The organism is Pseudomonas benzopyrenica (assembly GCF_036884265.1).
GTDB lineage: Bacteria > Pseudomonadota > Gammaproteobacteria > Pseudomonadales > Pseudomonadaceae > Chryseomonas > Chryseomonas benzopyrenica.
Map to the genome: position 1 here is coordinate 1,422,382 of NZ_CP145723.1, position 54,725 is coordinate 1,477,106.

General features: G+C 66.3%; 53 protein-coding genes and 3 pseudogenes (2 of these 56 only partly in view). 23 read left to right on the plus strand and 33 right to left on the minus strand.

Translation table 11 applies throughout. The annotated features are described in order from the left end of the window. From V6W80_RS06520 to V6W80_RS23985, 5 genes and pseudogenes are all read right to left on the minus strand, one after another. Positions 1-774 carry the 5' portion of a FecR domain-containing protein gene (locus V6W80_RS06520; RefSeq protein ID WP_338546275.1) on the minus strand. Its footprint begins 180 nt before the window's first position, so 774 of the gene's 954 nt are visible here — the first part of the coding sequence; the start codon lies at positions 772-774; its stop codon lies beyond the left edge, outside the window. Next, positions 771-1,286, minus strand: a complete 516-nt coding sequence (locus V6W80_RS06525) for a sigma-70 family RNA polymerase sigma factor (RefSeq protein WP_064306719.1) — start codon at positions 1,284-1,286, stop codon at positions 771-773. The genes V6W80_RS06520 and V6W80_RS06525 overlap by 4 nt, the downstream gene beginning before the upstream one ends. A 246-nt stretch (positions 1,287-1,532) precedes the next feature. Beyond that, positions 1,533-2,726, minus strand: a complete 1,194-nt coding sequence (locus tag V6W80_RS06530; RefSeq protein WP_338546279.1) for a DUF2252 domain-containing protein — start codon at positions 2,724-2,726, stop codon at positions 1,533-1,535. 138 nt (positions 2,727-2,864) lie between these two features. After that, entirely contained in the window at positions 2,865-3,728 is an 864-nt protein-coding gene (locus V6W80_RS23980) for a methyl-accepting chemotaxis protein (protein ID WP_430707804.1), read from the minus strand. Between the two features lie 39 nt (positions 3,729-3,767). Then, positions 3,768-4,496, minus strand: a pseudogene (locus V6W80_RS23985) (CHASE3 domain-containing protein); the annotation flags it as partial. A 681-nt stretch (positions 4,497-5,177) separates the two neighbouring features. Between V6W80_RS23985 and V6W80_RS06540 the strand changes: the two are divergent. From V6W80_RS06540 to V6W80_RS06555, 4 genes are all read left to right on the plus strand, one after another. After that, entirely contained in the window at positions 5,178-5,534 is a 357-nt protein-coding gene (locus V6W80_RS06540) for a YajD family HNH nuclease (RefSeq protein WP_017638989.1), read from the plus strand. A gap of 152 nt (positions 5,535-5,686) precedes the next feature. Then, complete coding sequence (locus V6W80_RS06545) at positions 5,687-6,340, plus strand: ATP-dependent Clp protease proteolytic subunit (protein ID WP_257706582.1); 654 nt, start codon at positions 5,687-5,689, stop codon at positions 6,338-6,340. Between the two features lie 262 nt (positions 6,341-6,602). Next, a complete protein-coding gene (locus V6W80_RS06550) occupies positions 6,603-8,087 on the plus strand; it encodes a SulP family inorganic anion transporter (RefSeq protein ID WP_184291407.1) in 1,485 nt (494 codons plus the stop codon). Positions 8,088-8,100: 13 nt separating this feature from the next. Continuing rightward, positions 8,101-8,952 (plus strand): universal stress protein, encoded by an 852-nt coding sequence (locus tag V6W80_RS06555; protein ID WP_338546282.1) that lies wholly within the window; start codon positions 8,101-8,103, stop codon positions 8,950-8,952. Positions 8,953-8,994: 42 nt separating this feature from the next. Here the strand turns inward: V6W80_RS06555 and V6W80_RS06560 are convergent, their stop codons facing one another. After that, on the minus strand, positions 8,995-9,909 hold the full coding sequence (locus tag V6W80_RS06560) for a LysR family transcriptional regulator (protein WP_338546283.1): 915 nt from the start codon (positions 9,907-9,909) through the stop codon (positions 8,995-8,997). 118 nt (positions 9,910-10,027) lie between these two features. On the opposite strand from V6W80_RS06560, the gene V6W80_RS06565 reads away from it, so the two are divergent. Then, a complete protein-coding gene (locus V6W80_RS06565) occupies positions 10,028-10,288 on the plus strand; it encodes a DUF2798 domain-containing protein (RefSeq protein ID WP_017638984.1) in 261 nt (86 codons plus the stop codon). A gap of 22 nt (positions 10,289-10,310) precedes the next feature. On the opposite strand, the gene V6W80_RS06570 is transcribed toward V6W80_RS06565, so the two are convergent. Continuing rightward, complete coding sequence (locus V6W80_RS06570; RefSeq protein WP_338546284.1) at positions 10,311-10,964, minus strand: DUF998 domain-containing protein; 654 nt, start codon at positions 10,962-10,964, stop codon at positions 10,311-10,313. 131 nt (positions 10,965-11,095) lie between these two features. Between V6W80_RS06570 and V6W80_RS06575 the strand changes: the two genes are divergently transcribed. Then, entirely contained in the window at positions 11,096-11,965 is an 870-nt protein-coding gene (locus V6W80_RS06575) for a LysR substrate-binding domain-containing protein (protein WP_064306710.1), read from the plus strand. 204 nt (positions 11,966-12,169) lie between these two features. Here the strand turns inward: V6W80_RS06575 and V6W80_RS23990 are convergent, their stop codons facing one another. The 4 genes and pseudogenes from V6W80_RS23990 to V6W80_RS06590 form a co-directional block, all read right to left on the minus strand. Next, positions 12,170-13,042 carry a methyl-accepting chemotaxis protein gene (locus tag V6W80_RS23990; RefSeq protein WP_430707805.1) on the minus strand — a complete coding sequence of 291 codons (873 nt, stop codon included), beginning with the start codon at positions 13,040-13,042 and terminating at the stop codon, positions 12,170-12,172. 33 nt (positions 13,043-13,075) lie between these two features. After that, positions 13,076-14,083: pseudogene (locus tag V6W80_RS23995) on the minus strand (methyl-accepting chemotaxis protein); the annotation flags it as partial. A 635-nt stretch (positions 14,084-14,718) separates the two neighbouring features. After that, complete coding sequence (locus V6W80_RS06585) at positions 14,719-16,365, minus strand: acetolactate synthase large subunit (RefSeq protein ID WP_017638980.1); 1,647 nt, start codon at positions 16,363-16,365, stop codon at positions 14,719-14,721. A 152-nt stretch (positions 16,366-16,517) separates the two neighbouring features. After that, the gene (locus V6W80_RS06590) at positions 16,518-17,666 is read right to left on the minus strand and encodes a YbfB/YjiJ family MFS transporter (RefSeq protein ID WP_338546286.1); all 1,149 of its coding nucleotides are present in this window, start codon (positions 17,664-17,666) and stop codon (positions 16,518-16,520) included. A 102-nt stretch (positions 17,667-17,768) separates the two neighbouring features. On the opposite strand from V6W80_RS06590, the gene ptrR reads away from it, so the two are divergent. Together ptrR and V6W80_RS06600 are read left to right on the plus strand one after the other, a co-directional pair. Then, a complete protein-coding gene (ptrR, locus tag V6W80_RS06595; RefSeq protein ID WP_064306708.1) occupies positions 17,769-18,653 on the plus strand; it encodes a putrescine utilization regulator PtrR in 885 nt (294 codons plus the stop codon). 50 nt (positions 18,654-18,703) lie between these two features. Next, positions 18,704-19,624: a Gfo/Idh/MocA family protein gene (locus tag V6W80_RS06600; protein WP_338546288.1), complete on the plus strand. Its 921-nt coding sequence runs from the start codon at positions 18,704-18,706 to the stop codon at positions 19,622-19,624. Positions 19,625-20,159: 535 nt separating this feature from the next. On the opposite strand, the gene trmA is transcribed toward V6W80_RS06600, so the two are convergent. From trmA to V6W80_RS06615, 3 genes are all read right to left on the minus strand, one after another. Then, the gene (gene trmA, locus V6W80_RS06605; RefSeq protein WP_338546289.1) at positions 20,160-21,248 is read right to left on the minus strand and encodes a tRNA (uridine(54)-C5)-methyltransferase TrmA; all 1,089 of its coding nucleotides are present in this window, start codon (positions 21,246-21,248) and stop codon (positions 20,160-20,162) included. 60 nt (positions 21,249-21,308) lie between these two features. Further along, complete coding sequence (locus V6W80_RS06610) at positions 21,309-22,604, minus strand: NCS2 family permease (protein WP_064306703.1); 1,296 nt, start codon at positions 22,602-22,604, stop codon at positions 21,309-21,311. Between the two features lie 121 nt (positions 22,605-22,725). Next, a complete protein-coding gene (locus V6W80_RS06615; RefSeq protein ID WP_064306702.1) occupies positions 22,726-24,117 on the minus strand; it encodes an MFS transporter in 1,392 nt (463 codons plus the stop codon). A 325-nt stretch (positions 24,118-24,442) separates the two neighbouring features. On the opposite strand from V6W80_RS06615, the gene V6W80_RS06620 reads away from it, so the two are divergent. From V6W80_RS06620 to V6W80_RS06630, 3 genes are all read left to right on the plus strand, one after another. Further along, positions 24,443-24,847: an RcnB family protein gene (locus tag V6W80_RS06620; protein WP_017638971.1), complete on the plus strand. Its 405-nt coding sequence runs from the start codon at positions 24,443-24,445 to the stop codon at positions 24,845-24,847. An 88-nt stretch (positions 24,848-24,935) separates the two neighbouring features. Further along, the gene (locus V6W80_RS06625; RefSeq protein ID WP_017638970.1) at positions 24,936-25,238 is read left to right on the plus strand and encodes a putative quinol monooxygenase; all 303 of its coding nucleotides are present in this window, start codon (positions 24,936-24,938) and stop codon (positions 25,236-25,238) included. Positions 25,239-25,300: 62 nt separating this feature from the next. Then, complete coding sequence (locus tag V6W80_RS06630) at positions 25,301-26,854, plus strand: alkaline phosphatase D family protein (RefSeq protein ID WP_338546291.1); 1,554 nt, start codon at positions 25,301-25,303, stop codon at positions 26,852-26,854. Positions 26,855-26,858: 4 nt separating this feature from the next. Here V6W80_RS06630 and V6W80_RS06635 read toward each other — a convergent pair whose 3' ends face one another. Together V6W80_RS06635 and V6W80_RS06640 are read right to left on the minus strand one after the other, a co-directional pair. Next, positions 26,859-28,211, minus strand: coding sequence for a GntP family permease (locus V6W80_RS06635; RefSeq protein WP_017638968.1), 1,353 nt, complete (start codon positions 28,209-28,211; stop codon positions 26,859-26,861). Between the two features lie 203 nt (positions 28,212-28,414). Next, entirely contained in the window at positions 28,415-28,948 is a 534-nt protein-coding gene (locus V6W80_RS06640) for a gluconokinase (RefSeq protein WP_064306699.1), read from the minus strand. 185 nt (positions 28,949-29,133) lie between these two features. Between V6W80_RS06640 and V6W80_RS06645 the strand changes: the two genes are divergently transcribed. Next, positions 29,134-30,150, plus strand: coding sequence for a LacI family DNA-binding transcriptional regulator (locus V6W80_RS06645; RefSeq protein WP_064306698.1), 1,017 nt, complete (start codon positions 29,134-29,136; stop codon positions 30,148-30,150). Between the two features lie 254 nt (positions 30,151-30,404). Here the strand turns inward: V6W80_RS06645 and V6W80_RS06650 are convergent, their stop codons facing one another. The 6 genes and pseudogenes from V6W80_RS06650 to V6W80_RS06675 all read right to left on the minus strand — a co-directional run. After that, positions 30,405-30,878, minus strand: coding sequence for a GNAT family N-acetyltransferase (locus V6W80_RS06650; RefSeq protein ID WP_160922813.1), 474 nt, complete (start codon positions 30,876-30,878; stop codon positions 30,405-30,407). Positions 30,879-30,931: 53 nt separating this feature from the next. Beyond that, positions 30,932-31,258: a hypothetical protein gene (locus tag V6W80_RS06655; protein WP_338546293.1), complete on the minus strand. Its 327-nt coding sequence runs from the start codon at positions 31,256-31,258 to the stop codon at positions 30,932-30,934. A gap of 15 nt (positions 31,259-31,273) precedes the next feature. After that, the gene (locus V6W80_RS06660; protein WP_017638963.1) at positions 31,274-31,930 is read right to left on the minus strand and encodes a DUF2726 domain-containing protein; all 657 of its coding nucleotides are present in this window, start codon (positions 31,928-31,930) and stop codon (positions 31,274-31,276) included. A gap of 70 nt (positions 31,931-32,000) precedes the next feature. Beyond that, the gene (locus tag V6W80_RS06665) at positions 32,001-32,381 is read right to left on the minus strand and encodes a lysozyme inhibitor LprI family protein (protein ID WP_017638962.1); all 381 of its coding nucleotides are present in this window, start codon (positions 32,379-32,381) and stop codon (positions 32,001-32,003) included. A 53-nt stretch (positions 32,382-32,434) separates the two neighbouring features. After that, on the minus strand, positions 32,435-33,079 hold the full coding sequence (locus V6W80_RS06670) for a LysR substrate-binding domain-containing protein (protein WP_338546294.1): 645 nt from the start codon (positions 33,077-33,079) through the stop codon (positions 32,435-32,437). Positions 33,080-33,252: 173 nt separating this feature from the next. After that, positions 33,253-33,420, minus strand: a pseudogene (locus tag V6W80_RS06675) (LysR family transcriptional regulator); the annotation flags it as partial. A gap of 74 nt (positions 33,421-33,494) precedes the next feature. On the opposite strand from V6W80_RS06675, the gene V6W80_RS06680 reads away from it, so the two are divergent. After that, entirely contained in the window at positions 33,495-34,397 is a 903-nt protein-coding gene (locus tag V6W80_RS06680) for a DMT family transporter (RefSeq protein WP_338546295.1), read from the plus strand. 22 nt (positions 34,398-34,419) lie between these two features. Further along, positions 34,420-35,316, plus strand: coding sequence for a DMT family transporter (locus V6W80_RS06685; protein ID WP_338546296.1), 897 nt, complete (start codon positions 34,420-34,422; stop codon positions 35,314-35,316). 16 nt (positions 35,317-35,332) lie between these two features. Here the strand turns inward: V6W80_RS06685 and V6W80_RS06690 are convergent, their stop codons facing one another. The 3 genes from V6W80_RS06690 to paoA are packed head-to-tail and all read right to left on the minus strand — an operon-like array spanning position 35,333 to position 39,211. Beyond that, positions 35,333-37,555 carry a xanthine dehydrogenase family protein molybdopterin-binding subunit gene (locus V6W80_RS06690; protein WP_338546297.1) on the minus strand — a complete coding sequence of 741 codons (2,223 nt, stop codon included), beginning with the start codon at positions 37,553-37,555 and terminating at the stop codon, positions 35,333-35,335. Between the two features lie 10 nt (positions 37,556-37,565). Then, the gene (locus tag V6W80_RS06695; RefSeq protein ID WP_338546298.1) at positions 37,566-38,546 is read right to left on the minus strand and encodes an FAD binding domain-containing protein; all 981 of its coding nucleotides are present in this window, start codon (positions 38,544-38,546) and stop codon (positions 37,566-37,568) included. Further along, positions 38,543-39,211 (minus strand): aldehyde dehydrogenase iron-sulfur subunit PaoA, encoded by a 669-nt coding sequence (gene paoA / locus V6W80_RS06700; RefSeq protein WP_017638956.1) that lies wholly within the window; start codon positions 39,209-39,211, stop codon positions 38,543-38,545. Before paoA ends, V6W80_RS06695 begins: the two co-directional genes overlap by 4 nt. Before the next feature lie 316 nt (positions 39,212-39,527). Here paoA and V6W80_RS06705 point away from each other — a divergent pair, with 316 nt between their 5' ends. The 3 genes from V6W80_RS06705 to V6W80_RS06715 are packed head-to-tail and all read left to right on the plus strand — an operon-like array spanning position 39,528 to position 43,263. After that, the gene (locus tag V6W80_RS06705) at positions 39,528-40,058 is read left to right on the plus strand and encodes a (2Fe-2S)-binding protein (protein ID WP_338546299.1); all 531 of its coding nucleotides are present in this window, start codon (positions 39,528-39,530) and stop codon (positions 40,056-40,058) included. Then, positions 40,055-41,041 carry an FAD binding domain-containing protein gene (locus V6W80_RS06710; RefSeq protein WP_338546300.1) on the plus strand — a complete coding sequence of 329 codons (987 nt, stop codon included), beginning with the start codon at positions 40,055-40,057 and terminating at the stop codon, positions 41,039-41,041. The genes V6W80_RS06705 and V6W80_RS06710 overlap by 4 nt, the downstream gene beginning before the upstream one ends. Next, on the plus strand, positions 41,038-43,263 hold the full coding sequence (locus tag V6W80_RS06715) for a xanthine dehydrogenase family protein molybdopterin-binding subunit (RefSeq protein ID WP_338546301.1): 2,226 nt from the start codon (positions 41,038-41,040) through the stop codon (positions 43,261-43,263). The genes V6W80_RS06710 and V6W80_RS06715 overlap by 4 nt, the downstream gene beginning before the upstream one ends. 176 nt (positions 43,264-43,439) lie before the next feature. Here the strand turns inward: V6W80_RS06715 and V6W80_RS06720 are convergent, their stop codons facing one another. Next, positions 43,440-43,619 (minus strand): hypothetical protein, encoded by a 180-nt coding sequence (locus V6W80_RS06720; protein WP_017638952.1) that lies wholly within the window; start codon positions 43,617-43,619, stop codon positions 43,440-43,442. 177 nt (positions 43,620-43,796) lie between these two features. Here V6W80_RS06720 and V6W80_RS06725 point away from each other — a divergent pair, with 177 nt between their 5' ends. Both V6W80_RS06725 and V6W80_RS06730 read left to right on the plus strand, forming a co-directional pair. Continuing rightward, positions 43,797-44,282, plus strand: coding sequence for a GNAT family N-acetyltransferase (locus V6W80_RS06725; RefSeq protein ID WP_338546303.1), 486 nt, complete (start codon positions 43,797-43,799; stop codon positions 44,280-44,282). Then, positions 44,282-44,650, plus strand: a complete 369-nt coding sequence (locus tag V6W80_RS06730) for a GFA family protein (RefSeq protein ID WP_064306687.1) — start codon at positions 44,282-44,284, stop codon at positions 44,648-44,650. Before V6W80_RS06725 ends, V6W80_RS06730 begins: the two co-directional genes overlap by 1 nt. Positions 44,651-44,713: 63 nt before the next feature. Here the strand turns inward: V6W80_RS06730 and V6W80_RS06735 are convergent, their stop codons facing one another. From V6W80_RS06735 to purM, 3 genes are read right to left on the minus strand one after another with little or no spacing between them, the layout of a single operon-like run. Continuing rightward, positions 44,714-45,427, minus strand: a complete 714-nt coding sequence (locus tag V6W80_RS06735; protein ID WP_068385216.1) for a DUF3108 domain-containing protein — start codon at positions 45,425-45,427, stop codon at positions 44,714-44,716. A gap of 15 nt (positions 45,428-45,442) precedes the next feature. After that, entirely contained in the window at positions 45,443-46,111 is a 669-nt protein-coding gene (purN, locus tag V6W80_RS06740; RefSeq protein WP_017638948.1) for a phosphoribosylglycinamide formyltransferase, read from the minus strand. Then, a complete protein-coding gene (gene purM, locus V6W80_RS06745) occupies positions 46,108-47,169 on the minus strand; it encodes a phosphoribosylformylglycinamidine cyclo-ligase (RefSeq protein WP_017638947.1) in 1,062 nt (353 codons plus the stop codon). Before purM ends, purN begins: the two co-directional genes overlap by 4 nt. A 281-nt stretch (positions 47,170-47,450) precedes the next feature. Between purM and V6W80_RS06750 the strand changes: the two genes are divergently transcribed. Together V6W80_RS06750 and hda are read left to right on the plus strand one after the other, a co-directional pair. Then, a complete protein-coding gene (locus V6W80_RS06750) occupies positions 47,451-48,548 on the plus strand; it encodes a DUF2066 domain-containing protein (RefSeq protein ID WP_160922828.1) in 1,098 nt (365 codons plus the stop codon). Between the two features lie 97 nt (positions 48,549-48,645). Then, positions 48,646-49,350: a DnaA regulatory inactivator Hda gene (hda, locus tag V6W80_RS06755; protein ID WP_017638945.1), complete on the plus strand. Its 705-nt coding sequence runs from the start codon at positions 48,646-48,648 to the stop codon at positions 49,348-49,350. 12 nt (positions 49,351-49,362) lie between these two features. On the opposite strand, the gene wrbA is transcribed toward hda, so the two are convergent. Together wrbA and arsC are read right to left on the minus strand one after the other, a co-directional pair. Then, positions 49,363-49,965 carry an NAD(P)H:quinone oxidoreductase gene (gene wrbA, locus V6W80_RS06760; RefSeq protein WP_208694521.1) on the minus strand — a complete coding sequence of 201 codons (603 nt, stop codon included), beginning with the start codon at positions 49,963-49,965 and terminating at the stop codon, positions 49,363-49,365. After that, positions 49,962-50,315: an arsenate reductase (glutaredoxin) gene (gene arsC / locus V6W80_RS06765; protein ID WP_160922830.1), complete on the minus strand. Its 354-nt coding sequence runs from the start codon at positions 50,313-50,315 to the stop codon at positions 49,962-49,964. The genes wrbA and arsC overlap by 4 nt, the downstream gene beginning before the upstream one ends. Before the next feature lie 91 nt (positions 50,316-50,406). Here arsC and V6W80_RS06770 point away from each other — a divergent pair, with 91 nt between their 5' ends. Together V6W80_RS06770 and V6W80_RS06775 are read left to right on the plus strand one after the other, a co-directional pair. Further along, positions 50,407-51,654 carry a YihY family inner membrane protein gene (locus V6W80_RS06770; RefSeq protein ID WP_338546307.1) on the plus strand — a complete coding sequence of 416 codons (1,248 nt, stop codon included), beginning with the start codon at positions 50,407-50,409 and terminating at the stop codon, positions 51,652-51,654. Next, on the plus strand, positions 51,654-51,941 hold the full coding sequence (locus tag V6W80_RS06775; RefSeq protein WP_338547373.1) for an acylphosphatase: 288 nt from the start codon (positions 51,654-51,656) through the stop codon (positions 51,939-51,941). The genes V6W80_RS06770 and V6W80_RS06775 overlap by 1 nt, the downstream gene beginning before the upstream one ends. A 16-nt stretch (positions 51,942-51,957) precedes the next feature. Here V6W80_RS06775 and V6W80_RS06780 read toward each other — a convergent pair whose 3' ends face one another. Together V6W80_RS06780 and V6W80_RS06785 are read right to left on the minus strand one after the other, a co-directional pair. Next, positions 51,958-53,664, minus strand: a complete 1,707-nt coding sequence (locus V6W80_RS06780) for a proline--tRNA ligase (protein WP_338546309.1) — start codon at positions 53,662-53,664, stop codon at positions 51,958-51,960. Positions 53,665-53,818: 154 nt separating this feature from the next. Continuing rightward, positions 53,819-54,725, minus strand: partial view of an OprD family porin gene (locus V6W80_RS06785; RefSeq protein WP_338546311.1) — the 3' portion only. 407 nt of this gene lie beyond the right edge of the window; 907 of the gene's 1,314 nt are visible here — the last part of the coding sequence; its start codon lies off the right edge, out of view; it ends in the stop codon at positions 53,819-53,821.

Consider the following 54,725-nt stretch of genomic DNA (forward strand, 5'->3'; position numbering starts at 1 on the left):
CAGCACCTCGGCCAGCGGGCGGTCGTGGGCCAGCAGCATACCGTGCGTCCAGAGGCTGGCATCCTCGTCCACCGGGGCGAGGCGCTGTACGCCGCGGGCGTCGAACCAGGCTTGCTGCCCCGCGGCCAGGCGTATGGCCGCACCCTGCTGCGGACGCACCTCCACGCCATGGGCGAAGACCGCCACCCGGCAGAGCGTCTCTTCCGCCCGTACGCTGAAGCGGGTGCCCAGGGCCTCGACCTCGCCCTGCGCCAGGCTGACTACGAAAGGCCGGCGTGGCACGACGGGATCGGCATGGGTGGTCACCAGCACCTCGCCCCGTCGCAGATGCAGGCGGCGGATGCCTGCGTCGAAGCGCACGTCCAGGGCGGAGTCGCTGTTCAGCACCAGCTGACTGCCATCGGCGAGCAGCAGGGAGCGCCGCTCGCCGATGGCTGTCGTCAACTCGGCGCCCAACGCGTCCAGTGGCAGGGGGCGCAGGGCCAGCCAGCCGCCGGGAAGCCCCACCAGCAGGGCGGTGAGCAGGCGCAGGGTGCGCCGCCGACTGAGCGTCCGGTCACCGACGCGGCGTACCGTCTGCTGGCCGATGTCCACGGGAACGCTGGCGAAGGTCCCCATGACCCGCTCGGCTCTTGCCCAGGCCGCGCCATGGGCCTCGCTCTGCGCGCGCCAGCGTTCGAAGGCCTGGCGCTGCGCCTCGTTGGCGCCGTCGAAGTTGAGGGTGAGCAGCCACTCGGCCGCCTCTTCGAGCAATTGCGGCGCGGGAAGGCTCATGCCTCGCACGCCACCAGGCAGGCCACCAGGGCGCGCTGGATATGCCGGCGCACGGTGATCACCGCCAGATCCAGCCGTACGGCGATCTCGGCCAGGGTCAGTCGCTGGAATTGCGCCAGCAGAAAGGCCTCCCGGACCGGGGCGGGCAGGCCATCGAGCATGGCATCGATGCGCAGGAGGGCGTCGACGATCAGCCAGTGCGTCTCCGGCGACGGCACCTGGGCCTCCGGCAGGTGGGCGATGGCGTCGCGATAGGCGCGTTCCACCTCCTGGCGTCGCCAGAGGTCGATCACCAACCCCTTGGCCACCTGCACCAGATAGCGCCGAGAGTCTTCACGCACCGGCAGGCGCCCGGAACCGAGGATGCGCAGGTAGGTGTCCTGAGCGATGTCCGCCGCATCCGGCGCGTTGCCCAGCCGCCCGCGCAGCCAGCCGCTGAGCCAGCCATGATGATCGCGATAGAGCTGATCCAACGCGATGGTGGGCGAGCCGGAAGACAGGGCAGGGCGCATGGAAGATCCTTGGCGCGAGCGCCGGTCTTTAAATGATAAAGCGTCTCATTTTAGTTAAAGGCGAGGGGTCGCACAATGCGCGATCGAGCGGATCGACTCAGCGGGTGAGTGGCTGAGGGTCGGTTGGGCACGGCCTCTAGCCACCGAGTCGGGCTGGGCGGTGCTTGGGGGCGGCGTTCGGAATGGTGGGCGGGAGCAAGCAGCGCGGCCTGAGGCGAGCGCCTTCAGGCCGGTGCTACTAGGTCCTCAATCCTGCGCATGCTCCAGGGCATAGGCGCGGCAGTGGGCCAGGTAGCCCATTTCGTGGGCGCCTACCAGTTGCACCACGCTGCTCCACAGCCAGGAGGGCGCATCCAGGGTGCGGGTGCGATTGCGCTGCAGATCGCTCATCCACTCCACCCGGGTGGCCAGGTCCATCTGCCGGGCATGGGCGCGCCCGACCACCCGGGCTAGGTAGGCCGCGGCGCTCATGGCCTCGCGGGCGCTGAGTTCATCCAGTTCCAGCTTGAGATCCTGGGGCAGCAGTTCGCGGATGAAAAAGGAGTGATCGAGCATGCGCACCGCCAGCATGCGATTGCCCAGGGCCGGGGAGAGCTGGCGTGCCCCTTCCACCACGCGCTTGCCGTTGTCGCGGGGCATGGTGGCATGGGCCACGCGCGGAGCGGCGGCGGCGACCGCCTGCTTGACGTCGATCAGGCAGTAGTCCTGGTCGTCGCCGTCGTCCACGCCCAGCAGCACGGCGTAGCGGCGCAGGCCCAGGGAGCTGCAGCCCTTGACCCAGTAGGCGCTGTCGAGCAGCTCGACGCGGCTGTCGTGGCTGCGGCCCTTGAGCGAGGTCACCAGGGCGTGGATGCCCGGGGTCTCGCACAACTCGGCGATGGCCTGGCGCTCGGCCTTGCTCAGCTGCCAGAAGTGCTTGCCCAGCGGCAGCTTGGGTCGGGTGTTTTCCATGCGTTCGCGCGCCAGGTGCTTCCAGGTGCGTTGCACCGCGCTGCGCATCCCGGCCTTGACCTGGGCCGGTCGCGGCACCTCGCGCTCGAGGTCGTCCTCGAAGGCTATCTCGTAGCCGCGCATCATCTCTTCGAGCATCCGCGCCGTGGTTACCCCCGGCAGGTCGGAGCCGCGTGCCGCCGTGGCCAGCGACAGCGCCAGGCGCACCAGGTCATGGGCCGGATTGCCGACCACGGTCTGGTCCAGGTCGCGGATATTGACGTCGGTGGTGCCGTGCAGATCGCCCGTGGGGCCGAGGTTACCGGCATGGCAGTCGCCGCAGATCCACACCGCCGGCCCATTGGGCAGGCTGCGACCGGGCTGGCTGTGCAGCCACTCGTAGAAGTGCACCGTACTGCCCCGCACATAGGCGTGGGCGGAACGGGCCATCTTCAGGTTGCGCAGCTGGTTGAGGCGGGGAATACGATCAGCGGGACGCGGGGTTTTCATGCAGGGCGCAGGCCTTGGGGGAGACGCCTGTGTGACCGTTGCGCTAGGGGAATGTTTCAGTTTGTGTCAGCAGTCCACCGCTGGCCAGGGCCAGGCGGTGGGAGGTCGGGATCGCGTGGCGAAGACCGCAGGTCAGCGCTAGCAACGAAACTGGCCGATCTGCCGATTCAGGTCATTGGCCAGGGCATCCAGGGAGACGGCGGTCTTGACCGTCTCGTCGATGGCCTCGCTGTTTTGCTGGGCCATCTGCGCCAGGCGCTCCACGGTACGGGCGACGTCATGGCTGGCGGCGGTCTGTTCGCGCAGGGACAGGGAGATCTGGTTGACCACCCGTACCACCTTGTCCGAGGAATTGTTGATGCTGATCACCGCCTCGCCGGCCTGATTGGCCAGATCGACCCCGCCGTTGACCTGGCGCACGCCCACCTCCATGTCGCTCATGGCCGCCTGGGTCGCTGCCTGGATCTTCTCGATCATGGCGGCGATCTCCTGGGTGGAGTTGGTGGTGCGTTGCGCCAGCTGGCGGACCTCGTCGGCCACCACGGCGAAGCCGCGCCCCTGTTCGCCAGCCCGCGCCGCCTCGATGGCGGCGTTGAGCGCCAGCAGGTTGGTCTGGTCGGCGATGCCCTTGATCACGCTGACGATGGACGACACCCGTTCCGAGTGCTCGCCCAGTTCACCGATGCGGGTGGCCGAGGACTGCACCGTGCCGGCGATGGATTTCATGCTGTCCACCGAGGCCTGGATGGTCTGGCCACCGTCCTGGGCCAGGCGACCCGACTGGCTGGAGAGGTCGTGGGCTTCCCCGGCGTTGTCGGACACGTGGTTGATGCTCACGGTCAGCTGCTCCACGGTGGCCGCCATGCTGGAGGCGGCACTGGATTGCTCCTGGGCGGCGGTGGACAGCTGCTGGGAGTTGGCGGAGATGCTGTGGGAGGCGGCGACCAGTTGGTCGGTGCCCTGCTTGATCCCCTGGATCATGTCGCGCAGCCTGTCCTGCATCTGGCCGAAGGCGGTCAGCAGCTGACCCAGCTCGTCACGTCCGCCGGCAGGGATCGGCGAATCGAGTCGGCCGGCGGCGATGGCCCGGGCGATGGCGACGGTCTGGGCCAGTCGACCCACGATGGTGCGCGACAGCGACCAGGCGATGCCCAGCGCCAGCAGCGCGGCGAGGATGCCACCGCTGATCAGGATCAGCATGGCCTGCTGCTTGGCGTCGTCCATCGACTGGGTACGGCTGTCCAGCAGCCGATTCTCCCGGGTCTTGATCTGCCCCAGCAATTCGCGCATCGCGTCCATCTTGCCCTTGTCCTGGGCGGTGGCGATGCGGGCGGTGAGGGTATCCAGCGGCTGGGTACCGGCGTTGACCTGCCGGCGTAGCGCCAGAATCTGCTGCACGGACTCGTTGTTCCATTGCTGCTTGGCCTGACCCAGCTGGGCCAGACCGGCCTGCTGCTCGGGATTGTCGCGGGTGAGCTGGGTCAGGTCCTGCAACTGATCGGCGAACTGTTGTTCGCCTTTGTTCAGGGGTTCGAGAAACTCGTCCTTGCCGGTCAGGGCGAAGCCACGCATGCCGGTTTCCATGTTGACTAAGGCCAGCAGGGCGGCATCGGAATCCTGCAGCACATGGTAGGAGTGGATGTTCTGCCGGACGGCCAGGTTGACTTGGGTGAAGCCATGACTGGCCGCCAGGATCAGCGCCAGGATGATGACCAGGATCGCGCCGAAGCCGAGTCTGAGTTTGTTCGAGATGGTCAGCTGTTGCAGCATGGGAAAACCTCAAGCGCTAGGTAGTCGACTCACGCCCAGGGGGCAAGGTTAGGGGTTATGGCGAGCTAGCGGAGGGGAACGCGACTGATCCGTGTCTTGCGTTGACGGCGGGGAAGCGTGACTCCTGGTGGTACAGGTATCGCAGGTGACGCGGCTCGATCATCCCTGTGGCGGAGCGAGCGCCGGAAATGGCTTTTTCGTTCAAGAACCGCAGGCCAGAGCGTCTGAGCCTGGCGTTGGAGCGGTAGTCCATGAAAAAGTTTTATGTGACGCAATAAACATTTTTGCGGTCAGGCGCGATTCGTAGGAAGGGTTGCTGCCCGTGAAGGTGAGGGCGAATAAAAAGCTGTCAGCGCTCCAGCTGCGCCAAGTGCCTGGCCAATTCATCGGCCTCCGCTGGGCTGGCGGTGTCGATGAACCCACCAGCAGGCTCTGGACGTGGGGCGCTTGCAGATGCAGCGCGACAGCGCCTGGGCTGCCAAGCCGTCGGCCTGGGCGGCAGTTCGATCCGTGCGCAGGGCATTCGCCAGCGCTTCGGCAAACCGATGGCGGCACTGGCGGGAAGGTTAAGCCTGAGATTAAGAGGTCGGGCGATCGGCCGCCGGATCCTATGGCGAGCGCTCACCGGGAGCGCCAGGCCCAGGCTATACTGGGCCTCTCTCCCGACCACCCAGGTGCAGCATGGCTACCGATACCTCGAAGCTGGATCGAATCCTCGCCGAGACCCAGCGCGAGCGCGAACGCGGCTATCGCGAAAAAGCGCTGAAGATGTATCCCCACGTCTGTGGTCGCTGCGCCCGGGAATTCGCCGGCAAGCGCCTGAGCGAGCTGACCGTGCATCATCGGGACCACAACCACGACAACAATCCCCAGGACGGCTCCAACTGGGAATTGCTCTGCCTGTACTGCCACGACAACGAGCACAGTCGCTACACCGATCAGCAGTATTTCAGCGACAGCTCCCTGAGCACGCCCAAGGTGGCCCAGGCGACCCACAACCCCTTCGCGGGGCTGGCGGGACTGCTGAAAAAGGACTGAGCGCACAGCGATCCAGGCAGTCCGTCCTGCCTTAAGCCGATCTTAAGTCTCGCCCTCTAGCGTTTTAGGTCTTTGGCCGATTGCCGACCTGGGAGCGAGAGGGGATGAGACGTTCGAGCGTTGCTAAACGGTTGGCCGCCGGGGCCTTGGCCGTGCTGGCCGCAGGCTGTCTGCCGGAGGCCTCCGCCGAGATGGCCGTCATCCGCGGCGAGGGCACGGCGGCCAGCGCCGACACCGCGTCGGTGTACTTCAACAGCGGTATCAACGATCGCTCGGTCAGCTCTCTGCTGGCCGCCCTGAGCGACATCGCCCTCAAGTACCCCGCCACCAAGAACGTCAACCTCTATCTCAACAGCCCTGGCGGCAGCATGGAGGCGGGCTATGTCGCCTACGAATTCATCCGCCACTATCCGCTGCACATCAATACCATCGACGCCGCCGCGACGGATTCATCCGCCACCATGATCTATTGCGCGGCCGAAGATCGTTACGCGGCGCCGCTCGCCAGCTTTCTCCTGCATCCGGCCGCGGCGGCCATCGCCGTCAACGGCTACATGAAGCCGGATCAGGCCAAGCAGGCGTTCGAGGACGTCGAGCGCGAGAACCTCAAGTTCCGTGAGATCTACAAGGGCTGCCTCAAGCTGACCCCGGAGGAGCTCACCACCTTGCTGTCCTCCGAAAGCAACAGGCGACGATTGGGCTACGATGCGGCCAAGGACATCGGTTTGATCACCCGGGCGCCGGACCGGCTGCCGCGTGGGACCGACCGGGCTACCTACCTCGTCAGCGACGGCGGAAGCCGGTGAGGGCAGGTTGACGCCCGGCCAGACCGGCAGGTGCGGTCTACAAACGCTCGTTCTTTCGTGATACCTTTGGGGTATGCATTGCCCCTCCCGCGACTGGCAACCCAGTCCCCCATAGCTCGCACCTCTCCCGTCCTTGCTCGCTGACGCAAGGACGTCTGCCGTCCTGTCGCGCCCGCGGCGTGGCGGCTGCCAACCCTGGAATTCACGCCTGATCCGGCGTCTGCCACTCGCTCGACGGGTCAGGCACAGGTGCGAGTTGTCCATGTTGAATACCCTCAAGACGCATTGGTTTTCCAATGTGAAGAACGATGTGCTGTCCGGATTGGTCGTCGCCCTGGCGCTGATCCCCGAAGCCATCGCCTTTTCCATCATCGCCGGACTCGATCCCAAGGTGGGGCTCTACGCCTCCTTCTGCATCGCCGTGGTGATCGCCTTCGTCGGCGGTCGCCCCGGCATGATCTCGGCGGCTACCGGCGCCATGGCGCTGCTGATGGTGACCCTGGTCAAGGAGCACGGCCTGCAATATCTGCTGGCCGCGACCCTGTTGACCGGGGTGCTGCAGATCGCTGCTGGCTATCTGCGCCTGGGTGCGCTGATGCGCTTCGTGTCCCGTTCCGTGGTGACGGGCTTCGTCAATGCCCTGGCGATCCTGATCTTTCTGGCCCAGTTGCCCGAGCTGACCCATGTCGGCTGGGAGGTCTACGCCATGACCGCCGCCGGACTGGGCATCATCTATCTGTTCCCGCTGCTGCCGGTGGTGGGCAGACTGCTGCCCTCGCCGCTGGTGTGCATCCTGGTGCTGACGGCCGTCTCCCTCGTCCTGGGGCTGGACATCCGCACGGTGGGTGACATGGGACAGCTGCCCGATACCCTGCCAGTGCTGCTCTGGCCCCAGGTGCCGCTGACGCTCGACACCCTGCTGATCATCTTGCCTTACTCCCTGGCACTGGCCGTGGTGGGGCTGCTGGAGTCCCTGATGACGGCCACCATCGTCGACGACATCACCGATACGCCCAGCGACAAGAATCGTGAGTGCAAGGGGCAGGGGATCGCCAACATCGCCGCCGGCCTGCTGGGCGGCATGGCGGGCTGCGCCATGATCGGCCAGTCGGTGATCAACATGAAATCCGGCGGACGCACCCGGCTGTCAACACTCTGCGCCGGCGTCTTCCTGCTGCTGATGGTGGTGTTTCTCGGTGACTGGCTCGCCCGGATCCCCATGGCGGCCCTGGTCGCGGTGATGATCATGGTCTCCATCGGCACCTTCAGCTGGGATTCGATCCGCAATCTGCGGCGGCATCCGCTCTCCACCAACCTGGTGATGGTGGCCACCGTGGTGGTCGTGGTCGCCACCCACAACCTGGCGCTCGGCGTGCTGGTCGGGGTGCTGCTGGCTGCGCTGTTCTTCGCCAACAAGGTGGGGCACCAACTGACGCTGACGTCCCGTCTGGAGGCGCCCGGCGTTCGCGTCTACGAGGTGCGTGGTCAGGTGTTCTTCTCGTCCACCGCGGCCTTCATCGAGGCCTTCGACTTCAAGGAGGTGCTGGACGAGGTACGGATCGATCTCAAGGCGGCCCAGTTCTGGGACATCACCGCCGTCGCCGCCCTGGACAAGGTCGTGCTCAGGTATCGCCGGGAAGGCGTGACCGTGCAGGTCCTCGATCTCGATCAGGCCAGCGCGACCCTGGTCGACCGCTTCGGCATCCACGACAAACCCGGGGCCAGCAGCCAACTGCTGGGCCACTGAGGAGGGCGACACCATGAGCAAGATCATCGCCTGTATCGACGGCTCGCCCCTGGCGGGCAGTGTCTGCGACCACGGTGCCTGGCTGGCCCGGCGCCTGGCGCTGCCCCTCACCCTGCTGCATGTCCTGGAGCGTAGCCTCTATCCCACAGCCCCCGATGCCAGCGGCGCCATCGGCCTCGGTTCGCGCGAGCACCTGCTCGAAGAACTGGCGCGGCTGGACGAGCAGCGCGCGCGTCTGGCACGTGCCGATGGCGCGGCCCTGTTGGCTGGGGCCGTGGAGCGGTTGCAGGGCAGCGGGCTGGTCAAGGCGCCTGCCATGCTCCAGCGGCACGACTACCTGGTGGATACCCTGCGCGAACTGGAGGCGGACATGAGCCTGCTGGTGATCGGCAAGCGCGGCGAGCATGCCGGTCGCCGCGGTATCGGTAGCCAGTTGGAAACCGTGGTGCGCACGCTGCACAGGCCCATCCTGGTGTGCGCCGCCGACTTCCGCGAACCCCAGCGCTTTCTGCTCGCCCATGACGGCAGCGAGGCCACCCATCGGGGATTGCTGGAGGTCGCCAGGAGCGGGTTGCTGGCAGGGATGCAGGGCGAGGTCTTGCAGGTCGGTGAGTCCACGCCGGCGCGCGTGGCCGAACTGGAGGCCGCTGCGGAGCTCCTGCGTACCGGCGGCAGCGAGGTGACGACCCAGCTCGTGGCAGGGCATCCGGCCGAGGTGATTCCCGAGCGGGTCCAGGCCTCTCGGGCCGACCTGCTGGTGATGGGTGCCTACCGTCATTCCGCTGCCCGGCGCTTGCTGCTGGGCAGTCAGACGTCCCACCTGTTGCACCACACCGACATCACCACCCTGGTACTGCGTCCCTGAGAGAGCGGCCCTGGTCGCTACGGCGGCCAGGGCTTTCGCCTGTCAGGAGCCCGGCTGCAGGGCCTGTTCGAGAAAGTCGATGAAGGCGCGGACCTTGCCGCTCAGCGCGGAACGCTCGGAAACGCAGGCATAGATGTCCATCGGCTCCGACTGCGCGGCGGTGGCGTCCTGGCTCTGGGCGTCGAACAGCGGCACCAGCTGGCCCCGCTCGATTAGCGGCAGGGCGACGAAGTCCGCCAGGCGCGCGATGCCGCCCCCGTTCACGGCGAGCTGGGCGATCATGTCGATGTCGTCGCAGACGAAGCCAGGGCGGGTGGCCGCCTCGAAGGTCTGACCCGCGCGCACGAAGCGCCAGGGCAGATAGCGTCCATCGGTGGGATAGCGGAACAGCAGGCAGGCGTGCTGCTGCAGCTCTTCCGGGGTGCGGGGTGTGCCGGCCTGTTCGAGATAGGTGGGCGCGGCGCAGAACACAAAGGCACGAGAAGCGATCCGGCGGGCGACCAGGCTGTCGCTCAGCTGCGCCTTGATCCTCAGGCTGACATCGATCTGTTCCAGGCGATGATCCAGGCGCCGGTCGCTGCCGATCAATTCGATGTCGATGCCCGGATAGGTCTGTTTGAACGCCGGCAGCAGCGGCGCGAGCAGATGGCGGCCAAAGGCGGCGGTGGTGGCTATCCGCAGCGATCCCTGCGGCTCGCTGGCCAGGGTCGCCAGGTGGGCGGCAACCTCGACGTCCTGGGGGATGTGCCGGACTTTCTCGAAATAGCGGGCGCCGCTTTCGGTCATGGCGAGACGGCGCGTGGTCCGCGACAGCAGCCGTACGCCCAGATGTGCCTCCAGGCGAGCGATGCTCTGGCTCACCGCGGCCGCGCTCAGGCCCTGAGCGCGAGCGGCGCCGGCGATGCTGCCCGCTTCCACGACCCTGATGTAGGTACTGATCAAGCCCAGGATGTCCATGGGGGCCCTGCCGAAGGATTCGTTGATTTCTGTTTATAGTGAACCAAGGCGGAGAAGGCTACCGGCAGATATTCGCCCTTGTAAGCTTGGCCTCGATTCCTTGACCCGAGGCAACCCGATGAATCCGATCAGTCCTGCTACCTCCACCAAGCGACGCTTTCCCAAGCGGGCGACGCCCTATGTCTTCGCCCTCTATATGTCGACCATCATGGCCCTGCTGATGTGCCTGGTGATCACCCTGGCGGAGTTCGGCTTCGACGCCGACTACTTCAGGAATGTGATGAGTGCCTATCAGGTGGCCATGCCGTCCGCCTTCGTCTGTGTGTTGCTGGTACGGCCTGTGGTCGCCCGGCTCGTCGCCCTGACCGTCCATGCCTGAGCGGTTTCAGGCGGCTGGTCGGTCACGGCTGGTCACCTGGGCTGCGCCTGGCCATTCCGCTCAGGACGGCGAGCCAGCCGACGCCCACGGCATAGTTGAGGCGCTGGTAGAGCCCGAAGCCTTGGCCGTCGGCGACCGCGCTCGCCATCATGCCTGCGGTGACCAGGGCCAGCAGGGTGCAGATCGCCGAGAAGACAGCCAGGCCGGGCGAGGCCAGCAACCGCTTGCCGAGCCACGCCCAGAGCGCGCTCGCCAGGGTCAGCGACAGGAACATCACCAGGCCGGCCAGGTTGTGCAGTTGCTGGGAAACGGAGGGCTGCAGCGGGGCGCAGCCCTGGTCGCAGGGGAACAGCCCGGTGGCGAAGCTCGCCAGGCCGTGGAGCAGGATCAGGGCCGCGCTCAACCCGGCCAGGCGCGACGTGCGAAAACGTCTGGCCAGCCCCAGGGCGACCAGCACGAACAGCACCCCCAGAGGAACGTTGTTGAGCCAGGCGGAAAATCCCTGAGTGGGCGCATCGACAGCCCCCAGCCGACTCAGGGCATGATCGACATGGCTGTAACCGGGATACGCCAGGGCGGTCAGTCCTACGCCGATAGTCAACCAGAACGGAATCAACAGACCCGTGCCCAGCAGCAGCCGATCCATGCGGTTCCAGGCGAACGTCCTCGTCATCATCACTGCTGCTGCCTCCCTGGTATCGTCTGGTCATGCTAGGAGGTGCTGGCGGGGGAGCGTTACGGATTTTTTTGCAAGGCAGCTTGCCCAGGCGTCATCCTGGGGCGCCCCGCTGCCAAGGATGACCGCTGATGACTAGACGCCTGCCCAGTACTACGGCGCTGGTGGCCCTGGAAGCGGCCGCCCGCCATCTCAGCTTCGCCAAGGCGGCGCAGGAGTTGTCGCTCAGCGAGGGCGCCATTAGCCGGCAGATCGCCAAGCTGGAGGCTGCACTGGGCGTCAGACTGTTTCTGCGGATCGGCAATCGCGTCGAGCTTTCCGCTGCCGGAGCCCGCTATGCCGCGCACATGCGCACGGCCCTTGCCGACATCGAACGCCACACGCGGCAACTGGTCGCCCAGGCCCGCGGCACCACCGCGCTGGAGATTGGCGTCATTCCGACCCTGGCGGGTCGCTGGCTGATCCCGATGCTGGCGCGCTTCCAGGCGCGCCATCCGGACATCGAGGTCAATCTGCGCGAGCGGACGCAGCCCTTCGCCCTGGAAGACAGCGGACTGCACGCCGCGATCAACTATGACCATCCGGTCTGGCACGGTCTGCGGGTGCAGCCGTTGTTTGAGACGCAGCTGGTCGCGGTCTGTCATCCACGTCTGGCGGGCAATCCTCCGGCCAGCCTGCCGCTCCTGCACAAGCTGGAGAGTCCGCACAGCTGGGCCCGTTATGCCACGCTCACCGGGTTACCCCTGGGCGCCCAGGCGGTTGGTCCTACCTATGATCGCTACTCGCTGCTGATCGAGGCCGCCAAGGCCGGCTTCGGCATGGCCCTGGTACCTGAGCACTACATCGAGGAGGATCTGGCCGCCGGCCGACTTCAGGCGCCCTGGCCGGTCCTGCCGGAGCTGCGTGAACGCTATGTGCTGGTCACCCGTCCCACGACGGAAATCGATTCCGCGCTCGCAAGTTTCGAACGCTGGCTGCTGGAAGAGGCGAGGATGGGGTGAGGGAGATCCGGTCGTAGGTTGGGTTGCGACGGCTCCACCGTCGAAGCCCAACGGCCCAGTGTTCAGCTAACTGGCGTTGGGCTTCGCTGTGCTCAGCCCAACCTACCTTTTGTGCCGCGTTTTCCTTCCTGCTGGAAGTCCATCCCAGGCGCTCCCTCTCCCTTGGGGAGAGGACCGGGTGAGGGGAAGGAGCGCCCGCCAGGATCACACCTTGAAGCGTGTCGTTATCTCCTGCAGGCGCACACCGATACGGGCGAGCTCCATGCTCGACGAGGCCGTCTCCTCGCTGGCGGCGGCGGTCTGGTCGGAGATGTCGCGGACGTTGGTGACGTTGCGGCTGATCTCTTCGCCGGCCGAACTCTGCTGCTCGGCCGCGCAGGCGATCTGTTCGTTCATCGACTCGATGTCTTTCACCGACTGGGTGATGCGCTTGAGCATCTCGCCCGCCTCGCGGGACAGGCCGACGCTGCTGTCGGTCAACTGCACGTTATGGTCGAGCACCGTCGCCATGCGGTCGGTGCTCTGGTGCAGACCGGTGATGAGCTGGGCGATCTCGTCCGTCGAGGAGCGGGTACGCTGGGCCAGGCCGCGGACCTCGTCGGCGACCACGGCGAAGCCACGTCCCGCCTCGCCGGCACGGGCGGCTTCGATGGCGGCATTGAGCGCCAGCAGGTTGGTCTGCTCGGCCACCGCCTTGATCACGTCGAGCACGCCGCCAATGCTGTCGGCGTGGCCACGGAGGGTGGCCATGGCCGCCTTGGTCGACGCCATCTCCCGGGCCAGCAGCTCGATCTGGTCGATTGCCTTGCTGACCGATTGATCGCCTTGCTGGGCCTGGCGACTGGCGTCCAGCGCGGACTTGGCCGCTTCGCCAGCGTTGCGCGCCACCTCGTGGGTGGTGGCGGTCATTTCCTGCATGGCGGTGGCGATCTGGTCGGTCTCGACCTTTTGCGACTGCACCCCGGCGCTGGTCTGCTCGGTGACCGCCGACAACTGCTCGGCAGCGCTGGCTACCTGGACGACACCGTCACGCACCTCGCCAATGAGACGCCGCAGGTTGCCGGTCATGCGCTGCATGCTGGTCTGCAGGGCGCCCAGTTCATCCTTGCGGGTGACCTGCTGCTGATGGGTGAAGTCGCCGCTGGCGACCATTTCGGCCAGCGCCACGGTGTCCTGCAAGGGTTTGACGATGGAACGGGTGATCAGCCAGGCACAGGCCAGGCCCAGGGCGATCGCGATTGCCAGCCAGATCAACAGCAACTGGCGGGCATTGGCCACGTCGGCCGCGCGGAATTCCTGCTGGATGGCGGTGAGCTTGTCGGCGATGGAGAGCAGGGTGGTGATGGTGGTGGTGATGCCGCCCTGAGCCTGGTCCACCTGCGCCTGCGCCGCCACCAGTTGTTCGAGGCGCTGCCCGTAGCCGGAGATTTCACCGAGCAACTTCTGCACGGTCTCGGCCGGCAGAGCCGTGGCGCCGAGCGCCTTGGCCTGGGAGAGCGCGGCGTTGACGGAGTCGCGTGCTTTCTGTTCGCTGTCCTTGCCGGGTGCAGTGGCATAGCCACGGAAATCCACTCGCATCCGCTGCACGCCAATGAAGAGCGCCGCCAGCTGCTGGCGATCGGCGGGGCGACCGGTCTCGCCGTTCGCCGCTTCAGCCAGGGTGAGCAGATGGGTGTTGGCGGCCTCGGCCGCGGCGCTGGCGACCTTGCGGATGGCTTCCCGCTCGCGGGTGGCGGCGATCGTCTGATCGTAGAAGTCGCGATAACGCTTGAGGGTGTTGTCCGCCTCGTCGAGCAGGGTCTGATTAATCGGAGATTTGAAATGCGGAGCGATGCCGTGCAACTGGGCTTCGGTCTTTTCCAGGGCGGCGAGCCACTTGGCCGCCTGGGCATCATCGGCCTTGGTGAAGTACACCAGTCGCTCGATGCGCATGTCACGGGCCACGGTGCTGTAACCGGCGATGTCGTTCATGCGTTCGCTGCGATCGCGCAAGGTATCGGTGGCCGACCAGCCGGTGTAGGCCACCAGCAGGATCATGCCGATGAGCAGAGCGAAGCCGAGGGCCAGCTTGGCCCTGACGGTGAGATTGCTTAATACATTCCAGCTATTTTGCTGCATTTGGACTACCTGGATAGCGGAGCTCTGGATGACGCCGGCCACGGGGCCAGCGTCTTCTTGAGGGTTACGGCAGCCTCTGTTTCGTCAGCTACCGGCAGGGCCGGTGGGCGCGAAGGGCGCTTGGCATCTTGTGCGAGTAACCACGGGTATTCCCCTAGGCGCCTTGGGCAAGACCTGACCTCGCCCTGCCGCCTGCAGGCGCGGACGGGCAATCAGACGATTGCGGTCTCGCGCCGAGGAAAGCAGCGGATGAGGGGGTACAGCCACGACGGTGCTTAAGGTCTCCTTAATAGAGGCGCGATTGCTGGAAGGTTTAAAGCCAAGCGATAGGCTGCACAATTACCGGGATATGCGGCCTGTTCTGGTTGAGATCTCACATCGTATCTTTTTGATTTTATTGATAAAACTTGCTGAATAGTTTGACTAAATACAAGGAAAAGTCGTCCTTTTTCACAGGTAAGGCGTGCTGAAAGCCTGATAAGACGCCTCCCTTCATGGCAATTCCAAGACGCTTGCCCATGGCGACGACCTGGGTGGGCTGGCGCGGCGAGGCGTTCGGGACGCCGTCGTGGGCCCAAGCAAAAACGCCCCGACCTCATGGCCGGGGCGTTCCCTTACCTGACTGACCTACTCGATCAGACCGCCGCGCTGCGCTCCTTGATGTCCTGGTGCAGGATGCGGTCGTTCTCGGAGTAGTCCACCGGGCAGTCGATGACGTGGACGCCGGGGGTGTCCAGGCAGTGCTGCACCAGCGGGGCGAAGGCCGCCGCGCTTTCCACGCGATGGCCCTGAGCGCCGTAGCTTTCGGCGTAGCGGACGAAGTCCGGGTTGCCGTAGTCCAGGCCGAAGTCCTCGAAGCCCATCTGCGCCTGCTTCCAGCGGATCATGCCGTAGCCGTCGTCGCGCAGGATGATGACCACCAGGTTCATCTTCAGGCGCACCGCGGTTTCCAGCTCCTGGCTGTTCATCATGAAGCCGCCGTCGCCGCACACCGCCACGATGGGGGTGTTGGGATGGACCAGGCGCGCGGCCATGGCCGACGGCAGGCCGGCGCCCATGGTGGCCAGGGCGTTGTCCAGCAGCACCGTGTTGGGCATGTAGGCCTTGTAGTTGCGGGCGAACCAGATCTTGTAGATACCGTTGTCCAGGGCGACGATGCCGTCGGACGGCAGCACGTTGCGCAGATCGGCCACCAGGCGCTGGGGGTAGACCGGGAAGCGGTCATCGGTGGCGCCTTCGGCGACGTGGGCCTCGTTGGCTTCGCGGATGGTCAGCAGGCGGTCGAAGTCCCAGGTGGGCTGGACCTCGATGCGCTCCTTGATCTCCCAGATGGCGTTGGCGATGTCGCCGACCACCTCGACCTGGGGGAAGTACACCGGATCGACTTCGGCGGAGCGGAAGTTGATGTGGATGACCTCGGTGCCGCCGCGGGTCATGAAGAACGGCGGCTTCTCGATCACATCGTGGCCGATGTTGACGATGAGGTCGGCGGACTCCAGGGCGCGGTGCACGAAGTCACCGGCGGAGAGGGCGGCGTTGCCCAGGAAGCGCGGATGGCGCTCGTCGACCACGCCCTTGCCCAGCTGGGTGGTGACGAAGGGGATGCCGGTCTTCTCGATCAGCTGACGCAGCACCCGCGCGGTCATCTTGCGGTTGGCGCCGGCGCCCAATACCAGCACCGGGCTGCGGGCGTTTTCCAGTTTGGAGACGGCGGCGGCGATGGCCTTGGCCTCGGCGACCGGACGGCGGCTCAGGCTCGGCGGTACCGGCAGGCTCTCGGTGTGCTCGTCGGCGATGTCTTCCGGCAATTCCAGGTGCACGGAGCCGGGCTTTTCTTCCTCGGCGAGGCGGAAGGCCTCGCGGATGCGCGACGGGATGTTGTCGGCGGAGGCGAACTGGTGGGTGTACTTGGTGAGCGGCGCCATCATGCGGCACACGTCGAGAATCTGGAAACGACCCTGCTTGGATTTCTTGATCGGCTTCTGGCCGGTCAGCATCAGCATCGGCATGCCGCCCAGGTAGGCATAGGCGCCGGCGGTGACCAGGTTGGTGGCGCCTGGACCGAGGGTGGAGAGGCAGACACCGGTCTTGCCGGTGAAGCGGCCGTAGGTGGCGGCCATGAAGCCGGCGGACTGCTCGTGGCGAGTCAGGATCAGCTTGATCTGCGAGGAGCGACGCAGGGATTCCAGCAGGTCCAGGTTCTCTTCGCCGGGAATGCCGAAGATGTATTCCACACCCTCGTTTTCCAAGCAGCGAACGACCAGATCGGAGGCCTTCATCATGAGTGTTGTATTCCTTGTAGGGTGGATGGCGAGCGCCTGAAGCGCCTCCTCTATGAGGCGCGGCGGTCACTGTACTCAGGAACGGCGAAACATTTCAAAACAAGGAACCACCCAGTTTTACTTCTGTGACGAATGGCCGCAGCGGAAACGATTCAGGCGAGGCAGCGTTGTAGCGACGCCTTGGCGCGGCGCAGGTGCAGCCCGGCGAACAGCAGGCCCAGAGCGGCGATCACCAAGGCCGGTTGCAGGTCGCCGGCAAAGTGACTGCTCACCGCGCCGAGCAAGGGACCGAGCAACTGGCCGCTGGCGAAGCTGGCGGTCAGTACCCCGGCGTTGCGTTGCGGCGTGGCCGGTGCCAGCTCGCGGCCGTACTGCATCACCAGCTGCATGCAGGCGAGGAAGGGGCCGCCACAGAGCAGCACCCCGAGGAACAGCGCCAGGCTGCCCGGCAGGAGGCAGAGCAGCACACCTGCGGCCTGCAGCCAGAGGGTGGCGATCAGCCAGCGGCGGGTATCGGTGCCCGGGCGACGCAGGCTCACCAGCACCACGCCCAGGGCTGCCGCCAGGCCATAGCCGGGCCAGAAGAGGTCGGCCTGCCACTGGCCGTGGAAGCGGCTGGCGGCCATCTGCGAGAGGAAGGTCGCCGGCAGGATGTAGCCGACGCCCACCAGGCCATAGGCCAGGATCAGGCGGTTGAAGGCGGGCGAGCGCTTGGTCGGCGCCGCGGCGGTGGTAGGCAGCGGGGTGGCGGGACTGCGCCGTGGCAGCAGCGGCAGCAGTGCCAGGGTGGCCACGCTGGCGAGCAGGCCGTAGCTCAGCCACAGCTGGTTGGAATCGCCACCCAGGCGATTGCTGACCAGGGCCATCAGGCCGCTGATGAGGATGCCGACCCCGGGACCGGTAAAGACCAGAGCGCCCAGGCGTGGCCGTCCGGCCTCGGCGGCCAGGGGCTGGCTCAGACCGGTCACCATCACCAGCACCCAGGCACTGGCCAGGCCGGTGCCGAAGCGCAGCAGCGCCTGGGCGGCCAGGCCATCGGCCAGCAGGGAGGCCAGGGTCAGGCCGGCGCAGAGCCAGAGGCCTCCGACTAGGCGCGCATGGGTGCGACGGGCGAAGAGGGCGTCCAGGGCCCCGAGCAGATAGCCCAGGTAGTTGGCCGCGGCCAGCAGACTGGCGCCGGTGAGGTCGATCTGACCCTCGGCGATCAGGTGGGGCAGGGCGGGGGTCAGGGCGAAGCGGCCGATGCCCATGGCGGTGGCCAGGGCCAGCAGGCAGGCCAGCAGGCGGGTAGTGGCGGTCATCGAAAAGGCTCCGGTAACAGATGGATGCTGACAGCCTAGGCCTTGAAGTTAATCAATAAAAACGAATAATAGAGAAATAGATGTTCAGCTAAAGAGAAAGGTATGGAATTCGCCGAATTACGCATCTTCCAGGCGGTGGCTGAGGAGGGCTCGCTGGTACGGGCCGCCGAGCGGCTCAACCGGGTGCCCTCCAATCTCTCCACGCGCCTGCGCCAGCTGGAAGACAAGCTGGGGGTGGAGCTGTTCCTACGCGAACGCCAGCGGCTGCACCTGACCGCCGCCGGCCACCGGCTGCTGGACTACGCCCATCGCCTGTTCGCCCTGGCCGACGAGGCACGCAGCGCGGTGCAGGGCGGGGAGCCGGCCGGCACCTTCGTCCTGGGTTCCATGTTCAGCACCGCAGCCATCCATCTGCCGGGGCTGCTGGCGCGCTACCACCAGCGCTATCCCAAGGTGAATCTGCAGGTGCACAGCGGCCCCAGCGGCGAACTGGTGGAAGGCCTGCTGGCCGGTCGCCTGGACGCCGCCCTGGTGGACGGCCCGGCGCCCGATGTGGCGCTGGAGGGCCAGCCCTGGTTCGAGGAACGCCTGGTACTGATCACCGGGCTGGAACTCGGCCCGGTGCGCTCACCGGCCGACGTGGCCGGGCGTCCGGTGTTCGGCTTTCGCGCCGGTTGCTCCTATAGACGCTACCTGGACACCTGGTACGCTGCGGCGGGGGTGCCCAGTGGACCGGTGATGGAGATCGAGTCCTACCACAGCATGCTGGCCTGCGTGATCACCGGTGGGGTGGCGCTGATGCCGGAATCCATGCTCGACAGCCTGCCCGGCCGCGAGCGGGTGCAGCGTCACCCGATCCAGGCGCGTTTCGCCCAGGCCACCACCTGGCTGATGTGGCGCAAGGGCCGTGAGGGGGCCAATCTGCGCAGCTGGCTGGAGTTGCGCGAGAGCCTGCAGACCGACCGCGAAGCTGTTGCTTTGGTGTGATGATTGCCTGATCCTAGGCGGCGGACTCCTACCGTCTACCGAGGACGATCATGATAAGAATAGCCATCGTCGGTTTGGGCAAGATCGCCCGTGACCAGCATCTGCCGGCGCTCGCCGCCAATCCCGACTACGAGCTGGTCGCCGTGGCCAGCCGCAACGCCCAGCTCGACGACGTCGCCCACTATCCCAGCCTGAGCGCCCTGCTCGAAGACGGCTCGGCGATCGACGCCGTGTCGCTCTGCGCGCCAGCGGCGGTGCGTTACGAACAGGCGCGCGAGGCCCTGGCCGCCGGCAAGCACGTGATGTTGGAGAAGCCGCCGGGCGCGACCCTGAGCGAAGTGGACGCCCTGGCCCGCCAGGCCGAGGCGGCGGGGCTGTCGCTGTTCGCCACCTGGCATTCGCGCTATGCCCAGGGCGTGCAGCCGGCCCGCGAATGGCTGGAAGCCAAGCGCATCCAGGCGGTGCGGATCGAGTGGAAGGAAGACGTGCGCGTCTGGCATCCCGGTCAGGCCTGGATCTGGGAACCGGGCGGCATGGGTGTCTTCGATCCGGGCATCAATGCCCTGTCCATCGTCACCGCCATCCTGCCGCGGCCGTTCTTTCTCAAGGAGGCGACGCTGCAGGTCCCCGGCAACTGCCAGACCCCGGTGGCCGCGCAACTGGCCTTCGTCGACAGCGCCGGCGTGCCCATCGCCGCCGACTTCGACTTCTTGCAGACCGGACCCCAGACCTGGGACATCCACGTCGACACCGATGCCGGTCGCCTGACCCTGAGCAAGGGCGGCAGCGAGCTGTACCTGGACGGCCAGCTGACCCACCAGGGCCCCGACCGGGAGTACGCCGGCCTCTATGCCCGCTTCGCCGAGCTGGTCGCCCAGAACCGCTCCGACGTGGACGTGGCCCCGCTGCGCCACGTGGCCGACGCCTTTCTCTATGGCCGGCGCGAGACGGTGGCGGAGTTTCACGAGTAGGGCCTCCCTCGCCCCGGCCTTCTCCCCGGTGGAGAGGGGTGGCATGGTGGGCCCTGGTAGGTTGGGCTGAGCAAAGCGAAGCCCAACAGGTGGCTTGGCTGTTGGGCTTCGACGATGGAGCCGTCTCAGCCCAACCTACGGCTCGGTCTCCTATCCCAAGGGAGAAGGGGCGTCATGGTGGGCTCTTGTAGGTTGGGCTGAGCAAAGCGAAGCCCAACAGGGGGGCTTGGCTGTTGGGCTTCGACAGTGGAGCTGTCTCAGCCCAACCTACGGCTCGGTCTCCCTCACCCCAGCCCTCTCCCGCGGGGAGAGGGGGCGTCATGGTGGGCTTTTGTAGGTTGGGTTGAGCGCAGCGAAGCCCAACAAGGGTGCCTGGCTGTTGGGCTTCGACGGTGGAGCCGTCTCAGCCCAACCTACGGCTCAGTAGCCTCCCTCACCCCAGCCCTCTTCCCAAGGGAGAGGGGCGCTCAGCCCCGGCGTAGGGTGGAAAACGGCGCAACCTTTTCCACGCGGATTACCTCGACGCTCAAAGCCCTCACCGCCGCTCCAGCAACACCCCACTCTCCATGTGGTGCGTCCAGGGGAACTGGTCGAACAGGGCGCAGCGGGTGATGCGATGGGTGTCCTGCAGCTGGGCGATGTTCTCGGCCAGGGTCTCCGGGTTACAGGAGATATAGAGGATGCGTTCGAAGCGGCGGGTCAGTTCGCAGGTGTCCGGGTCCATGCCGGCGCGGGGCGGGTCGACGAAGACGGTGCCGAAGTCGTAGCTCTTGAGCTCCACGCCGGCCAGGCGGCGGAAGGGCCGGACCTCGTTGAGCGCCTGGGTCAGTTCCTCGGCGGAGAGGCGCACCAGGGTGACGTTGTCCACGCCATTGTTGGCCAGGTTGTGCAGGGCGGCGTTGACCGAGGTCTTGCTCACCTCGGTGGCCAGCACCTTACGCACCCGACTGGCCAGCGGCAGGGTGAAATTGCCGTTGCCGCAATAGAGCTCCAGCAGATCGTCGTCACGCGCGCCCAGGGCGGTATGGGCCCAGGCGAGCATCTTGCCGTTGACCGTGCCATTGGGCTGGGTGAAGCCGCCCTCGGGTTGCAGATAGCGGTAGGTTTTCCCGGCCACCTCCAGTTCTTCGAGCACATGGTCGCGACCGATCACCAGGCGCTGGCCGCGGGAACGACCGATCAGGCTGATGCCGAGGTTGGCGGCCAGGCGCTCGGCGGCGGCTTGCCAGGCGGCGTCCAATGGCCGGTGGTAAGCCAGGGTGATCAGCGCATCGCCGCTCAGGGTGGTGAGGAATTCCACCTGGAACAGCTTGAACGACAGCGCTACGTCCGCCTGCCAGCCGGCCTTGAGGCGCGGCATCAGGTCATTGATGCGCTGGCTGGCGATGGGGAAGTCTTCGATGAGGATCGGCGTGTGCTTGTCGCCCGGGGCGAACATGGCGTAGTGGCGTTCCTCGTTCTCCCGCCACAGGCGGAATTCGGCGCGCAGCCGGTAGTGCTGCAGCGGCGAGGCGAAGACCTCCGGCTCGGGAGCCTGGAAGGGCGCCAGCAGTTCGCGCAGGCGGTTGGCCTTGGCGTCGAGTTGAGCCTGGTAGTCGGCGGGAGCGAAGGAAGGTTGGGACATGGTAGATCCGGGGCAGGGTGAGGCGGGGAGACCTCGGGGCCGGAGCCCCGAGGAGAGGGGTCAGGCGTTGAACCAGCCCAGCTTGATGACGAACAGGATCGACAGCACGATCAGTGCCGAATTCAGCTCGCGGGTGCGGCCGGACAGCAGCTTGATGACGGTCCAGGCGATGAAGCCGAAGGCGATGCCGTTGGCGATGGAATAGGTCAGCGGCATGGCCAGGGCGGTGACCAGCACCGGGGCGGCGGTGGTCAGGTCGTCCCACTCGATCTCGGCCAGCCCCGAGGTCATCAGCACGGCGATGAAGAACAGCGCCGGGGCGGTGGCGAAGGCCGGCACGCTGCCGGCCAGGGGGGCGAAGAACAGCGCCAGCAGGAACAGCACCGCGACCACCACGGCGGTGAGGCCGGTACGACCACCCGCGGAAACCCCCGCGGCGGATTCGATGTAGCTGGTGGTGGTGGAGGTGCCCAGCAGCGAGCCGAACATGGCGGCGGAGCTGTCGGCGATCAGGGCGCGGCCCATCTTCGGCAGGTGGCCATCCTTGCCCATCAGGCCGGCGCGCTTGGCGACGCCGATCAGGGTGCCGGAGTTGTCGAACAGGTCGACGAACAGGAAGGCGAAGATGACGCTGATCAGGCCGACGTCCAGGGCGCCCCGGATGTCCAGCTGGAGGAAGGTCGGTGCCAGCGACGGCGGCATAGACACCAGACCGCCGAAGGCACTGACGCCCAGGGCGATGGCGATCACGGTGACCACCAGGATGCCGATCAGCACCGCGCCGGTGACCTTGCGCGCTTCGAGCGCGACGATCAGGAAGAAGCCGAGGATGGCCAGCAGCGGACCGGGTTTGGACAGGTCGCCCAGGCCCACCAGGGTCGCCGGATTACCCACCACGATGCCGGCGGTCTGCAGGGCGATCAGCGCCAGGAACAGGCCGATGCCGGCGGCGATGCCCGAGCGCAGCGGGAGCGGGATGCTGTTGATGATCCATTCGCGGATGCGGAAGATCGACAGCAGGAAGAACATCAGCGCCGAGAGGAACACCGCGCCCAGCGCCACCTGCCAGGTATGGCCCAGATGCAGGACCACGGTGTAGGTGAAGAAGGCGTTGAGGCCCATGCCCGGGGCGAGGGCGATGGGGTAGTTGGCGATGAGTCCCATGAGTGCCGAGCCGATGGCGGCGGCCAGGCAGGTGGCGACGAAGATCGCGCCCTTGTCCATGCCGGTGGCGCCGAGGATGCTCGGGTTGACGAACAGGATGTAGGCCATGGCCAGAAAGGTGGTGACCCCAGCCAGCAGTTCGGTGCGGACAGAGGTGTTGTGGGCCTTGAGTTGGAAGAGTCTTTCCAGCATGGGATGCCTCGTGCGCGCCGGTCTGATCGGAAAAAGGCGCGCATCATAACAGGTCGGTAAACACGGGTAAGACGCTAGGACCTACCCCCAATCGGCATCGCGTCGAGCACTGTCCGGTTGGTCAACTTCCAGAGGTATGGCCGCTGACCGAATCGCCGGCATTGCGGGCCAGGCGGAAGGCATCCAGGGTGCTCAGGATGCCGAGCACGGCCACGATGCAAAAGGCTAGCCGAAAGTCTGCCAATTGCGGGTCGAAATGGCCGTGCCACTCCATCGAGGCGCGTAGCAACAGGGCGGCGATGGCCACGCCCAGGCCCATGGCCAGCTGGAAATTGGTGCTGAAGAGGGTGGAGGCATGCCCCAGGCGGTCCTTGGGGATGTCGGCGAAGGCCAGGGCATTGCTGGCGGTGAATTGCAGTGAGCGGAACACCCCGCTGCAGAACAGCAAGAGCAAGATCAGCGGTAGCGGCCAGCCGGGGGTGAGCAGGCCGCAGGCCAGCAGGCTGAGAGCGCTGAGCAGGCCATTGACGATCAGGATGGTGCGCAGACCGAAGCGGCGCATGGTGGCGGTGGTAAAGGGCTTGGCCGCGAGATTGCCGGCGAATAGGGCCAACAGGAGCAGGCCGGCCTGGAAGGCGTCCAGGCCGAAGGCCAGCTGGAACATCAGCGGCAGCAGGAAGGGCGCGGTGGCGATGGTGATGCGGAACAGCCCGCCGCCGAGGATGGCCGCGCGGTAGGTGGGGATGCGCAGTGTGCCAAAATCGATCAGCGGTCGTTCGATACGGGCCATGTGACGCACCGCCTTGGTGCCGAGGATCAGCCCTATGCCCATCCAGGCCAGGTTGCTACCCAGGCTGCCCTGATTCTGGCCGAGGCGCTCCACGCCCCACATGAAGGCCACACAGGCCCCGCCCAGCAGCAGGAAACCGCGCCAGTCCAGCGGATGCCGCTGGGTGGGGATGTCGGCCGGCACCAGGCGCCAGGCTAGCACCAGGGCGATCAAGCCCAATGGCAGGTTGAGGTAGAAGATCCAGCGCCAGTCGGCATAGGTAGTGATCAGGCCACCCAGGGGCGGACCGAGCACGGGCGCCACCAGGCCGGGCCAGGTAATGAGGGCGATGGCCCGCACCAGTTCGTGCTTCTCCGTCACCTGCAGCACCACCAGGCGGCCCACGGGGACCATGAGGGCGCCGCCGAGCCCCTGAAGGATGCGCGCGGCGATGAAGTGTTCCAGGGACTGGGCTATCCCGCACAGCAGCGAGGCCAGGGTGAAGACGCCGATGGCCAGGGTAAAGACCGGTCGCGGACCGAAGCGCTCGGCGATCCAGCCGCTCACCGGGATACCCACGGCGATGGCCAGCAGATAGGCGCTGATGCCCAGGTTGAGGTCCACCGGATCACGGCCGAAGGACAGGGCCATCTGCGGCAGGGCCGTGGCGATCACGGTGGCGTCCAGGTTTTCCATGAAGAAGGTGAAGCTCACCAGGCCGGCGAGAATCTTCCAGCGTTCCATGAGTGCGCGCGTCCGGAAAAGAGGTGGGCTACTCTGCCTGAGGTGCTGCAAGGCTCGCCAGCCCTGGCTTACCGATAAAGGTCGAGGAATCGCCGGCACCTGCCAGCCAGACTGCCAGCGTCGAGATGAGACGGTTTCGCCAGCTGTCGTCGCCACCAGGGATTCGTTGCATGAAGGATGTAAACGATAGCCAAGGGTGAGGGCTGATCCTGCAGGACCGATCGGGACGAACGCTGGTAAGGCCAACGGTGCGTCCGCAGGTAGTCGTGGAGCTTTTCTGCTGAGCGCGGGGTCAAAACCTCGAACGCAGAGGAGAAACACCCCCATGATCAAGCAATCGCTGCTCTCCCTGGCTCTGGGTACCGTCGTCCTGGCAGGTGCCCTGCAGGTCCAGGCCGCGCCCGAGTCCATGACGCCGACCAAGCCGGCCGCCGACAAGGCGGCTTCGGAGCCCACCAACGCGCAGTACCAGAACAAGGTCAACAAGAAGGATGCCAATCAGAGCGACGAGGCTGTTACCCACGACCCTGATCATCCTACCTTTGAACTCGAAGAGGGTGGCCGGGCGCCACGCAAGTACATCCGCGATGAGTACGTGATCAAGGACTGGAAGAAGCACGGACTGGAACAGCCGGGCGAAGACAGCCAATGGGTGAAGATCGGTTCCGACTACGTGCTGATCAAGCGCAGCAACGCGGTGATCGACAAGATCGTCAAAGCCAAGCAGTAAGCCATCGTGGCCGGGGCCGGGTGATCGGCCCCGTAGTGTTTGGGGTGTCCAGGCGGCATGCTGAAACACCCTTTTCGGAGTCTCCCGCATGACCAGTGAAATCCGCATCGTCGCCATTCTGCAGGCCAAGCCTGGCCAGGCTGCAGCCGTCGAAAACGCGATGCGCGCCATCGTCGCGCCTTCCCGCGCCGAACCCGCCTGCCACTTCTATACCCCGCATCGCGATCCGAGCCATGAGGGGCGCTATGTCTTCATCGAGCGTTGGGCCAGTCGCGAAGCCCTCGCCGAGCACGAAGAAACCGCGCACTTCAAACAACTGCTGAGCGATCTCGAGGGCCTGCTCAGCGAGGCGCCGCAGATCATGATCCTGGAAGAATTGCCGCTGGCCTGAGGTCGGCGACATCCTGTTGTCACCTGCTTGAGCCACCCTGGCCTCTTTTCGCGGAGGCCTGGATGAGCACCTCGAGACGTCAAGCGCTGGGCCTGCTCGGCCTGAGTCTGAGCGCGCCCTGGTTCGCCGGTTGCAGCGCTCGCGAACCGCAAGCCGATCCTTTCACCCTGGGCGTTGCCAGTGGCGATCCTGCCGTTGATGGCTTCGTCATCTGGACACGGCTGGCACCTGATCCCTTGGCCGCAGATGGCCTGGGCGGTCTGCGCAGCCCGGTCGAGGTGGAGTGGGAGGTCGCCTTGGATCCGGGGCTGCGCCAGGTGGTGCAGCGCGGCATGGCCCAGGCGCGGCCTCAGGCGGCTTTCAGCCTGGCGATCACCCTGGTCGATCTGCTCCCGGGGCGCCCCTACTGGTATCGCTTCACCGCCCTGGGACATCGGAGTCGGATCGGCCAGGCCACTACCTTGCCGCCTTCGGCCAGTGCGCCACAGCGTCTCAAGCTGGTGGCAGCCTCCTGTTCCCACTATGAGAAAGGCTTCTTCAGTGCCTACCGGCATATGGCCGACGAGCAGCCGGATCTGGCGCTCTTCCTGGGCGACTACCTCTATGAGGGCAACGTACCCCTGCACCTGCCGACGGTACGCCGACACGGCCTGCCGGAGGCCCGGGACCTCGCCAGCTACCGGCGGCGCCACGCCCTGTACCGCACCGATCCCGATCTGCAGTACCTGCACGCCAAGGTCACCAGTGTCATCACTTGGGACGATCATGAGGTGCAGAACGACTATTCCGGTCCCTGGTCGGCGGATCCTCAGGTCAGCCTGGCCGCCTTCGCCGCGCGACTGCAGGCGGCCTACCAGGCCTTTCGCGAGCACGTACCCCTGCGCAGCTGGCGCACCCAGGGCACAGCGCTGCGCCTCTATGACCGGTGGCGCTTTGGCGACCTGGCCGAGATCCATCTGCTCGATGGTCGCCAGTACCGCAGCGAGCCGGCCTGCGCCACGGCCAGGACCCGCGGTGGCCAGCTGGTCGCCCCGGATTGCCCGGGTCTGCGCGACGCCGCGCGCAGCATGCTCGGGCAGGCGCAGGAGCGCTGGCTGCTGGATGGCTTTCGCCACAATGCCACCCGCTGGAATCTGATCGCCCAGGATCTCCTGCTGGCACCCCTGCGGCAGCGCCTGCCGGATGGCGATCCGGCGCGCTGGACCGATGGCTGGGACGGCTATCCGGCGACTCGCGAGCGGCTGCTCGCGGCCATGGCCGACAGCCGCCTGGCCAATCCGGTGACCCTGGGCGGGGACATCCATTCCTTCTGGGTGACGGACCTGCACCGCGAGCCGGAAGACGAGCGGAGTCCTGTAGTGGCGAGCGAATTCGTCGGCACCTCCATCACCTCGGACGGACCGGACTACCAACGTTTCCAGGCGTTGTTGCCGGAGAATCCCCAGGTGCGCTTCTTCGACAGTCGGCAGCGCGGCTATCTGGCCCTGGAACTGACGCGGGAACGGCTGCAGGTGGACCTGCGCACCATCAGTGACCGAACCCGTCCGGATGCCGAGCGCAGCAACCGGGCGAGTTTCGTGGTGGAGGAGGGACGGCCAGGGGCCGTCCCTATCTAACGGCTCAGACGAACAGCGACAGCAGCATGATGAAGGCCAGGGCCACCACCGAGAGGATGGTCTCCATCATCGACCAGGTCTTGAAGGTCTCGGCCACGGTCATGTTGAAGTACTGCTTCACCAGCCAGAAGCCGGCGTCGTTGACGTGGGAGAGGATCACCGAACCGGCGCCGGCGGCCAGCACCAGCAGTTCCTTGTTCACGCCGGGCACCAGCGCCACCACGGGGGCGACGATGCCGGCGCCGGTGATGGTCGCCACAGTGGCGGAACCGGTGGCCACGCGGATCACCGCTGCCACCAGCCAGGTCAGCAGGATCGGCGAGATCTGCGTCTGCACCGCCAGGTTGCCGATCACCTCACCGACGCCGCTGGCCACCAGCATCTGCTTGAAGCCACCGCCGGCGCCGACGATCAGCACGATGGCCGCCACCGGGGCCAGACTCTGGTCGAGCAGCTTGACGATCTTCTCGCGGGAGAAGCCGCAGGCGGTGCCGAAGCTGTAGAAGCTCAGCAGCAGCGCGGCGAGCAGGGCGGTGATGGGGTGGCCGATGAAGTCCATCCAGATGCGGAAGTGGTTGTCGGCGGCGAAGAAGATGTCGGCGAAGGCCTTGAGCAGCATCAGGATCACCGGCAGCAACACGGTGAACACGGTGATGCCGAAGCCTGGCAGATTGCGGTTGTCGGTCTCCTGGGCGATCTGGGCGACCAGCTCGGCGTTGGCCGAACCGGGGATGCGCTTGGAGATCCAGGCACCGAAGATGGGACCGGCGATCATGGCGGTGGGCAGGCCGACCAGCAGGCCATAGAAGATGGTCTTGCCGATGTCGGCACCGAACACCCCGACCGCCAGCAGCGGACCCGGGTGCGGCGGCACCAGGCCGTGCACGGCGGATAGGCCGGCCAGCAGCGGGATACCCAGTTTGACCAGCGACAGGCCGGTGCGGCGGGCGACGATGAACACCAGGGGCGCCAGCAGCACGAAGCCGATCTCGAAGAACAGCGGAATGCCCACCAGGAAGGCGGCGAACATCATCGCCCAGTGCACGCGCTTGATGCCGAAGGCGCGGATCAGCGTCTGGGCGATCTGGTCGGCGCCGCCGGAATCGGCCATCAGCTTGCCGAGCATGGTACCCAGGCCGAGCAGGATGCCGACGAAGCCGAGCACGCCACCGAAGCCGTCCTGGAAGGATTTCATGACCTTTTCCACCGGCATGCCGGAGGTCAGGCCGAGAAAGCCCGAGGCGATGGTCAAGGCGATGAAGGGATGGACCTTGAACTTGGTGATCAGCAGCACCAGGCCGATGATGGTGACCAGGGCGTCGAGCAGAAGGAAGCTGTTGTGGTCCATGCCGAACATGGTGCCTCTCCTATTGTTGTTGTGGGCGTTGTAAGAGCCTATTCAAAGTCTGCTGCGCGTCGGCGAAACTGCGTTGAAAAGGGCTTCGGAATGCTCATTTACCATTCGTAAACTCCGCTTCCTCAGCCCTTTTCGTCTTGTTTGTCTCTAGCTCGCGAGACTTTGAACAGACCCTAAGGGTTGGAATGGATAGCGCTGTCTCGTCAGGCCGGTTGGGCCAGGCGCGCCGAGGTGGTCCACCAGGCCGACACCTGGGTGCCGATGGCGGCCAGCGGATCGCGGGCGTCCACTACCAGCGTAGCCGGTTCACCGTGGGGTGCTTCCAGGGCGGCGAACTGGCTGTCGATCAGGCTGGCGGGCATGAAGTGCCCTGGACGATTGGCGACGCGCTGGGCCGCGGTCTCGCGGGTCAGTTCGAGAAAGACGAAACCGAGACCGGGCACGGCCTGGCGCAGCTGGTCGCGATAGCGGCGCTTGAGCGCGGAACAGGTGAGTACGGGACGTTCGCCCGCGGCCACGGCAGCGGCCAGTTCCTCACCCAGGCGAGTCAGCCAGCCGGCGCGATCTTCATCGTTGAGGGGAATGCCGGCGCTCATCTTGGTGATGTTGGCGGCGGGGTGGAAGGCGTCGCCTTCGATCAGGCGGCCACCGTCCTGCTCGGCAATGGCCGCGCCGACGCTGCTCTTGCCGCAGCCTGCGACGCCCATGACCACGAGCGCGGGAATGGGAGTGTTCATCGTCACCTCCGGTCTGGAGACAGCGCTACCCGGAAAATTAAAAAGGGAGCGGCTTCCAGTTCTTGTCGATCTTGTTAGGCCGAATGCCGACGTGTTCCTGGAGGACACGCCAGGCTTGTAGTGTCTGGTGAGACAGCGCTACCTTAGGCGCGTTCTCCGTCCTTGACAAGCCTGAAACCATAACAATGAATCGAACGGGTTCTCGTAGTTCCGGTCGGCCCACCCTCACCGAGGTGGCGCTGCAGGCCGGTGTTTCGCCCATCACGGCCTCGCGGGCCTTGCGTGGTGTCGCCAGCGTGGCGCCCGAGCTGGTCACCCGCGTGCAGGAAGCCGCCGCGCGTCTCGGCTATGTCACCAATCCGGCCGCCCGCGCCCTGGCCTCGGCTCAGGGGCACTCGGTGGTGGTGCTGGTCCCCTCGCTGTCCAACCATCTGTTCATCGAGCCGTTGGAGGCCATCCACGAGGTCCTGCGCCCCCGTGGCCTGGAAGTGCTGATCGGCAACTACCACTACGATCCCCTGGAAGAGGAGAAGCTGATCCGCAACTACCTGGCCTATCAGCCCCGGGGCCTGCTGCTGACCGGCTTCGACCGTACCGACGCCGCCCGTCAGCTTTTGGCGGCCAGTGGGGTACCGCGGGTGCACATGATGGAGCTGGATCCGGCTGGCGGGGTGCCCAGCGTGGGCTTTTCCCAGCATGCCGCCGGCGCTGCCGCGGCGCGGCATCTGCTGGCGGCGGGGCGCAAGCGGCTGGGTTATGTCGCCGCCCAGCTCGACCCGCGGGCGCTGGCCCGGGGCGAAGGGTTTCGCCAGGTGCTGCGCGAGGCGGGTTGCTACGATCCGAGTCTGGATGTGCTGGATTCGCAGCCGTCGTCCGTGGGCCTGGGCGCCCAGCAGTTTCGCGAGCTGCTGGCCCGCCGGCCGGATGTCGACGGCCTGTTCTTCTGCAACGACGACCTGGCCCAGGGCGCGCTGTTCGAGGCCCAGCGGCTGGGAATCGCCATCCCGGAGCGGGTCTCGGTGCTGGGCTTCAACGACCTGCCCGGCTCGGCGCACACGGTGCCCCGGCTGACCTCCATCCAGACCCCGCGCGCCGCGGTGGGGCGCCAGGCGGCGACCCTCCTGCTGGGCCTGCTCGACGGTCGCAGCCAACCGACCTGCGTGGACCTGGGGTTCGAGTTGGTGAGCCGGGAGAGTGTGTAGGGTCAGCGTCGAAGGCTACTAGCGGGGCTTCGATCCGGCAACGTTGGGCTTCGCTACGCTCAGCGCCAACCTACGGTGCCCGCGTAGGTTGGGTTGAGATGGCTCCATCGTCGAAGCCCAACGGCAGAGTCTCGATCTGGCCATGTTGGGCTTCGCTGGGCTCAGCGCCAACCTACGGGACCGAGCCACTCACGCTCCTACCGCTTCGTGCTGACCGTAGGAGCGGCCCATGGCCGCGATTCGCTAGCGCCAATCTACCGCAAGGCCTTGGCCAGGATCCGTGACTGGCCGTGGAAATCCTGGCGTGCATAGAACGCCTGGGCATCTTCGTTGAATTCCATGACCTCCAGGCGCAATTCGTCGACGTCGTTGTCCCGGGCCCAGGCTTCCACGGCTTCCAGCAACCGTGCGCCCACGCCCAGCCGTCGGTGGTTAGCGGCCACCACCAGGGTGCCGATCCGGCAGAGGACCAAGGGCTGCAGAAAGGAAATCGAGCGGGTATCAGACAGTCGTGCGGTGACGAAGCCCACCAGTTCGCCCCTGGCCTCGCCGACGAACATCACCCCATCGTCCGGCTCCAGCTGGGCGGCCCAGTAGTCCTGGTCGCGCCAGCCGCCGGAGGGCGCGGCAAAGGTCGCCGGGGCCTGTCGGTGATGCTGCTCGGCGAGTTGTTCGGCCAGGCGGCAGATGGCGGCGAGGTCGGTGACGAAGGCGGGACGGATACGCAAGAGCGGTGCTCGCAAGAGGAGTCGACCCTCCACCTTACGCCGCACGGCGCAGGTCAGGAAGCCTCCGCCGCCAGCTGCTGGTACCAGTCGGCATAGGGCGTGTTCTTAACTATCCGACGGTTGTAATCGGGTGCGCCATCGGTCCACCAGACCGGTCCGCGTTCACCCAGGGCATGCTTGGCGGCGTCCACCGCGGCGCGGGCGGTGCGCAGGGCCGCGTCATCACCCTGGCGCTTGGCCACACCCACCTGGCGGCGGGCGTCCATCAGCTCATGGGTCAGGGCGTCGCGGCGGTCGGCGGGCAGGCTGGGGTCGGTACAGCGCCAGAGCCGGCCCCTGACCACGAAATAACGACCGTCCGGAGTGGTGGGATAGCGCATGGCAGGGCCCCTTGGTCAGTCTTCGATGTCGAGCAGGGCGCGGCAGTCCGGGTAGTTCGAGCAGGCCCAGAATTCCCGCCCCTGGTGGCGACCGCTGCGCGCACGGCGGCGGACCATGGGCGCCTGGCACTCGGGGCACTCCGGCGCCAGCGCCTGGTTGGGCGCTACCTTACGGTTGCGCGGCCGGCGCCCGCCGAACACGGCGTCGTGTATGGCACTGGCGGAATAGCGCGCCGCTGCCGGGATCTCTACCAGACGCAACTGGGCGGCCTCGCACACCGCGCGGACGAAGCGGTCGCGTTGCTGCCGATGACGCTGCAGGTGCGACCTGTCGTTGAGTTCGACCACCGCGTGTACGGCGAGGTCGTCGCGGCGGCAGATGGCGAAGTCGAAGTGCTTGCAGTTGATGCGATTCTGCGCGACCAGGTAGCGGCGGCGATCGCGCAGCGGCAAAGTCTGGACCACATCGGCGATGCGCACCTTGCCGAACACCCGGTAGTCGTCGCCCACGGCCTCGTCGAGCACGGCGAGAAAGGCCTGTTCGGCAGGGGTGAAGAGGGCTTCGACCTGGCGATAGGGAAAGGCGGCCTGGCGATGGCGCTGCCACCACCACAGTGCCCCCAGGAACAGCAGTCCGGCCAGGACCAGCAGGGGCAGGTAACGCTCGTACATCGCGAACTCCAACAGCGGGGCGCCATGATAGTGAGTCCTGGCGCCGGACAGCAGCGCGGGCGACGAAGCGTCAGTCGCGCTGTGGTAGTTGCCGTTGCAGATCGTCCAGGCGCAGCAGGGTCACCGACTTCAGACAGCTCAGGTACTGCAGCTGCTGCATGGCGCCCTGGAAACCGCGGGTGGCGGTGGCGCAGCGGGGCGCCCGGTCGTCTTGCCAGAGCTGTTGCAGCCGCTCGAAGGCGGGGCGTTGCGTGGGGGCGGTGGCAGCCAGCCGTCGGCTGTAGACGTCCGCCAGACGGGCTTCGGCCGCGGCCAGATCCCCGGCGGCGCAGGCCGCCAACTGGGCCTCGCTGCCCTGGCGATCGCAGTCGGCAGGCGGCTGTTCGGCGGCGAGCGCCAGGGGCGGAACGGTCAGGACGAGCAGCAGCGAGGACAGGCGGAAGGCGGACATGGAGGCAGCTATCTGGACGGCAATCCCTTCAGACTGCCGCAAGTGGAGGGCGCTCACCAAGCGCCGCCGGTCTCCTGGGTCTCGCCCTGGGTGTCGCGGAAGTGGCGGATCTGCACCAGCAGCCAGTCGATCCAGCGCTGCACCGGGGCGTCCACCGGACCTTTGGGCAACACCAGGAAGTAGGCCTGGGTCGAGAGCTGGTTGAACCGATCCGGCAGGGGCCGCACCAGGGCACCACTGGCGAGCATCCGTTGGGCCAGCACGCAGCCGCCGAGGGCCACTCCCTTGCCGGCCGCCGCCTGTTGCAGGGCCATGCCGCTCAGGGAATAGCGTGGGCCGCGCAGGCTGTCGCCCAAAGGCACCTGCTGGCTGGCGAACCAATCCTGCCAGGCGTTGAAGCGGCTGCTGGGACGCCCCGAGCGCCAGCCGCCGGGCCATTCGGCATGCAGCAGCGGATAGTCCAGCAAGGCGGCGGGTTCTGCCAGCGGCGCTGGGATCAGCGCCGGGCTGCACACCGGAAAGATCCATTCGCGCAGCAGCAGGCGGGTCTCGCCGTCCTGCCAATCGCCCCGGCCATAGCGGATCGCCGCCTGGGCACCGCCCTCGGTGCCCAGGGGCACGATGGCGGACGAGGCGTCGAGAAATACCTCGATGTCCGGATGCTGTCGCTGAAGTCTTCCAAGCGCGGCAATAGCCACTCCTGACCGAAGGTGGGCGGCGCGCTGACGGTCAGGACACTGCTCTTGACCCGTGCCCGGGCCACAGCGCGGGCCAGGCCGTCGAGGTGCGGCGCGATCTCGGCCGCGAGGGCGCGACCCTGGGCAGTAAGCCGCACCCCCTGGGGCAGACGCTCGAACAGCGGTTGCCCCAGCTCGGCTTCGAGCAGGCGGATTTGCCGACTGATGGCGCCGGCGGTGACGTGCAGCTCGTCCGCGGCCCTGGCGAACTGTTGGTGCCGCGCGGCGGCGGCAAAGGCGCGCAGGGCGTTGAGGGGAAGGGGAGTGGTCACGCTGAGCCTTAGTTTTCCTGAGCCTGACACCCATTAAACATCGTTTGTCTGACCTGTTCAGCCACCGTCACCATTCAGGCTCACTTATTCGTGGAGCGACGCTCATGCGCAAGGAGCTGGATGCCACGGCCGTGCTGGTCATGCTGGCGCTCTGCCTGGTCTGGGGCCTGCAGCAGACGGCGATCAAGGCCATCGCCGAACAGGTCGACCCGCTGCTGCAGATCGGCTGGCGTTCGCTGCTGGCAGCCGGGTTGCTCTACGGTCTGGCACGCTGGCGCGGCATCCGCTGCCTGGGGCGCGACCAGACGCTGATTCCCGGACTGCTCTCCGGTTCGCTGTTCGCCCTGGAGTTCCTCTGCATGGCGGTGGGCCTGAAATACACCAGCGCCGCGCACATGGTGGTGTTCATCTACACGGCGCCGCTGTTCGCCGCCTGTGGCCTGCACTGGCTGGTGCCCGGCGAGCGGCTGTCGGGGCGTCAGTGGCTGGGCATGGTGCTGGCGGCCAGTGGCGTGGTCTGTGCCTTCCTGATTGGCAAGCCGAGCGGCGGCACCAGCTGGCAGGGCGATCTGATCGGCCTGGTCGGCGGCGCTGCCTGGGGCGCCACCACGGTGCTGATCCGCCGCAGCGCCCTGGCCGAGGCGCCGCCGCTGCGCACCCTGTTCTATCAACTCGGGGTGACTGGGGTGGTGCTCCTGGCGCTGGCCCTCCCGCTCGGCAAACACCTGGATCTGGCAGCACTCGACTCCCTGGCCTGGTCGAGTCTGGCGTTCCAGGTGTTCATCGTCGCCGGCATCAGTCTGCTGGGGTGGTTCGTGCTGCTCAGTCGCTATCGCGCCGCGCCCCTGGGGGTGCTGACCCTGCTGACGCCGCTGTTCGGGGTGCTGATGGGCGTCTGGCTGCTGGACGAGACCCCAGGCCCTGGTTTTCTTGCAGGTGCCGCCCTGGTACTCAGCGGTCTGCTGATCGTCAGCTATCCTTCCCGCTCGCGAGCTGCGTCCCGCTGACTCGCCTGGCCTTGAGAATCCGATGTCGTCCACCTCGCTGCATCCCTGGTTGCTGCGCCTCATTCCCCTGGTGTTCCTGGCCCTGTGGTCCGCCGGATTCGCCGTGTCCAAGGTGGGCCTGGCCTATGCACCACCCTTCACCCTGCTGGCGATGCGCTATGCCCTGGCCTTCAGCGTGCTACTGGTCGCCTTCCTCATCCTGCGCCCGCCACTGCCGCGTACGCGGCGGGAGTGGGCGAATCTGGCGGTGGTGGGTTTTCTGATCCAGGGCGTCTATTTCGGCATGAGCTATGGCGCCCTGGTGATGGGTGCCTCGGCCAACGTGGTGGCCATGGTCGCCTCGTTGCAACCCATCCTGGTGGCTCTGGGCGCGCCCCTGCTGGTGGGCGAGCGGGTGGCGCCGCTGCAGTGGCTGGGGCTGGCCTTGGGACTGCTCGGTGCCATCGGGGTGATCGTGGCGCGCGCCAGCGTCGCCGTGGAATCCCTGTTCGGCATCTGCCTGGCGGTAGGCGCCTTGCTGGGCATGACCAGTGCCGTGCTTTACGAAAAGCGCCTGGGCGTGGCCCAGCATCCGGTCACCAACAACCTGGTGCAGTACAGCGTCGGCCTGGTGTGTTGCGCGCCCCTGGCGCTGCTGTTCGAGCACAGCCCGGTGCACTGGGCGCCGGCCTTCATCGGTGCCCTGGCCTATCTGGTGCTGGCCAACTCGCTCTTGGCCATCAGCCTGCTGGTGTGGATGATCCGCGCCGGCGAGGCGGCGCGGGTCAGTGCGCTGTTCTTCTGCGTGCCGCCGGGCGCCGCCCTAAGCGCCTGGCTGCTGCTGGGCGAAACCTTGCCACCGCTGGCCTGGGTGGCCATGGTCATCGCTATCGGCGGGGTGCTGCTGGCGACCCGGGCGGGAAGCAAGGCGGCGCGCTGAGCTGCGCCGCCTGCCGTCAGGCCGTCTTCAGCCCTGCCAGCACCTTGTCCACCGTCAGCGGATAGTCGCGGATGCGCACCCCGCAGGCGTTGTAGACGGCGTTGGTGAGGGCGGCCCCGGCACCGCAGATCCCCAGTTCACCGACACCCTTGATCTTCAGCGGATTGGCCTTGTCGTCCACTTCCGGCAGGAAATGGGCTTCGATGGCCGGGATGTCCAGGTGACAGGGGTAGTGGTAGTCGGCCAGGTCATGGTTGACGAAGTGACCGTGACGGGTATCGATCACCCCGTCTTCGTGCAAGGCGCTGCCCACCCCCCAGATCATCCCGCCGAGCATCTGCGAATGGGCGGTCTTCTCGTTGAGGATGCGCCCCGCGGCGAACACCCCGAGCATGCGCCGCAGACGGATCTCGCCGGTGAGGGCGTGCACCCCCACCTCGGCGAAGAAGGCGCCGTAGCCCTGCTGGGAATAGTCCTTGAGCGTCTGCCCCGGCTTGATCTCGCCGATGGCCTGGAGATCATGCTCGCGCGCCAGTTCGGCGAGGTCGCGACTGCCGTTGTCGGCGATCAGCCGGCCGCCGACGAAACGGGCGCTGGCCGGATCGAGGCCCGCCGCTTGCGCCGCCTTCAGGCGCAGGTTCTCGCAGGCGACATAGACCGAGGAGCCGGAACTGGCGGCGCCAAAGGAGCCGCCGGAGCCGGCACCGGCCGGATCGTCGCTGTCGCCCAGCAGCACCTTGACCCGCTCCACCGGCAAGCCGAGGGACTCACCGGCGATCTGCGCCAGGATGGTGTAGGTCCCGGTGCCGATGTCGGTCATCGAGGTCTTGACCGTGGCCGTGCCATCGGCCTCCAGGCGTACGCCGGCCTGGGACGGCCTGAGCATGTTGGCGCGACTGGCCGCCGCCATGCCCATGCCGATCAGCCAGTCGCCATCACGCACCTGACCGGGCGTGGCATTGCGCCGGTTCCAGCCGAAGCGGCGGGCGCCGTCCTGCATGCACTCCACCAGCTTGCGGGAGGAGAAGGGGATGTGCTTTTCCGGGTCCTGGCTGGGTTCGTTGCGGATGCGCAGCTCGATGGGATCGAGCGCGAGCATGACCGCCAGCTCGTCCATGGCGCTTTCGCTGGCGAGCATGCCCACGGCTTCGCCGGGCGCGCGGCAGGAGCCGGACTCGGGCAGATCCAGCTCGACCATGCGGTGCGCCACCAGGCGGTCATCGCCGGCATAGAGGTTACGCGAGGACAGACCGGTGGGTTCGTAGTAGGTCAGACCACGAGCGGAATGGGACCAGCCCTCGTGGGCCATCGCCTGGATACGGCCATCGCGGTCGGCACCCAGGCGGATGCGCTGCACCGTGGCCGAGCGGTGGTCGGTGATCTGGAACATCTGCTGGCGGGTGAGGGTGACCTTGACCGGCCGGCCGATGGCCCGGGCGGCCATGGCGCCGATCAGGGCGTCGGCATAGATCGGCAACTTGCCGCCGAAACCGCCGCCGATGTAGCGCGCCACGATGCGGACGTTTTCCTTGGGCAGTTGCAGGGTATTGGCCACGCAACTCTGTGCCTGCTCGACGAATTGGGTGGAGCAATAGATCGTCACCCGGTCGCCATCCCACTGGGCGAGGCTGGCGTGGGGCTCCATCTGCGCATGGATGTGGTAGGGCGTGGTGTAGCGCTCGTCGAGCTTGACCGGCGCCCGGGCGAAGACGGCGTCGACATCGCCCGAGGCGGTATCGGTGGGCTGGTCGCCATCCGGTGGCTTCACCGCCTGGCCGAGATTGGCGGCCAGATCGAAGACGCCCGGTTCGGCGGCGTAGTCGATCTCCACCAGGGTCGCTGCCAGGCGCGCCTCCTCGAAGGTCTCGGCCACCACGAAGGCCACGGGTTCGCCGAAATAGCGCACCTGGTCGCTGTCCAAGTAGGGCTTGGGCCGGGTGAAGCGGCCGCTGTTGTCCGGCTCGCGGGCGGCCTGGCGCGGCGCGTTGCGATAGGTCAGGATGCTGAGTACGCCCGGCGCGCTTTCGGCGGCCGAGGTGTCCAGTCGAGCGATGCGGCCCTTGGCGATGGTGGCGCCGACGATGAAGCCATAGGCCACGCGATCGTTGCGGAATTCGAAGCTGTAGGGCGCCTGGCCGGTGACCTTGAGCAGGCCGTCGACGCGATCGATGGGCTTGCCGATCAGGCCGCCGCGATTCTCGTCGATGAGGTTACGGCCAGCGGGTTCATTCATTTCCATGCTGCTGTCCTCAGGCCTGTTGGCGGGCGTCGGCCACCCCGGCGCGCAGGATGCGACGGGTCAGCTCGAGTTTGAAATCGTTGTGGCCATAGCCACGGGCGCCGGCGAGCAGGGCATCGCCCACGGCGGCGAGATCACCGTCCGCCGCCTGGCCGGCAAAGGCTTGATCAGCCGCCGCCACCCGCCAGGGCTTGTGCGCCAGTCCGCCGAACGCCGCGCGACCGCTGCGGATACGCGTGCCGTCCAGCTCGACGATGGCCGCCATGGACACCAGGGCAAAGGCGTAGGAGGCGCGATCGCGCACCTTGCGATAGACCTGGATGCCGGGCGGTGGCGGCGGCAGGGTCACGGCGGTGATGAGTTCGCCGGGTTGCAGCACCGTCTCGATCTGCGGGGTGTCACCGGGCAGGCGATGAAAGTCGGCGATAGGAATGCGCCGGGTGCGGCCAGTGGCTTCCCGGGTTTCCACCGTGGCGTCCAGCACCCGCATGGCCACCGCCATGTCGGAGGGGTGCACGGCGATGCACTGGTCGCTGGCGCCAAGCACCGCGTTCATCCGATTGAAGCCGCCCAGGGCCGCACAGCCACTGCCGGGCTGGCGTTTGTTGCAGGGCATGGCGGTGTTGTAGAAGTAGGAGCAGCGGGTGCGCTGCAGGAGATTGCCGCCGGTGGTGGCCTTGTTGCGCAACTGCGCCGAGGCACCGGCCAGCAAGGCGCGCGACAGCACCGGATAGCGCTCGCGCACCCGAGGGTCCGCGGCCAGGGTGGAATTGCGCACCAGGGTACCAATGCGCAAGCCGCCGCCCTCGGTGGCGCTGATCTGATCCAGCTGCAGGCGATTGATGTCCAGCACCTGGCTGGGAGTCTCGATCTCCAGCTTCATCAGATCCAGCAGATTGGTACCCCCGGCGATGAAGCGACTGCCCGCCTGGACGCCCTGGCGGCTGGCGTCGGCCTCGTTCTGGACACGCCGATAGTCGAAGACTCTCATGCCTGTCCCCCCGCCATCTGGATGGCCGCGACGATATTGGGATAGGCACTGCAGCGGCAGAGATTGCCGCTCATGCGCTCGCGGATCTCTTCCTCGCTCAGGCGCATGGGGCCATCGAGGCGCGCCGAGACGTGGCTGGGCATGCCGGCCTTGACCTCGTCGAGCAAGGCCACCGCCGAGCAGATCTGCCCCGGGGTGCAATAGCCGCACTGGAAACCGTCCTTGGCCAGGAAGGCGGCCTGCATGGGATGCAGCCGCTCGGCGTTGCCCAGGCCCTCGATGGTGGTGATGGCGTCGCCTTCATGCATGGCCGCCAGGCTCAGGCAGCTGTTGATGCGCTGGCCATTCACCAGCACGGTACAGGCGCCACACTGCCCATGGTCGCAGCCCTTCTTGGTGCCGGTAAGGTGCAGGTTTTCGCGCAGGGCATCGAGCAGGGTGGTGCGGCTGTCGACCTTGAGCCGGCGCGCCTCGCCATTGATCTGCAGGGTCAGGGGCAGCAGCTGCGGCAGGCGGGCGGCGATGGCCTGGGGTGTCAGGGGTGCGCCACCGCTGGCCTGGGCAAAGGTGTAGCCGGGAATGGCGCTGGTCGCCACCAGCACCGCGGAAGTGCCGAGGAACTGGCGCCGGGACAGGCGCCAGGGTGCATCGGAGTCGGAAGCCATGGTTGGATTCTCATCGTTGGAGGCGCATCACGGGAGTTCTGATGACTGCCCCTTTGCCGACGGGGTTCAGGCCACTGGGCCGCTGGCGCAACGAAGCGCCATACCAGATGTGTCCTGATCGCGGCGAAAGCCTCTGGAACGGCCTTCCCAACGCTTCGCTGAACAGCCCTCAACGTCACGTTGAATACCGCTGGGCAGGGGTGCTGAACCGCTTCCGGTCGGCAACAGTCCCTTACCTGAGGTGGCCTTTCGCTGCCACCACCTATTCCGACCACGGGGGCATCTGCACCCCGCGGCTTTAACCGTGAGGTCCGCCATGAACGCCACCCCCGTGCGCCAGCTTCAGCCCCTGGCCGAACCCGAGTCCCATACCATCGCCCTGACCCTCAACGGCAAGCAGCTGCAGCTGGCCGTCGAACCCTGGACCACCCTGCTCGACCTCCTGCGCGATCACCTCGACCTGACCGGCACCAAGAAGGGCTGCGATCACGGCCAATGCGGCGCCTGCACGGTGCTGGTCAACGGTGCCCGCATCAATAGCTGCCTGGCCCTGGCGGTCATGCAGGATGGCGCCGAGGTCACCACCATCGAAGGCTTGGCCCAGGGCGACCAGCTGCACCCCATGCAGGAGGCCTTCGTCGCCGAAGACGCCTTCCAATGTGGCTATTGCACCCCTGGCCAGATCTGTTCGGCCATCGGCATGCTCAAGGAAGGCCATGCCCAGAGTGAGGCCGAGGTAGCCGAGCAGATGAGCGGTAACCTCTGCCGTTGCGGCGCCTATCGCAACATCCGCGCCGCCATCGAACGAGCGCGCCCGGCCTGCCAGCAAGGGGAGGGCCGCGAATGAACCGCTTCGGTTATGCCAAGCCCAACGCCGTGCCCGATGCCATCCGCCAGCATGGTCCCCAGACCCACTTCATCGCCGGGGGTACCAACCTGCTGGACCTGATGAAGGAAAACGTCGAGCGTCCCGAGCAACTGATCGACGTCAACGGCCTGCCCCTGCGCGAAATCGAGACCACCCCCGAAGGCGGTCTGCGCATCGGCGCCCTGGTCAAGAATGCCGAGGTGGCCTACCACCCCGAGGTGCAACGCCGCTATCCGCTGCTGGCCAAGGCCATCCTCGCCGGCGCTTCCCCGCAATTGCGCAACATGGCCTCCACCGGCGGCAACCTCTTGCAGCGCACCCGCTGCTATTACTTCTATGACGTGGGCACCCCCTGCAACAAGCGCGAACCCGGCTCCGGCTGCGGCGCTCGTGAAGGGCAGAATCGCATCCACGCCATCCTCGGCCACAGCGAGCAGTGCATCGCCACCCACCCTTCGGACATGTGCGTGGCCCTGGCCGCCCTACAGGCCAAGGTCGAGGTAAGCGGGCCCCAGGGTGATCGCGTCATCGACTTCGCCGATTTCCACCGCCTGCCCGGCGACACCCCGGAGCGCGACACCAACCTTGAGGCCGACGAACTCATCACCGCCGTGACCCTGCCGGCGGAAAGCCTGGCTGCCCACAGCGCCTACCTGAAGATTCGCGACCGCGCCTCCTATGCCTTCGCCCTGGTCTCGGTGGCGGCAGCCCTGGAACTGGACGGCGAGCGCTTCAAGCAGGTGCGTGTCGCACTGGGTGGCGTGGCCCATAAGCCCTGGCGGCTGCCGGAGGCCGAGCAGGCGCTGGTTGGCCAGGTCGCGGACAAGGCGGCCTTCGGTCAATTGGCCGATCGCCTGCTGCAAGGCGCCCAGGGCTTCGCCCATAACAGCTTCAAGATCGAACTGGCCCGGCGCGCCATCGTCCGTGCCCTTACCGAAGCCGCCGGAGGTACCCTGCAATGACCGTCGTCCATCTGCAAAAAGCCGTTCCCCGCGTCGACGGTCCGCTCAAGGTCACCGGCCAGGCGCTGTATGCCGGCGAATTCAGCGTGCCGGATCTGGCCTTTGGTTTCGTGGTCAACGCCACCATCACCAAGGGTCGCCTGCTCGGCCTGGACGTTAGCGAAGCCCTGGCCCAGCCGGGCGTGATCGAGGTGCTCAGCCACCTCAATCGACCCAAGATGGCCAGCTATGACGAGAGCTATACCGACATGGATGCGGCTGACGGCAAGCCCTTTCGGCCGTTGTACAACGATCGCATCCTCTACAGTGGCCAGCCCATCGCCCTGGTAGTGGCCGAGACCTTCGAGGCCGCACGTCACGCCGCCGCGCTGATTCGCGCCCAATACAGCGAAGAGGAGCACGCCACCGACTTGGCCCAGGCTCGCGACCAGGCCCACGAAGCGCCCATGGAGTTGCCGGAGAATCGGGGTAACGCCCCGGCAGCCTGGGCCGCGGCGCCTACCCGCATCGAAGCCGAATACCACTCCGCGGCGGAATTCCACAATCCCATGGAGATGCACGCCTCGACGGTCATCTACCACAAGGACGGCAAGCTGACGGTGCATGACAAGACCCAGGGCGTACAGAACAGCGCCCAGTTCGTCAGCAGCATCTTCGGTCTGGGCGAAGGCGACGTGAAGGTCATCTCGCCCTTCGTCGGCGGCGCCTTCGGGTCCGGTCTGCGTCCGCAGTACCAGCTGGTGCTGGCGACCATGGCCGCGCTGCAGCTCAAGCGCTCGGTACGGGTCACCCTGACCCGCCAGCAGATGTTCACCTTCGGCTATCGCCCCGAGACCTATCAGCAGGTCAAGCTGGCCTGCGACAGCGACGGCAAGCTGCAGGCCATCGATCACAGCGCCCTGGGCATCACCTCGCGCTTCGAAGACTTCACCGAGATGGTGCTGGTCTGGTCGGCGTCGCTCTATGCCTGTCCTAACGTCAAGCTGGCCTACCAGCTGGCCGCGCTGGACGTCTACACCCCGCTGGACATGCGCGCGCCGGGGGCCGTACTGGGTGTCTATGCGCTGGAAAGTGCCATGGACGAACTGGCCTACGCTGCCGACATCGATCCGCTGGAGCTGCGTATTCGCAACTTCACCGACACGGATCCGGCCAAGGGCAAGCCCTATTCCAGCAAGGAGCTGCTGGAATGCTATCGCCAGGCCGCCGAGCGTTTCGGCTGGGAGCAGCGCAGCATGGCGCCGCGTTCCATGCGCGACGGCAACCAGCTGGTCGGCTGGGGCATGGCGACCGGGGTCTGGGAGGCCATGCAGCAACCCGCCACCGCCAAGGCGGTGATGAACATCGACGGCAGCCTGGTGGTAGCCAGTGCGACCGCCGATATCGGCACCGGCACCTATACGGTGATGACCCAGATCGCCGCCGAGAACCTTGGTCTGCCGCTGGACAAGGTGACCTTCAAGCTGGGCGACTCCACCCTGCCCAAGGCGCCGCTGGAAGGCGGTTCCTTTACCGTGTCTTCGGTGGGCACCGCCGTGAAACTGGCCTGCGATCAGCTGCGCCAGCAACTGCTGGATGCGGCCAAGGAAATGGACGAATCCCCGCTGGCCAAGGCCGAACTGGAGCAGGTGGTGTTCGCCGACGGCGGCATCAGCCTCAAGACCGATCCAGCCCAGCGCGTCGACTTCACCGCCATCCTCAAGGCTTCGGGTTCGCCGTCCATGGAAACCCTGGCCAGCGCCGAGCCGGCGGAAGAGCGCGACAACTACGCCACTGGTACCCACTCGGCGGTGTTCGTCGAGGTCAAGGTGGACGAGGACTTCGGCAGCGTCCAAGTCAGTCGCGTAGTCACCGCTGTGGCTGCGGGTCGTATCCTCAACCTCAAGACCGGCGAGAACCAGGTGGCCGGCGGCATCGTCTGGGGCATCGGCATGGGCCTGCAGGAAGAGGGGATGATGGACACCACCGAAGGCCGCTGGATGAACCACAGCCTCGCCGAGTACCACTTCCCGGTGCAGGCCGATGTTCATCAGCTGGAGGTGATCTTCGTCGAGGAACACGACGAGATCGTCAATCCGCTGGGCGCCAAGGGCATCGGCGAGATCGGTATCGTCGGGGTAGCGCCGGCCATCGCCAACGCCATCTTCCATGCTACGGGCAAGCGGGTTCGCGACCTGCCCATCACCCTGGACAAGGTCTTCGCCGACGAGCTGCTGCACTAGGGTCAGCAGCGTTCTGTTGGGCTTCGACGCTGGAGCCGTCTCAACCCAACCTACGATGAGGCTGCCGTAGGTTGGCGCTGAGCGCAGCGAAGCCCAACATTCGCGAACTCTGCAACGAAAAAGGCCCGCCTCCAAGAGACGGGCCTTTTTCAGGCAGTCAGTAAACCGCTATTCGATCACTCGGCGTGCGACGCGCCGTCATGTTCGATCTGCTCTTTGTATTCCAGGGCATCGGCTTCGCTCTGGTAGACGCCGACCAATTCCCCTTCCTGCTTCACGTCCCACAGATGCATGCCCAGGCCACGGGCTTCGCGGGACATATGGTCTTCGTCACGTTCGGTTACGGTAATGGTCATGCTGTATCTCCTTGGTCGAGCCCGCGCTACGGCAGGGCTTGAAAACCCATACTAGAGCGTTTCGCTTCAGGACCAAGGCGTATCTCGGCAACAAGTCGTTACAACTTCTGCGACAATCTGTCGCGCTGCTCATGGTCATCATCGGCATCGCTCTATGCCGACATCAGGAGAATCCCTGTGACCGCTTGCGCTGCCTCCGCTCAGTTGAGGCTTGCCACCCTGGCCGACATAGAGGCGCTGTTCGCCATCCGTACCGCGGTCACGGACAACGCCCTTACCCGGGAGCAACTCGCTGAATTGGGCATCACCCCTGAATCGATCGCCGAGTTGCTCACCGCCGAGCCCTGTGCCTGGGTGGTGGAGGTGGGAGGCGAGGTGGTAGGTTTCAGCCTGGTCGATCTGGCGAATGGCGAGGTCTTCGCTCTGTTCGTCAGACCCGACTGGCAAGGCCAGGGTTTCGGTGCCCGTCTGCTGGCAGCCGCCGAGACCGCGCTATTCCGCCGTCATGCCCTGATCTGGCTGGTCACCGATGGGCGCCCGGCGGTACGGGCGAATGCCTTTTATCGGTCCCACGGCTGGCACAGGGTCGTCTCCTTTGAGGGGACGGATGTCCGCTACGAGAAATCCCGCACGCCTGGGCAGGACCAAGGAGGCATCTCCTGATGGACAGCACGCGCACCGGTGGCTGCCTCTGCGGCCAGATTCGTTATCTGGTGACAGGCTCGCCACGGGATCCCCACAGCTGTTCCTGCGAGCAGTGCCGCCGGCATTCCGGAGCGCCGACGCAGGTCTGGATCGAGTTGGACAAGGCCCAGCTGCGCTGGACCGGTCCGGGTGGCGAGCCGGCCCTCTGGCGCTCCTCGGCTACGACATGCCGAGCCTTCTGCCCGCACTGCGGTTCCACGCTGGGCGCCGTGGATGACGGTCCGACTCTCGCCCTGGCGGTGGGTAGCCTGGATCGACTCGACGATGACGTTGTGCCGCTCTTTCATTCTTTCGCCGACCAGCGACCGGGCTGGTGGAATCCCTGAGCGGACGGGTCCCAACTGAAAAGAAAACGCCCTCCGAAGAGGGCGTCTTTGCAACTACCGGGATCAGTTGGCGCCTTTCACCGTGCGCCCGTTGACCGAGCCTTCCTTGAGGCTGGTCTGGTATTCCTTGCCGTCGCTCTCCTGCTGGTAGAGCCGCACCAGCAGGTAGTCCCAATCCTTGGCGAACCACAGTTCGGTCTTGCGGCTGCTCTTGGTAGGATCGCGCACGCGCTCCACCTTGATGGCATCGAACAAACCCAGCGGGGTGCGGATGCGCTCCGGGCCGATGACGCGGAAGTCGTAGGTGTCGATGCTGTCGCCGTCGACGATCTGGTAGCTCATGCTCTTCTTGCCGTCCGCTACGTCCTGCTGCAGCTTGAGCTGGTAGGTCGACTTGTCCAGCAGACCGCGATCCAGGGTCAGATTGACCGGATCATCCTTGTCCTTGCCGGTGACCTTCTTGCCGGCCCAGTCGAAGGTCAGTTCGCTCTCGCGGCTCTTGCCCAGCCCGCTGCGCTTGTATTGGTAGGTGTCCGGCAGGAAGGCTTCGCCCTCACGGCGGAAGGTGCTGGACTCGTTGAGGCCGGCGACCAGCATGGAGGCTTCGAACTTCAGCTCCCAGCGACCATCGGCTTCCTTCTGCAGCGAGCGCTCGGCCGAGCCGCTGACCGGCATCTGCTTCCAGTCGGCGGTGTAGCTGGCCGTGAACGGCTGCAGGTCGAAGGCGAAGGCCGAGGCACTGCAGAGGGTGGCCAATAGGAACAACAGACGTCGCATCAGTTTCTCCTTGGATCAGGAAAGGGAGGCCGCGGCCGTCAGCGACGGCAACGTGGCCCCGGTAGGCGGCAGTGCCTCGCCATCGAGCTCGGCACCCAGGGTACCCAGCCGCAGACGACCTTCGGCGAACAACCGCACGGCCACAGGATAAAGGAGGTGCTCGGCGGCGTGTACCCGTGTCGCGAGGCTCTCCGCCGTATCTTCGGCCTGTACCGGCACCCGCGACTGCAGGACGACCGGACCGCCATCCAGTTCTTCGGTGACGAAGTGCACGCTGCAGCCGTGCCAGGCATCGCCGGCATCCAGGGCACGCTGGTGAGTGTGCAAGCCCTTGTAGAGTGGCAGCAGCGAGGGATGGATATTGAGCAGACGACCCTGGTAGCGCCGCACGAAGGTCGGCGTGAGAATGCGCATGAAGCCGGCCAGCACCACCAGATCGGCGCCCTGGGCGTCGATGGCAGCCGCCAGGGCCGCATCGAAGCTTTCGCGATCGGCATGCTCGCGGTGGTCGATCACCTGGGTGGCGATCCCGGCCTGCCGAGCCCGCTCCAGGCCATAGGCCTCGGCGCGGTTGGCGATCACCGCCGCGATCCGCACGGGCGGGGTCGCGGCGTCGATCAGAGCTTGCAGGTTGCTGCCGTGGCCGGAGATGAGCACCACCACGGCGCAGTCGGCAGGGCTCATCCGTGCTGTTTCAGATTGTTCAGCACGACCTGGTCGGCGCCCTCGGCGGCCTGTTCGATACGGCCGATGACCCAGGGTTGCTCGCCCTCGGCGCGCAGCACCTGCAGGGCGCCTTCGACCTGATCCTGGGCCACGCAGATGACCATGCCCACGCCACAGTTCAGCACACGGTGCATCTCGGTCTCGTCGACGTTGCCCTGCTGTTGCAGCCAGTCGAATACCGCCGGACGCTGCCAGCTGGCGACGTCGAGCACCGCCTGGGCACCCTCGGGCAGTACCCGTGGGATATTGTCCAGCAGGCCGCCGCCGGTGATGTGGGCCATGGCCTTGACCGCGCCGGTGTCCTTGATCAGCTTGAGCAGCGGCTTGACGTAGATGCGGGTGGGCGCCATCAGCAGTTCGGTCAGCGGCTGGCCGTCGAGCTGGATGTTCTCGATGTCGGCGCCGGCCACCTCGATGATCTTGCGGATCAGCGAATAGCCGTTGGAGTGCGGGCCGGAGGAGGGCAGGGCGATCAGGGCGTCGCCGGTGGTCACCTTGGAACCGTCGATGATCTCGGACTTTTCCACCACGCCGACGCAGAAGCCGGCCAGGTCGTAGTCTTCGCCTTCGTACATGCCGGGCATCTCGGCGGTCTCGCCACCCACCAGGGAGCAGCCAGCCTGTTCGCAACCGGTGCCGATGCCGGTCACCACCTGGGCGGCGACGTCGACGTTGAGCTTGCCGGTGGCGTAGTAGTCGAGGAAGAACAGCGGCTCGGCACCGCAGACCACCAGGTCGTTGACGCACATGGCGACCAGGTCGATGCCGATGCTGTCGTGCTTGGCCAGGTTCATGGCCAGGCGCAGCTTGGTACCGACGCCGTCGGTGCCGGAGACCAGTACCGGCTGGCGATAGCCTGCCGGGATCTCGCACAGGGCACCGAAGCCCCCCAGGCCGCCCATGACTTCCGGGCGGGCGGTGCGCTTGGCGACGCCCTTGATGCGTTCTACCAGAGCCTCACCGGCGTCGATGTCTACACCGGCGTCCTTGTAGCTCAGCTGGGGTTGTTTGCTCATGAATCCTGGCCTTTGGCTAATGGCGAAACGAGCCGGCTGGCGCCAGCCGGCAATGAGGCGGGCGATTTTACCAGAAGCCGTGCCAAAGCACGCGGCCCGCCGCGGCCTCCGGTCCGGGCAGCGATGGCACCCGGCCAGCCTGCTGTGGTCTGAGCCTGGTCGTCCGTTCGCCGGGCGGGCAGTCTCCGCCGCTATCTTCTGCGCAGCCCGCGACCCAGTGCCCTTGCTCGCGGATCGGGCGGCTTTTAAGGTATGCCCCTTGCCCTTTCTATGGAATCGCCATGCGCCGTCTCGTCCTTCCGTTGCTCGCTTCGCTGCTGGTCCTGAGTCCGCTCGCCCGCGCCGAGGTGGTGGACAACCTCTACCAGGTCCGCGAGCCGGTGACCTCGCAACAACCGGACGAGCGCAATGCCGCCCTCAAGCGCGCCCTGCAGGTGCTGGCCGGACGCCTGACCGGCAATCCCCAGGCCGGCCAGACCCCAGGTCTTGCCAGTGCCCTGGCGGCGCCCGAATCCCTGATCAGCCAGTACAGCTATGACGCCGGCCCGCCGGAGGTGCTGGTGGCCAACTTCGACCCGGCCGCTACCGAGCGTGCCCTGGGCCAGGCGGGGCTCTCGGTATGGGGCGCCAATCGTCCGGTGGTGATGATTTGGTGGCTCAACGACGCCGACAGCGGGGCGACCCTGGTGGGTGATGGCCAGCCCGCCAGCACCGGCGTCCAGCGCGGCGCCCAGCGCGCCGGCCTGCCGATCCGCCTGCCGTTGGCCGATCTCAACGAGCAACTGGCCGGCACTGCCGCCAACATCGACGCCAACGACCCGACCGCCCTGCGCCAGGCCTCCGAGCGCTATGGCGCCAATGCCCTGCTGGCCGTGCACGCCAAGCCCCAGGGCAATGGCTGGCAGGCCCAGTGGCGCCTGTGGAATAACGGCGCCGCGGAGCAGGGCAGCAGCCAGGCGGCCGATCAGGACGCCCTGGCCGCCGCGGTATTGCAGGACGTGGCCGCGCGCCTGTCGAAGAAATTCGTTTCCCGCCCGGGCACCACCCAGCCGCTGACCCTGGTGGCCGACAATTCCAACTTCGAGCGCTATGCCCAGCTGCAGAAAGTCCTGGAGCCCCTGTCGAGCCGCCTGGTCAAGGTCGAGGGGACCCAGCTGACCTACGACCTCACCGCCAATCCGGACCAGTTGCAGGCGCAACTCGGTCTTGCCGGGCTGCAGCCCGCCTCGGCGCCGGCCGCCAATGCTGCGCCTGCCACTCCGGCAGCGGCGACCCCGGGCACGCCCGTCGACGCCACGGCCACGCCGAGCGCGCCTGCGGCCCAGCCGGCCCCATCCGCCCAGCCAGCGCGTACCACCCTGTATTTCCGCTGGCCATGAGGGCTGACACCCAAGACTGAAGCGGCTGCTGCGAGGGGCCCGGGATTTGGTTAGACTTGGCGCCCTCGCGAAACTGCCAAGAGCCGTTCGAGCTGGCATGATGCCTTTACAGCTGCCCCTGGGCATTCGTCTGCGTGACGACGCCACCTTCGTCAACTACTACCCTGGCGCCAATGCCGCGGCGCTCGGCTATGTCGAGCGTCTCTGCGACGCCGATGCCGGCTGGACGGAAAGTCTGATCTATCTCTGGGGTGGCGCCGGCGCCGGTCGCAGCCATCTGATGCAGGCCGCCTGTCACCGCCTGGAGGAACTGGGCGAGCGGGCCATCTACCTGCCTATGGGTGAACTGGCCGACTATGGCGTCGAGCTGTTCGACAATCTCGAGCAGTGCGAACTGGTCTGCCTCGACGATCTCGACGCCCTAGCCGGCCAGCGGCGCTGGGAAGAGGCGCTCTTCCATCTGTTCAATCGCCTGCGCGATGCCGGCAAGCGGCTACTGATCTCCAGTACCGCCTCGCCGCGGCAGTTGCCGGTGCAGCTGGCCGATCTCAAGTCGCGGCTGACCCTGGCGCTGGTCTTCCAGCTGCGACCCCTGTCCGACGAAGACAAGCTGCGCGCCCTGCAGCTGCGCGCTTCCCGCCGTGGCCTGCACCTGACCGACGAGGTCGGCCGCTTCATCCTTTCGCGCAACACCCGCAGCATGGACGCCCTGTTCGACATGCTCGAACGTCTGGATCAGGCGTCACTGCAGGCGCGACGTAAGCTCACCATTCCCTTCGTCAAGGAAATCATGGGCTGGTAGCCGCGCCGGCTCCTACTTCTTCTGCAAGCGACCCGCCAGGGTCGCTAGGCGCTTGCCCAGGGCCCGGCACAGCGCCGTCTCCTGTTCGTCCAGTGCGCGCTTGCCATCCGCCCCGGCGAAATGACTCGGGCCATAGGGCGTACCGCCCCCCCTGGTTTCCAGCAGGGCGCTCTCGCTGTAGGGCAGGCCGGTGATGAGCATGCCGTGGTGCAGCAGCGGCAGGGCCATGGACAGCAGGGTGCTCTCCTGACCACCGTGCAGACTGGCGGTGGAGGTGAAGACGCCGGCGGGCTTGTCCACCAGGGCGCCGGTCAGCCAGAGGCTGTTGGTGCCATCCAGGAAATACTTCATGGCGGCGGCCATGTTGCCGTAGCGCGTCGGACTGCCCAAGGCGAGCGCGGCGCAGTCGCGCAGGTCGTCTAGGGTGGCGTAGACCGCGCCCTGCTCGGGCACGGCCGGGGCGACCGCGGCACACTCGGCGGAGACCGCCGGCACGGTGCGCAGGCGCGCGGCCATGCCGCCCATCTCCACCCCGCGAGCGACCTGGCGAGCCATCTCGGCGGTGGCGCCATGGCGGCTGTAGTAGAGCACCAGGACATAGGCTTCGGGGGTCATTGCAGGATCTCCAGGACACGCTCGGGGGGACGACCGACGACGGCGCGTGAGCCGCGCACGGCGATGGGTCTCTCGATCAGCTTGGGGTGGGCAGTCATGGCCGCGATCAGGGCGTCTTCGTCCAGCGTCGGATCGGCGAGGTTCAATTCGCGATAGATCTCCTCGCCGGTACGCAGCAACTGGCGCGCCTCCAGGCCCAGGTTGGCGAGCAGTGCGCGCAGGGTCGCGGCATCCGGCGGCGTGTCCAGGTAGGGCACCACCGACACGGCTAGCTCGCGGCTTTGCAGCAGCGCCAACGCCGCCCGCGATTTCGAGCAGCGCGGATTGTGATAGAGGACGATTTCACTCATGGGCTGATCCATAGAAGGTAAGATGGCCATTGTAGCGGGTTGGCGAGGACTGCCGCGCCAGCCCTTGACCGTGCCTTTCGAGGAACCGCCAATGCCGGCCCGCTTGCGTGAACTGCTGTCCTTCGTTCGCTACCTCGCCGACCGCTTCATCGAAGACCGCGCGCCCAACAATGCCGCGGCCCTGACCTATACCACCCTGTTCGCGGTGGTCCCGGTGATGACCGTGACCTTCGCCATGCTCTCGGCGATACCCGCCTTCCAGGGCACGGAAGTGCAGATCCAGGCCTTTATCTTCCGCAATTTCGTGCCCTCCACCGGGGCGACCCTGGAAGAATACCTGCGCAACTTCATCGAGCAGGCGCGGCACCTGACCTGGCTGGGCGTGGCCCTGCTGGCGGTGACGTCCTTCTTCATGCTGGTGACGGTGGAAAAGACCTTCAACGACATCTGGCGAGTACGAATTCCGCGGCGCGGGGTCTCCAGCTTCCTGCTCTACTGGGCGGTGCTCAGCCTGGGCCCCCTGCTGCTGGGCGCCGGTTTCGCCATGAGCACCTATCTGGCCTCGGTGGCCCTGGTCTTTGGCTCCTACGGCATGTCTGGTGCGCAGATGCTGCTCAAGGTCACGCCACTGCTGTTCAGCATCGCCGCCTTCACCCTGATGTACGCCGCCGTGCCCAACACACGGGTACCCCTACGCCACGCGCTGATCGGCGGTGCCCTGACCGGGGTGCTGTTCGAGGCGGCCAAGAGTCTGTTCGGTCTCTATGTCTTCTACTTTCCCGGCTACCAGCTGATCTATGGCGCCTTCGCCACAGTGCCGCTGTTCCTGGTGTGGATCTATGTCTGCTGGCTGATCGTGCTGCTGGGGGCGGAGGTGGTCTGCAGCCTGTCCACCACCCATCATTGGCGGCGCGCACCGTTGCCGGCGTTCTTCATCCTGCTCGCCGTGCTGCGGGCCTTTCTGGAGCGACAGCAAAGCGGTTCCAGTCTGCACCTGGGGCGGTTGCACCAGGCTGGCTGGAAGCTGCCGGAGCACGAATGGCACGCGGTGCTGGCCTTCCTGCAGCAGGAGCGCCTGGTCTGCCAGAACGACAGCGGTCACTGGGTGCTTTGCCGCGATCTGCATGGCTATGCGCTCCTGGATCTGCTGGATCGCGCGCCCTGGGCGCCGCCCGCGCCGGATTGCTGGCCGCCCGCCGAACGCTTTCCCGGTGACTGGTATCCGCAGCTGCAGGAGGCCTTCACCCGACTGCAGGCGCAGCGTCATGAACTGCTGGCCGGGAGCGTGGCTCACTGGCTCAAGGTCGCGCCAGGGCTGGAAGAAAGGGGCGCCCAATGATGAGAGACGGAGCGGCGCGTCACGGCCTGATCAGTGGCCGCGTCCAAGGCGTTTATTACCGCGAGAGTACGCGGCAGGAGGCGCAGCGCCTGGGCATCACCGGCTGGGTGCGAAATCTGGGGGATGGCCGGGTGGAGTGCCACCTGGAGGGTTCGGTCGAGGTGCTCGCCCACCTGGAGCGCTGGCTCTGGCAGGGACCGGCAGCGGCGCGGGTGACCGGGGTGGAGCTGGAGGAGGTGGCCTGCGCAGGCTTCACCGACTTCCAGGTCAGGCGCACGGACGCCTGACCTGGAGCGGTAGCCCTCAGCGGGCTTTGAGGAAGCCGACGATCTCGGCCAAGGCGACGTTCTGGCTGTCGCTGTCGGTACGGCCCTTGTACTCGACCAGGCCTTCATTGAGGCCGCGCTCACCCACCACCAGACGATGGGGGATGCCGATCAGCTCCATGTCGGCGAACTTCACGCCAGGGCTGGTCTTCTTGTCGCGGTCGTCCAGCAGCACGTCGAAGCCGGCCGCCTTGAGGTCGGCATAGAGGCGATCGGTCGCTTCCTTCACCGCGGCGTTCTCGTACTTCATCGGCACCAGGGCGACGTTGAACGGTGCCAGGGCAGCCGGCCAGCGGATGCCACGCTCGTCATGGTTCTGCTCGATGGCAGCGGCGACCACGCGGGATACCCCGATGCCGTAGCAGCCCATGGTCAGCAGGGTAGGCTTGCCTTCCTCGCCCAGGACCGACAGCTTCATGGCCTCGCTGTACTTGGTGCCCAGCTGGAAGATATGACCCACTTCGATGCCGCGCTTGATCACCAGGGTACCTTGGCCATCCGGACTCGGATCGCCGGCCACCACGTTGCGCAGGTCGGCGACCTGGGGCAGCGGCAAATCGCGCTCCCAGTTGACGCCGAAGTAGTGCTTGTCTTCCTGGTTGGCGCCGATGCCGAAGTCGCTCATCAGGGCGACCGAGCGATCGACGATGCAGGGAATCGACAGATTCATCGGGCCCAGGGAGCCGGGGCTGGCGCCAATGGCGGCACGGATCTCGGGCTCGGTGGCGAACACCAGGGGGCTGGCGACCTCCGGCAGGTTGGCTGCCTTGATCTCATTGAGTTCGTGATCGCCACGCACCACCAGGGCGACCAGCTTGCCTTCCTCGGCGCCGCGAACCACCAGGGTCTTCACGGTCTTCTCGATGGCCAGACCGAATTTCTCCACCAGATCGGCGATGGTCTTGGTGTCGGGGGTATCGACCAGGCGCAATTCTTCGGTGGCGGCGCCACGCGCGGTTTCCCGCGGCAGGGCCTCGGCCTTCTCGATGTTGGCGGCGTAGTCGGAGCTGTCGCTGAAGGCGATGTCGTCTTCACCGGAGCCGGCCAGCACGTGGAATTCATGGGAACCGCTGCCGCCGATGGAGCCGTTGTCGGCCTGCACCGGGCGGAAGTTCAGACCCAGGCGGCTGAAGACGTTGCAGTACGCCTGGTACATGGCGTCGTAGGTTTGCTGCAGCGACGCTTGGTTCAGGTGGAAGGAGTAGGCATCCTTCATCACGAACTCGCGACCACGCATCAGGCCGAAGCGCGGACGGATCTCGTCACGGAACTTGGTCTGGATCTGATAGAGGTTGATCGGCAGCTGCTTGTAGCTGTTCAGCTCGTTGCGCATCAGATCGGTGATGACTTCCTCATGGGTCGGGCCCACGCAGAAATCGCGCTGATGACGGTCCTTCAGACGCAGCAGCTCGGGGCCGTACTGCTCCCAGCGACCGGATTCCTGCCACAGCTCGGCGGGCTGGATCGCCGGCATCAGCACCTCCAGGGCGCCGGTGGCGTTCATTTCCTCACGCACCACGGCTTCCACCTTGCGCAGCACGCGCAGGCCCAGCGGCAGCCAGGTATAGAGACCCGAGGCCAGCTTGCGGATCATGCCGGCGCGCAGCAGCAGCTGGTGGCTGATCACCACGGCATCGGAAGGGGTTTCTTTGAGGGTGGACAGCAGGAACTGGCTGGTACGCATGGCTAGGCGGTCTGTCGGCATCGAGACGGGACCGGCATTGTACGGTGGGGTGGGGCAGGGCGTACAGGGACGCGGGCAGAGCCGACCAGAGGCCGGAAAAGAACAGCCCGGCGAAGGCCGGGCTGCTGGATCGTGCGAGTAGGGCTGACCTCTATTAGAGGATGTTCAGCGGGTACTCGGTGATCAGGCGGAACTCGTTGACGGTGCCGCCGGTATTAGCATCGCCGCGGTGCCAGGTCTGACGTACGCGGAAGGAAAGGTCCTTTGCAGGGCCATTCTGCAGTACGTATTTGGCTTCTACGTTGGTTTCGTGCTCTTTGTCGCCGTTTTCGTACAAGCCAGCATAAGCACTACTAGCGCTAGGCGCATCGATTCCCGTACCGCGGACGTAGCGAGTCATGAAGCTCAAGCCAGGAACACCGAGTGTGGCCATGTTCAGGTCATAGCGTACCTGCCAGGACTTCTCGCCAGGAGCGTTGAAGTCGGAGTACTGGATGGAGTTGGACAGGAAGATACTGTCTCCACCACTACCAACCCGCTCACCCTTCCCGCCTGCACCTACGTAGTCGAAGGGGGTGTCGCCGTTGATTTTCTGGAAGCCTACGGTAAAGGTGTGCGCGTCGATACTGTAGGCGGCTGCCAAGGAGAATGCGTTGTTACTAATGTCGCCAAGCTTGGATTTGCCGGTGTCTTCGGTGTAGTAGTAGTTCGCATCGAAGGTCAGCGACTGGTTAGCGCTCAGCGGCTGTACAAAGTTGACGTTGGCGTAGTACTGGTTCCAGAGGTCTTCCAGCCGCCCATAGTAAAGCGAGCTGCTCAGTTGGTCGTTGATCTTGTACTTGCCGCCGACGTAGTCACCTGATTTGCTAGTTACAGCGCCTAGCAGTTGGGATCCCAGGTTGCCGTCGTGATAGGTATTGACGTTGTCACGCGCAGCGGTGAAATGACCGGCTTCCAGGAACAGGTTCTGGATTTCTTCGCTGGTCAGCATGAAGCCAGTACCGGTTTGCGGGAACAGACGGCTGCCACCCAGAGCGAAGACCGGTGAGGTAGGCTGCAGG

Coding starts and splice junctions, on each gene's coding strand:
- V6W80_RS06525 (WP_064306719.1), bottom strand. CDS start 1,286: ATGCGCCCTGCCCTGTCTTCCGGCTCGCCCACCATCGCGTTGGATCAG.
- V6W80_RS06530 (WP_338546279.1), bottom strand. CDS start 2,726: ATGAAAACCCCGCGTCCCGCTGATCGTATTCCCCGCCTCAACCAGCTG.
- V6W80_RS23980 (WP_430707804.1), bottom strand. CDS start 3,728: ATGCAGGACAGGCTGCGCGACATGATCCAGGGGATCAAGCAGGGCACC.
- V6W80_RS06540 (WP_017638989.1), top strand. CDS start 5,178: ATGGCTACCGATACCTCGAAGCTGGATCGAATCCTCGCCGAGACCCAG.
- V6W80_RS06550 (WP_184291407.1), top strand. CDS start 6,603: ATGTTGAATACCCTCAAGACGCATTGGTTTTCCAATGTGAAGAACGAT.
- V6W80_RS06555 (WP_338546282.1), top strand. CDS start 8,101: ATGAGCAAGATCATCGCCTGTATCGACGGCTCGCCCCTGGCGGGCAGT.
- V6W80_RS06560 (WP_338546283.1), bottom strand. CDS start 9,909: ATGGACATCCTGGGCTTGATCAGTACCTACATCAGGGTCGTGGAAGCG.
- V6W80_RS06565 (WP_017638984.1), top strand. CDS start 10,028: ATGAATCCGATCAGTCCTGCTACCTCCACCAAGCGACGCTTTCCCAAG.
- V6W80_RS06570 (WP_338546284.1), bottom strand. CDS start 10,964: ATGATGACGAGGACGTTCGCCTGGAACCGCATGGATCGGCTGCTGCTG.
- V6W80_RS06575 (WP_064306710.1), top strand. CDS start 11,096: ATGACTAGACGCCTGCCCAGTACTACGGCGCTGGTGGCCCTGGAAGCG.
- V6W80_RS23990 (WP_430707805.1), bottom strand. CDS start 13,042: ATGCAGCGCATGACCGGCAACCTGCGGCGTCTCATTGGCGAGGTGCGT.
- V6W80_RS06585 (WP_017638980.1), bottom strand. CDS start 16,365: ATGATGAAGGCCTCCGATCTGGTCGTTCGCTGCTTGGAAAACGAGGGT.
- V6W80_RS06590 (WP_338546286.1), bottom strand. CDS start 17,666: ATGACCGCCACTACCCGCCTGCTGGCCTGCCTGCTGGCCCTGGCCACC.
- ptrR (WP_064306708.1), top strand. CDS start 17,769: ATGGAATTCGCCGAATTACGCATCTTCCAGGCGGTGGCTGAGGAGGGC.
- V6W80_RS06600 (WP_338546288.1), top strand. CDS start 18,704: ATGATAAGAATAGCCATCGTCGGTTTGGGCAAGATCGCCCGTGACCAG.
- trmA (WP_338546289.1), bottom strand. CDS start 21,248: ATGTCCCAACCTTCCTTCGCTCCCGCCGACTACCAGGCTCAACTCGAC.
- V6W80_RS06610 (WP_064306703.1), bottom strand. CDS start 22,604: ATGCTGGAAAGACTCTTCCAACTCAAGGCCCACAACACCTCTGTCCGC.
- V6W80_RS06615 (WP_064306702.1), bottom strand. CDS start 24,117: ATGGAACGCTGGAAGATTCTCGCCGGCCTGGTGAGCTTCACCTTCTTC.
- V6W80_RS06620 (WP_017638971.1), top strand. CDS start 24,443: ATGATCAAGCAATCGCTGCTCTCCCTGGCTCTGGGTACCGTCGTCCTG.
- V6W80_RS06625 (WP_017638970.1), top strand. CDS start 24,936: ATGACCAGTGAAATCCGCATCGTCGCCATTCTGCAGGCCAAGCCTGGC.
- V6W80_RS06630 (WP_338546291.1), top strand. CDS start 25,301: ATGAGCACCTCGAGACGTCAAGCGCTGGGCCTGCTCGGCCTGAGTCTG.
- V6W80_RS06635 (WP_017638968.1), bottom strand. CDS start 28,211: ATGTTCGGCATGGACCACAACAGCTTCCTTCTGCTCGACGCCCTGGTC.
- V6W80_RS06640 (WP_064306699.1), bottom strand. CDS start 28,948: ATGAACACTCCCATTCCCGCGCTCGTGGTCATGGGCGTCGCAGGCTGC.
- V6W80_RS06645 (WP_064306698.1), top strand. CDS start 29,134: ATGAATCGAACGGGTTCTCGTAGTTCCGGTCGGCCCACCCTCACCGAG.
- V6W80_RS06655 (WP_338546293.1), bottom strand. CDS start 31,258: ATGCGCTATCCCACCACTCCGGACGGTCGTTATTTCGTGGTCAGGGGC.
- V6W80_RS06660 (WP_017638963.1), bottom strand. CDS start 31,930: ATGTACGAGCGTTACCTGCCCCTGCTGGTCCTGGCCGGACTGCTGTTC.
- V6W80_RS06665 (WP_017638962.1), bottom strand. CDS start 32,381: ATGTCCGCCTTCCGCCTGTCCTCGCTGCTGCTCGTCCTGACCGTTCCG.
- V6W80_RS06680 (WP_338546295.1), top strand. CDS start 33,495: ATGCGCAAGGAGCTGGATGCCACGGCCGTGCTGGTCATGCTGGCGCTC.
- V6W80_RS06685 (WP_338546296.1), top strand. CDS start 34,420: ATGTCGTCCACCTCGCTGCATCCCTGGTTGCTGCGCCTCATTCCCCTG.
- V6W80_RS06690 (WP_338546297.1), bottom strand. CDS start 37,555: ATGGAAATGAATGAACCCGCTGGCCGTAACCTCATCGACGAGAATCGC.
- V6W80_RS06695 (WP_338546298.1), bottom strand. CDS start 38,546: ATGAGAGTCTTCGACTATCGGCGTGTCCAGAACGAGGCCGACGCCAGC.
- paoA (WP_017638956.1), bottom strand. CDS start 39,211: ATGGCTTCCGACTCCGATGCACCCTGGCGCCTGTCCCGGCGCCAGTTC.
- V6W80_RS06705 (WP_338546299.1), top strand. CDS start 39,528: ATGAACGCCACCCCCGTGCGCCAGCTTCAGCCCCTGGCCGAACCCGAG.
- V6W80_RS06710 (WP_338546300.1), top strand. CDS start 40,055: ATGAACCGCTTCGGTTATGCCAAGCCCAACGCCGTGCCCGATGCCATC.
- V6W80_RS06715 (WP_338546301.1), top strand. CDS start 41,038: ATGACCGTCGTCCATCTGCAAAAAGCCGTTCCCCGCGTCGACGGTCCG.
- V6W80_RS06720 (WP_017638952.1), bottom strand. CDS start 43,619: ATGACCATTACCGTAACCGAACGTGACGAAGACCATATGTCCCGCGAA.
- V6W80_RS06730 (WP_064306687.1), top strand. CDS start 44,282: ATGGACAGCACGCGCACCGGTGGCTGCCTCTGCGGCCAGATTCGTTAT.
- V6W80_RS06735 (WP_068385216.1), bottom strand. CDS start 45,427: ATGCGACGTCTGTTGTTCCTATTGGCCACCCTCTGCAGTGCCTCGGCC.
- purN (WP_017638948.1), bottom strand. CDS start 46,111: ATGAGCCCTGCCGACTGCGCCGTGGTGGTGCTCATCTCCGGCCACGGC.
- purM (WP_017638947.1), bottom strand. CDS start 47,169: ATGAGCAAACAACCCCAGCTGAGCTACAAGGACGCCGGTGTAGACATC.
- V6W80_RS06750 (WP_160922828.1), top strand. CDS start 47,451: ATGCGCCGTCTCGTCCTTCCGTTGCTCGCTTCGCTGCTGGTCCTGAGT.
- hda (WP_017638945.1), top strand. CDS start 48,646: ATGATGCCTTTACAGCTGCCCCTGGGCATTCGTCTGCGTGACGACGCC.
- wrbA (WP_208694521.1), bottom strand. CDS start 49,965: ATGACCCCCGAAGCCTATGTCCTGGTGCTCTACTACAGCCGCCATGGC.
- arsC (WP_160922830.1), bottom strand. CDS start 50,315: ATGAGTGAAATCGTCCTCTATCACAATCCGCGCTGCTCGAAATCGCGG.
- V6W80_RS06770 (WP_338546307.1), top strand. CDS start 50,407: ATGCCGGCCCGCTTGCGTGAACTGCTGTCCTTCGTTCGCTACCTCGCC.
- V6W80_RS06775 (WP_338547373.1), top strand. CDS start 51,654: ATGAGAGACGGAGCGGCGCGTCACGGCCTGATCAGTGGCCGCGTCCAA.
- V6W80_RS06780 (WP_338546309.1), bottom strand. CDS start 53,664: ATGCGTACCAGCCAGTTCCTGCTGTCCACCCTCAAAGAAACCCCTTCC.